This is a genomic window from Vibrio sp. CJQ_6 (assembly GCF_043106745.1).
GTDB lineage: Bacteria > Pseudomonadota > Gammaproteobacteria > Enterobacterales > Vibrionaceae > Vibrio > Vibrio furnissii.
In genome coordinates this window covers 403700-461370 of record NZ_JBICMV010000021.1, presented here as the reverse complement: position 1 = coordinate 461370, position 57671 = coordinate 403700, and the positions used below count along the sequence as shown (strand labels likewise).

52 protein-coding genes (1 of these 52 cut by a window edge) are annotated in these 57671 nt (G+C 50.7%); 18 read left to right on the top strand and 34 right to left on the bottom strand.

Annotated features, from left to right (window positions below):
• Nucleotides 1–10: 10 nt before the first annotated feature.
• The 5 genes from ACF8PK_RS12905 to ACF8PK_RS12885 all read right to left on the bottom strand — a co-directional run bounded on the left by ACF8PK_RS12905 (nucleotide 11) and on the right by ACF8PK_RS12885 (nucleotide 3918).
• Nucleotides 11–1456: a PepSY-associated TM helix domain-containing protein gene (locus tag ACF8PK_RS12905; protein ID WP_392441662.1), complete on the bottom strand. Its 1446-nt coding sequence runs from the start codon at nucleotides 1454–1456 to the stop codon at nucleotides 11–13.
• A 108-nt stretch (nucleotides 1457–1564) separates the two neighbouring features.
• On the bottom strand, nucleotides 1565–1921 hold the full coding sequence (locus tag ACF8PK_RS12900) for a hypothetical protein (protein ID WP_038151647.1): 357 nt from the start codon (nucleotides 1919–1921) through the stop codon (nucleotides 1565–1567).
• A 106-nt stretch (nucleotides 1922–2027) separates the two neighbouring features.
• On the bottom strand, nucleotides 2028–2414 hold the full coding sequence (locus ACF8PK_RS12895) for a cytochrome b562 (protein WP_014257568.1): 387 nt from the start codon (nucleotides 2412–2414) through the stop codon (nucleotides 2028–2030).
• A 115-nt stretch (nucleotides 2415–2529) separates the two neighbouring features.
• Nucleotides 2530–3285 (bottom strand): phosphatase, encoded by a 756-nt coding sequence (locus ACF8PK_RS12890; protein WP_004727009.1) that lies wholly within the window; start codon nucleotides 3283–3285, stop codon nucleotides 2530–2532.
• A 183-nt stretch (nucleotides 3286–3468) separates the two neighbouring features.
• On the bottom strand, nucleotides 3469–3918 hold the full coding sequence (locus ACF8PK_RS12885; protein WP_392441659.1) for an SRPBCC domain-containing protein: 450 nt from the start codon (nucleotides 3916–3918) through the stop codon (nucleotides 3469–3471).
• Between the two features lie 324 nt (nucleotides 3919–4242).
• Between ACF8PK_RS12885 and ACF8PK_RS12880 the strand changes: the two genes are divergently transcribed.
• The 5 genes from ACF8PK_RS12880 to ACF8PK_RS12860 all read left to right on the top strand — a co-directional run bounded on the left by ACF8PK_RS12880 (nucleotide 4243) and on the right by ACF8PK_RS12860 (nucleotide 11348).
• Nucleotides 4243–7119 (top strand): HD domain-containing phosphohydrolase, encoded by a 2877-nt coding sequence (locus tag ACF8PK_RS12880; RefSeq protein WP_392441657.1) that lies wholly within the window; start codon nucleotides 4243–4245, stop codon nucleotides 7117–7119.
• A gap of 292 nt (nucleotides 7120–7411) precedes the next feature.
• Nucleotides 7412–8914 (top strand): glucose-6-phosphate dehydrogenase, encoded by a 1503-nt coding sequence (gene zwf, locus ACF8PK_RS12875; protein ID WP_004727013.1) that lies wholly within the window; start codon nucleotides 7412–7414, stop codon nucleotides 8912–8914.
• Nucleotides 8911–9627 (top strand): 6-phosphogluconolactonase, encoded by a 717-nt coding sequence (gene pgl, locus ACF8PK_RS12870; protein WP_014257571.1) that lies wholly within the window; start codon nucleotides 8911–8913, stop codon nucleotides 9625–9627. Before zwf ends, pgl begins: the two co-directional genes overlap by 4 nt.
• Nucleotides 9628–9641: 14 nt before the next feature.
• Nucleotides 9642–11090, top strand: coding sequence for a decarboxylating NADP(+)-dependent phosphogluconate dehydrogenase (gene gnd / locus ACF8PK_RS12865; protein WP_143679949.1), 1449 nt, complete (start codon nucleotides 9642–9644; stop codon nucleotides 11088–11090).
• Between the two features lie 120 nt (nucleotides 11091–11210).
• Entirely contained in the window at nucleotides 11211–11348 is a 138-nt protein-coding gene (locus tag ACF8PK_RS12860; protein WP_004727016.1) for a hypothetical protein, read from the top strand.
• A 92-nt stretch (nucleotides 11349–11440) separates the two neighbouring features.
• On the opposite strand, the gene ACF8PK_RS12855 is transcribed toward ACF8PK_RS12860, so the two are convergent.
• The 3 genes from ACF8PK_RS12855 to ACF8PK_RS12845 all read right to left on the bottom strand — a co-directional run bounded on the left by ACF8PK_RS12855 (nucleotide 11441) and on the right by ACF8PK_RS12845 (nucleotide 14642).
• A complete protein-coding gene (locus ACF8PK_RS12855) occupies nucleotides 11441–11683 on the bottom strand; it encodes a hypothetical protein (protein WP_014257573.1) in 243 nt (80 codons plus the stop codon).
• A 182-nt stretch (nucleotides 11684–11865) separates the two neighbouring features.
• Nucleotides 11866–13605 (bottom strand): methyl-accepting chemotaxis protein, encoded by a 1740-nt coding sequence (locus tag ACF8PK_RS12850; protein ID WP_392441654.1) that lies wholly within the window; start codon nucleotides 13603–13605, stop codon nucleotides 11866–11868.
• A gap of 134 nt (nucleotides 13606–13739) precedes the next feature.
• Nucleotides 13740–14642 carry a LysR family transcriptional regulator gene (locus tag ACF8PK_RS12845; RefSeq protein ID WP_014257575.1) on the bottom strand — a complete coding sequence of 301 codons (903 nt, stop codon included), beginning with the start codon at nucleotides 14640–14642 and terminating at the stop codon, nucleotides 13740–13742.
• Nucleotides 14643–14750: 108 nt separating this feature from the next.
• Here ACF8PK_RS12845 and ACF8PK_RS12840 point away from each other — a divergent pair, with 108 nt between their 5' ends.
• The 4 genes from ACF8PK_RS12840 to ACF8PK_RS12825 all read left to right on the top strand — a co-directional run bounded on the left by ACF8PK_RS12840 (nucleotide 14751) and on the right by ACF8PK_RS12825 (nucleotide 18669).
• Nucleotides 14751–15611 (top strand): MBL fold metallo-hydrolase, encoded by an 861-nt coding sequence (locus tag ACF8PK_RS12840; protein WP_392441652.1) that lies wholly within the window; start codon nucleotides 14751–14753, stop codon nucleotides 15609–15611.
• Nucleotides 15605–16234 carry a DsbA family protein gene (locus ACF8PK_RS12835; RefSeq protein ID WP_055465747.1) on the top strand — a complete coding sequence of 210 codons (630 nt, stop codon included), beginning with the start codon at nucleotides 15605–15607 and terminating at the stop codon, nucleotides 16232–16234. The genes ACF8PK_RS12840 and ACF8PK_RS12835 overlap by 7 nt, the downstream gene beginning before the upstream one ends.
• Nucleotides 16235–16412: 178 nt before the next feature.
• Nucleotides 16413–17333, top strand: a complete 921-nt coding sequence (locus ACF8PK_RS12830; RefSeq protein ID WP_283513973.1) for a homocysteine S-methyltransferase family protein — start codon at nucleotides 16413–16415, stop codon at nucleotides 17331–17333.
• Between the two features lie 4 nt (nucleotides 17334–17337).
• Nucleotides 17338–18669 carry a basic amino acid/polyamine antiporter gene (locus ACF8PK_RS12825; protein ID WP_232659094.1) on the top strand — a complete coding sequence of 444 codons (1332 nt, stop codon included), beginning with the start codon at nucleotides 17338–17340 and terminating at the stop codon, nucleotides 18667–18669.
• Here ACF8PK_RS12825 and ACF8PK_RS12820 read toward each other — a convergent pair.
• From ACF8PK_RS12820 to ACF8PK_RS12800, 5 genes are all read right to left on the bottom strand, one after another.
• Nucleotides 18666–19565, bottom strand: coding sequence for a DUF6279 family lipoprotein (locus ACF8PK_RS12820; protein ID WP_154179616.1), 900 nt, complete (start codon nucleotides 19563–19565; stop codon nucleotides 18666–18668). The two genes, ACF8PK_RS12825 and ACF8PK_RS12820, sit on opposite strands and share 4 nt — an antisense overlap.
• 169 nt (nucleotides 19566–19734) lie before the next feature.
• Complete coding sequence (locus tag ACF8PK_RS12815; RefSeq protein ID WP_143679941.1) at nucleotides 19735–20619, bottom strand: radical SAM protein; 885 nt, start codon at nucleotides 20617–20619, stop codon at nucleotides 19735–19737.
• Nucleotides 20620–20845: 226 nt separating this feature from the next.
• Nucleotides 20846–21994, bottom strand: coding sequence for a glycerate kinase (locus ACF8PK_RS12810; protein WP_392441649.1), 1149 nt, complete (start codon nucleotides 21992–21994; stop codon nucleotides 20846–20848).
• 34 nt (nucleotides 21995–22028) lie between these two features.
• On the bottom strand, nucleotides 22029–23381 hold the full coding sequence (locus tag ACF8PK_RS12805) for a GntP family permease (protein ID WP_014257583.1): 1353 nt from the start codon (nucleotides 23379–23381) through the stop codon (nucleotides 22029–22031).
• A 157-nt stretch (nucleotides 23382–23538) separates the two neighbouring features.
• Nucleotides 23539–24672, bottom strand: a complete 1134-nt coding sequence (locus tag ACF8PK_RS12800; RefSeq protein WP_392441828.1) for a sugar diacid recognition domain-containing protein — start codon at nucleotides 24670–24672, stop codon at nucleotides 23539–23541.
• 175 nt (nucleotides 24673–24847) lie between these two features.
• Here ACF8PK_RS12800 and ACF8PK_RS12795 point away from each other — a divergent pair, with 175 nt between their 5' ends.
• Nucleotides 24848–25834 (top strand): 2-hydroxyacid dehydrogenase, encoded by a 987-nt coding sequence (locus tag ACF8PK_RS12795; RefSeq protein ID WP_392441646.1) that lies wholly within the window; start codon nucleotides 24848–24850, stop codon nucleotides 25832–25834.
• A 30-nt stretch (nucleotides 25835–25864) separates the two neighbouring features.
• Here the strand turns inward: ACF8PK_RS12795 and ACF8PK_RS12790 are convergent, their stop codons facing one another.
• Complete coding sequence (locus ACF8PK_RS12790) at nucleotides 25865–27580, bottom strand: ABC transporter substrate-binding protein (protein ID WP_392441644.1); 1716 nt, start codon at nucleotides 27578–27580, stop codon at nucleotides 25865–25867.
• 90 nt (nucleotides 27581–27670) lie between these two features.
• Here ACF8PK_RS12790 and ACF8PK_RS12785 point away from each other — a divergent pair, with 90 nt between their 5' ends.
• On the top strand, nucleotides 27671–28882 hold the full coding sequence (locus ACF8PK_RS12785; protein WP_392441642.1) for an MFS transporter: 1212 nt from the start codon (nucleotides 27671–27673) through the stop codon (nucleotides 28880–28882).
• A 28-nt stretch (nucleotides 28883–28910) separates the two neighbouring features.
• Nucleotides 28911–29363, top strand: a complete 453-nt coding sequence (locus ACF8PK_RS12780; protein ID WP_392441640.1) for a GNAT family N-acetyltransferase — start codon at nucleotides 28911–28913, stop codon at nucleotides 29361–29363.
• A gap of 38 nt (nucleotides 29364–29401) precedes the next feature.
• Here ACF8PK_RS12780 and ACF8PK_RS12775 read toward each other — a convergent pair whose 3' ends face one another.
• The 3 genes from ACF8PK_RS12775 to ACF8PK_RS12765 are packed head-to-tail and all read right to left on the bottom strand — an operon-like array spanning nucleotide 29402 to nucleotide 31566.
• A complete protein-coding gene (locus ACF8PK_RS12775; protein WP_014257589.1) occupies nucleotides 29402–30088 on the bottom strand; it encodes a carbonic anhydrase family protein in 687 nt (228 codons plus the stop codon).
• Between the two features lie 53 nt (nucleotides 30089–30141).
• Nucleotides 30142–30801, bottom strand: a complete 660-nt coding sequence (locus ACF8PK_RS12770) for a response regulator transcription factor (protein ID WP_004727033.1) — start codon at nucleotides 30799–30801, stop codon at nucleotides 30142–30144.
• 24 nt (nucleotides 30802–30825) lie between these two features.
• Complete coding sequence (locus ACF8PK_RS12765; RefSeq protein ID WP_143679933.1) at nucleotides 30826–31566, bottom strand: EAL domain-containing protein; 741 nt, start codon at nucleotides 31564–31566, stop codon at nucleotides 30826–30828.
• 332 nt (nucleotides 31567–31898) lie between these two features.
• On the opposite strand from ACF8PK_RS12765, the gene ACF8PK_RS12760 reads away from it, so the two are divergent.
• On the top strand, nucleotides 31899–32687 hold the full coding sequence (locus ACF8PK_RS12760; protein WP_154179609.1) for a helix-turn-helix domain-containing protein: 789 nt from the start codon (nucleotides 31899–31901) through the stop codon (nucleotides 32685–32687).
• Complete coding sequence (locus ACF8PK_RS12755; RefSeq protein ID WP_238529629.1) at nucleotides 32665–33141, top strand: hypothetical protein; 477 nt, start codon at nucleotides 32665–32667, stop codon at nucleotides 33139–33141. Before ACF8PK_RS12760 ends, ACF8PK_RS12755 begins: the two co-directional genes overlap by 23 nt.
• Before the next feature lie 289 nt (nucleotides 33142–33430).
• On the opposite strand, the gene ACF8PK_RS12750 is transcribed toward ACF8PK_RS12755, so the two are convergent.
• The 5 genes from ACF8PK_RS12750 to ACF8PK_RS12730 all read right to left on the bottom strand — a co-directional run bounded on the left by ACF8PK_RS12750 (nucleotide 33431) and on the right by ACF8PK_RS12730 (nucleotide 39378).
• Nucleotides 33431–34516: a fimbrial protein gene (locus tag ACF8PK_RS12750; protein ID WP_392441636.1), complete on the bottom strand. Its 1086-nt coding sequence runs from the start codon at nucleotides 34514–34516 to the stop codon at nucleotides 33431–33433.
• Nucleotides 34517–34581: 65 nt separating this feature from the next.
• Entirely contained in the window at nucleotides 34582–35655 is a 1074-nt protein-coding gene (locus tag ACF8PK_RS12745; protein ID WP_148228009.1) for a fimbrial protein, read from the bottom strand.
• Complete coding sequence (locus tag ACF8PK_RS12740) at nucleotides 35646–38006, bottom strand: fimbria/pilus outer membrane usher protein (RefSeq protein ID WP_238787801.1); 2361 nt, start codon at nucleotides 38004–38006, stop codon at nucleotides 35646–35648. Before ACF8PK_RS12740 ends, ACF8PK_RS12745 begins: the two co-directional genes overlap by 10 nt.
• A gap of 75 nt (nucleotides 38007–38081) precedes the next feature.
• Nucleotides 38082–38765, bottom strand: a complete 684-nt coding sequence (locus ACF8PK_RS12735; RefSeq protein WP_014257597.1) for a molecular chaperone — start codon at nucleotides 38763–38765, stop codon at nucleotides 38082–38084.
• 52 nt (nucleotides 38766–38817) lie between these two features.
• Complete coding sequence (locus tag ACF8PK_RS12730) at nucleotides 38818–39378, bottom strand: fimbrial protein (protein ID WP_004727042.1); 561 nt, start codon at nucleotides 39376–39378, stop codon at nucleotides 38818–38820.
• A 667-nt stretch (nucleotides 39379–40045) separates the two neighbouring features.
• On the opposite strand from ACF8PK_RS12730, the gene ACF8PK_RS12725 reads away from it, so the two are divergent.
• A complete protein-coding gene (locus ACF8PK_RS12725; RefSeq protein WP_392441632.1) occupies nucleotides 40046–40996 on the top strand; it encodes an OmpA family protein in 951 nt (316 codons plus the stop codon).
• Between the two features lie 148 nt (nucleotides 40997–41144).
• On the opposite strand, the gene ACF8PK_RS12720 is transcribed toward ACF8PK_RS12725, so the two are convergent.
• The 9 genes from ACF8PK_RS12720 to ACF8PK_RS12680 form a co-directional block, all read right to left on the bottom strand.
• Nucleotides 41145–43211 carry an FUSC family protein gene (locus tag ACF8PK_RS12720; RefSeq protein ID WP_392441631.1) on the bottom strand — a complete coding sequence of 689 codons (2067 nt, stop codon included), beginning with the start codon at nucleotides 43209–43211 and terminating at the stop codon, nucleotides 41145–41147.
• Nucleotides 43212–43216: 5 nt separating this feature from the next.
• Nucleotides 43217–44080 carry an HlyD family secretion protein gene (locus tag ACF8PK_RS12715; protein ID WP_041943425.1) on the bottom strand — a complete coding sequence of 288 codons (864 nt, stop codon included), beginning with the start codon at nucleotides 44078–44080 and terminating at the stop codon, nucleotides 43217–43219.
• 8 nt (nucleotides 44081–44088) lie between these two features.
• Nucleotides 44089–44289 (bottom strand): DUF1656 domain-containing protein, encoded by a 201-nt coding sequence (locus tag ACF8PK_RS12710; protein WP_014257601.1) that lies wholly within the window; start codon nucleotides 44287–44289, stop codon nucleotides 44089–44091.
• A gap of 445 nt (nucleotides 44290–44734) precedes the next feature.
• The gene (locus tag ACF8PK_RS12705; protein WP_004727046.1) at nucleotides 44735–45082 is read right to left on the bottom strand and encodes a helix-turn-helix transcriptional regulator; all 348 of its coding nucleotides are present in this window, start codon (nucleotides 45080–45082) and stop codon (nucleotides 44735–44737) included.
• Between the two features lie 232 nt (nucleotides 45083–45314).
• Nucleotides 45315–46487 (bottom strand): D-alanyl-D-alanine carboxypeptidase family protein, encoded by a 1173-nt coding sequence (locus ACF8PK_RS12700; RefSeq protein WP_055465764.1) that lies wholly within the window; start codon nucleotides 46485–46487, stop codon nucleotides 45315–45317.
• Nucleotides 46488–46816: 329 nt separating this feature from the next.
• On the bottom strand, nucleotides 46817–47542 hold the full coding sequence (locus ACF8PK_RS12695) for an amino acid ABC transporter ATP-binding protein (protein ID WP_004727049.1): 726 nt from the start codon (nucleotides 47540–47542) through the stop codon (nucleotides 46817–46819).
• 19 nt (nucleotides 47543–47561) lie between these two features.
• Nucleotides 47562–48506, bottom strand: a complete 945-nt coding sequence (locus ACF8PK_RS12690) for an amino acid ABC transporter permease (RefSeq protein WP_014257605.1) — start codon at nucleotides 48504–48506, stop codon at nucleotides 47562–47564.
• Nucleotides 48507–48582: 76 nt separating this feature from the next.
• Nucleotides 48583–49392 (bottom strand): transporter substrate-binding domain-containing protein, encoded by an 810-nt coding sequence (locus ACF8PK_RS12685; RefSeq protein ID WP_004727051.1) that lies wholly within the window; start codon nucleotides 49390–49392, stop codon nucleotides 48583–48585.
• A 182-nt stretch (nucleotides 49393–49574) separates the two neighbouring features.
• The gene (locus tag ACF8PK_RS12680; RefSeq protein ID WP_392441627.1) at nucleotides 49575–50804 is read right to left on the bottom strand and encodes a trans-sulfuration enzyme family protein; all 1230 of its coding nucleotides are present in this window, start codon (nucleotides 50802–50804) and stop codon (nucleotides 49575–49577) included.
• A 151-nt stretch (nucleotides 50805–50955) separates the two neighbouring features.
• Between ACF8PK_RS12680 and ACF8PK_RS12675 the strand changes: the two genes are divergently transcribed.
• The gene (locus tag ACF8PK_RS12675; RefSeq protein WP_143679923.1) at nucleotides 50956–51423 is read left to right on the top strand and encodes an Lrp/AsnC family transcriptional regulator; all 468 of its coding nucleotides are present in this window, start codon (nucleotides 50956–50958) and stop codon (nucleotides 51421–51423) included.
• Nucleotides 51424–51494: 71 nt separating this feature from the next.
• Here the strand turns inward: ACF8PK_RS12675 and speB are convergent, their stop codons facing one another.
• The 3 genes from speB to ACF8PK_RS12660 form a co-directional block, all read right to left on the bottom strand.
• A complete protein-coding gene (gene speB / locus ACF8PK_RS12670; RefSeq protein ID WP_004727054.1) occupies nucleotides 51495–52421 on the bottom strand; it encodes an agmatinase in 927 nt (308 codons plus the stop codon).
• Nucleotides 52422–54332, bottom strand: coding sequence for an arginine decarboxylase (gene speA / locus ACF8PK_RS12665; protein WP_392441624.1), 1911 nt, complete (start codon nucleotides 54330–54332; stop codon nucleotides 52422–52424).
• A gap of 178 nt (nucleotides 54333–54510) precedes the next feature.
• Nucleotides 54511–55356, bottom strand: a complete 846-nt coding sequence (locus tag ACF8PK_RS12660) for a TPR end-of-group domain-containing protein (RefSeq protein WP_275138717.1) — start codon at nucleotides 55354–55356, stop codon at nucleotides 54511–54513.
• 305 nt (nucleotides 55357–55661) lie between these two features.
• Here ACF8PK_RS12660 and proV point away from each other — a divergent pair, with 305 nt between their 5' ends.
• Nucleotides 55662–56849: a glycine betaine/L-proline ABC transporter ATP-binding protein ProV gene (proV, locus tag ACF8PK_RS12655; RefSeq protein ID WP_392441826.1), complete on the top strand. Its 1188-nt coding sequence runs from the start codon at nucleotides 55662–55664 to the stop codon at nucleotides 56847–56849.
• 38 nt (nucleotides 56850–56887) lie between these two features.
• Nucleotides 56888–57671: the 5' portion of a glycine betaine/L-proline ABC transporter permease ProW gene (proW, locus tag ACF8PK_RS12650; protein ID WP_392441622.1), read on the top strand. Its footprint extends 323 nt past the window's final position; the window shows 784 of its 1107 coding nt (coding positions 1–784); its start codon is at nucleotides 56888–56890; its stop codon lies off the right edge, out of view.

Below are 57671 nucleotides of genomic sequence, written 5' to 3'. Positions count from 1 at the left end.
GCATCAAGGCTTATTGCAGGGCATTGCGTAGCTTTTCAACGCGGCTGAAGAGCAGCCAATCACATAGCAATACGGTCACAATCGTTGCGCCCGCCAGCGGAAACGCCACACCAATCACCACCAGTGTCACCAGCCCCACTTTCCAGATGCCCGCTTGCGCAAAACGCGGCGGCACGCCCAGCTTGCCTTTCCCAACCGGGCGACGAATCCACCACATCACGATGCCACTGAGCGCAATCAACGCAAACGCGACACAAAATGCGACGTTCAGGTATTTATTCAATGCACTGAGATCGCCCTGATGAAGTGACACTCCCGCCGCCATCGCTTTGGCAAGCGGCGTGTAATCTTGCCAGGTGACATCCATCAGCAGTTCACCGGAGTATTGATCAAAATGCGACGTGCGATCGTTACGCGGGTCAGTAATATCACCCGCCATGGTGTTCGCCGCCACGGTGTACACGCCGGTTTCATTCTTCGGGAAGTAAACGCGGTAATGCGCAAACCCTAACGTTGTTGCTTTGGTGATGATGGTGTCGATGTTGACCGCATTCGAAGCCATCATGTGCGCCGTCTCCATGCCCATTTTGGAGTGATCATGCGCCGCTTCCGGTTCAGCCGATTGCGGCATCGGCGTGTGTTCCAGGTTCCAAGGCATCTCTTCTTCTGAGCCGTGATTCAAACTGGCATGTGTCACCAGTGTTGAGGTCGGTTTTTGCCCCCAGGTGTAATAGGTTGGAAACGTGTTCCATGCCTGCACCAACGTTTTTCCCCACAAGCCGGTCCACGAAAGCCCCGAAATCAAGAAGAACAACAACACAATCGACAGCACGCCACCCAAATTGGCGTGGAAGTCACGCATCACGATGCGTGTACCACTGCCAAAACGAATTTTCAGAAACCCGGCCTTGCTCGCGTTATCCCGTGGCCACCACAAGTACAAACCGCTTACCAACAGCAAAATGCCCAGGCTGGCTGCGATTTCTAACAAGTAATCGCCGGTATCACCAATCAGCAACGTGGCGTGAATCGAGTTCGCCAGTTGATACCAACTTTCAGAACGATCGATGGTTCCCAGTACATGGCCCGAATATGGATTGACGGTCACAAATCGTTCGACGCCGTCAGCCATTTGCACGGAGAATTTATTGGCGATGTCTGCAGATGTCGACGGCAAGAACTGGGTGACCACCGCATCGGGAAATGCGTTTTGCACCGCCATCAACTGGCGAGACACCGCCACACTGTGATGCTGCGGAATAACGTGCAACAGTTCGCTATAACGCGCTTGTTCGATTTCATCATCAAACAACATCACCAAGCCCGTCAGAGAAAGAATCAACATAAATGGGACGACGAACAGGCCAGCATAAAAGTGCCAGCGCCAAGTGAGAAAATAGAGCGATTTTCCGCGCGACGCAGAATCGGGTTGAGGCTTTGAAGCGTTGCTCAACATGAGTTTTCCTTTTGAATAAACGCAAAAACACCCTCTTCAATACTAGATTGAAAGGGCGCCATACGTGTGACTTTACTGATTTATTTATAAGTATTATGACAATGATTTTTACGAGGCAGCGGACTGGGGCGGGCCGCGAGGCACCTGCCGTTCAAATCGTACACTTAGAGCCAAAAAAGTGTAGCGGTCTGAAATGACAGCGCTCTGTGTGGTGTTGGGTCGTGTTGTTGGAAGCTTGTCAGTATGAAAATTCGAGAAATGGGCAAACGGACATGGTTTACCGTGTTGCGTTTGCGGCTTGCCATCGTCCACCTTCACCAGTTCAAAACCGTTGATGGTACAGAGGGTTGCCCAAACGCCCGCGTGACTGCCGTGCGCATTAATCACAGGCATGAGTGTCACCAATATCCAACTCAGGATACTGGCACGTAACATCATGCGGTGAAATGGCCGGTGGCGGATCATATCGATTCTCAAATCAAATGGTCCGCCACTATATCGGCTCATCAATAAAATAACAGTGCTAATACTCAGAAATTTAACAAAACCTGCGAATTTCTAAGGATATTCATTAACCAAACAGACGTTGCCAGATGCTGGGATTGCGCTTGTCGTGGTACTCTTCGCGCAAACCATCCACCTCTTGCAGGCTGGTTTTCGCGGCGTCAAACTCACCATTATCCAGCTCGTTTTCAATCTTATCTAACGTCACGCTCAGCTTATTGAAACCTTCCAAATACACATCCTGCTTCTCAGGTGGATACTCGCCCTGCTTGGCCTGTGCGACCAATTGCGTCAGCTCTGCGATCGGCGCTTGCATCGCTTCACTGCTTTGCGCTTCAGCGGCATGCTTAAACGCGGTTTTCATCTGTTTCATGATCTGCTTGAGATCCGAATCCGCCGCGAACGCCTGTGTGGCCATGAGCAAGCCAGCCGCCAAAATCATTGCTTTTTTCATTGTTTTTCTCTTCCTTTTTTAGGGTTGGGGACAGTCTACGCCATCCCTCTGGTGATGTTCAGCGCGAAATTGTTTCAAATGCTAAAGCATCGGGTATGAATCACCGGGCTTGCGATTAACGCTGTGCATGCAACGCTTGGAACTCGTCGATCGGTTGACGGCCGCGCGTTTGCAAAAATTGCAGGAACTGACTGGTGGAATGGGTAATCACTTTCTCGGGGGCGATACCAACCTTGTCGAGCAGCTCGCTGGCTAACGTCAGGTTGCCCACATCGTGGCAGAAATGCGCATCGCTGCCGGTGGTGATCCACGCGCCGGCCGCTTTCGCCACTTCAGCGATTTGGTAGCAGCGATCCACGCTGCCCACGCGGCTGTGTCCTTTCAGCGTACTGTTGTTGATTTCAATGGCAACATGGTGCTCTGCCGCGCAGTGAATCACGCTGTCAAAATCAAAGTCGAAATGGGGATTGCCTAAGTGACCCAGCGCATCCACACGGCCACTTTGAATCACGTTCAGCAGCGCTTCGGTATGATCGCGTTTGTCTGATGGGCGAAAAACAGGTTCATGAAAACTGGCGATCACCCAATCGAGGTTTTGATCCACGGAAGGATGGAGATCGACCTCGCCTTTGGTGTTCATGATGTTAGATTCCACACCACGGATGATGGCAACCCCTTCCAGAAAACGAGGCAGAATGCGTTGGTTGGAGAAGAACCAGTAGTGCGGCGCACCGGGCATCGATTCGGCGTGATCGGTGGTGCAGAACATGGCCAATCCGCGTTCCGAAGCGGCTTTGGCATTTTCGATTAACGTGCTGTAAGCATGACCACTGGCATAGGTATGAGTGTGTGTATCGACGGCTAATTTCATTTCGCTATTCCCTGACTCCATAATGAGAGCAGTTTATCAGCCACGTCCGGTGGTTACCAATAAACCAAGGCACACGCGCAGAATTCGAGCGAACGCCTCAATGCCCGCTAGGTAATACATTCATCAAAGGAATAGGATTGAGCGATTCTGCTGGCAAAACCGTCTGTTCGCTCCATCTGTTGTTTATTCCGTCTGTTGTTCACATAGCAGCTTGATCATCGGTAGCGCCTTTTCCCACCCATCATTAAACATGCTGACAAAGTCTGCATGCGTGGTGACCGTGACGCGCAATAGCACGCTACCCGCTTGCGGAATGATGTGATAACACTCCGTCGACCCAATCCATTTGCGCGCCATGTCACTGTCAATGTCTTGAACGTGCTCTGGCGTGAAGATCGCCACATGGTGATACGCCAACGACTGACCCGGTTCAACCGTATCCAGCACCGCACGCGTACCGCCGAGTTGTGGGTCAAAAAATTTCATGTCAGCGCCTTCACGCCATTCACCGCTAAAACGCGATTGCGGCGAAAACGCAGTCGCCCATTGCGTGTAGAGTTCCAGCTCCGTCAACATCTGCCACACTTGGTTTGGGTCGGACTGAATTTCAATCTGGTAGTTCAACGTTAACATGCCGTTTGCCTCACTGATTCCGTGTTTCGATCACCTTGGGTTTCCTGCCCGATTCTTCGCTCTCGTTTCTTCAACATCCCATAGTTTAATGGATTGGTTTAATGGATTGATGTGACGAATGAATGTGATGGATTGAAAAATCGTCGCTTGGGTAAAGTTATAGATGACGCGGACAACAAACCGAGCGGTTTTCATTCGCTGCACCCGATATCTGTGAACCCATATGGGTTTTTCTCAAAATTGAACGCACGCAATATGCTGATATTTTTGCAAGTTACCTAAGTTGAACAATACTTATACCATCGTTTAACTATGGAATGGTTTATGACGAAGCGCCTCTATCCGCTGAGCATTCAAATCAGCAGCTTATTTCTGATATTAGTCACATTGATCGGGGCTGCTCTGATTGCCATCAGCTATCAACATTCACAACAATTATTGACCACCAGTGCGAAAGAAATCAGCCACGAAAATAGTCGAAAACTGGAAGCGGCGTTTCGCCAAAGCGCTTCCCCCATTCTGGCCACATTGGACTTTATGGCGTTCAGCGACTTTATCGACAAAGAGCGTCACGCCAATGACGAAGCGCGCTGGCTCGGCTCGTTAAAACTGGTGTTTGAGCGCAATGAAGACTTGGTTGCACTGTACTTTGGCAACGATGACGGCGATTTCACCATGATTCGTCCACTATTAACGCCTGAAGCGCGCGAACGCTTTGAAGCGCCACCGGAAGCCTCGTTGTTTATCAACCAAACGAAAGTCGATGGCACCAACAACATCTACTTCCTCAATTCAGAATTTGAGCTGATTGACCAACGCCAGATGCGCAACAATGAGTACGACCCGCGCCAGCGGCCTTGGTATCAATCGGCACAAAATGACGGCGCCATTCGCCTCACCGAACCTTACTTCTTCTACTTCCTCAAAACTCATGGGGTGACGCTGTCGCGCCGCTCGGTCGATGGAAAAAAAGTGGTCGCTGCCGATTTCACGCTAGATTCTCTCTCCAACCAAATTGCGCGCATTGGTTACTCGGCCAACACCAAACTGGCGCTGTTTGACCACCAATTCCGCCTGCTTGCGGAACATAACACGGCGATGGCCGTCGCCGACGACGCACCGGACACCAAAACCAAGCTGGCCTCTGGCATCTTTGCCTCAGTCGCCAATCGCATCAGCAGCCAAACCTTGTATGAAACCACTGACTTTGAAGGCGAGGATTGGTCAATTACCCTCACGCCCGTCACGCTCAACAATCACGTGCATCTGCTGTTAGCCGAAGCGACGCCGCAAAACGATCTGCTCGCGTCGTTGCTATCGATGCGCGACAAACAAGTCGCCGTCGCGATTGCGTTGCTGGCCATCTGCTTTGTGTTGGTGTGGTTGGTGGCGACCCGTTTGGCCAGCCCATTGACCAATCTGGTGATTCAGACCGACAACATCGCACGTTTTGACTTTAAAAAGACGCGCTACCCCAAAAGCGTGATCAAAGAGGTTGCCGACTTAACCCAATCCATCGAACTGATGGAACACACGCTGCACGATTTGTTGCGCTTGCTGCGCGATACGGCGTCGAACCAGCAGTTTGATGTGTTGGCCAAAACCATCACGCATCAAAGTTATTTGGTCACGCGTGCAGAAACCATTTTGCTCTACACCTACTCCAACGAGAAACAGCAATTCGCCACCGTGGCCAATCACGCCATCATTCCGTTCAAAATTGATCTCAATGATTTGGTGCAAGACACGCCGTGGCTGCTGGCAGAGCTACGCAAAGGCGAAATTGTTCACCTCACACGCGACGACAACATTCTGCGCAAACATAAAGATCAGCTCTACAACAGCGACATTTACCTATTCCCGCTGCTCAATCGCGCCAAACAGTTGGTCGGGGTGCTCAACCTCGGTTATGAACGCACCACCACCAAAGCCCAACTCGACAAACACGCGTTTTTGCGTGAGGTGCTGAGCTTTGCGGAAATCGCCAAAGACAACATCGACAAGATGCAACAACAAAAAGACATGCTCAATGCCTTTATTGCCCTGATTGCATCGGCCATCGATACCAAGTCGCCATACACAGGCGGCCACTGTCAGCGCGTGCCAGAGCTGACGAAAATGCTCACCGAAGCCGCCGCCAAAGATAACCACTACTTTCCCCATTTCAAGATGAGCAGCGAACAGTGGGAAGAACTGATGTTGGCCGCGTGGATGCACGATTGCGGCAAAGTCACCACACCCGAGTATGTGGTCGACAAGGCCACCAAACTGGAAACCATTTACGACCGCATTCACGAAATTCGCATGCGTTTTGAATTACTCAAATTGCAGGCAGAAAGCGACTACTGGCAAGCGCTCGCGAGCGGCGGCGATGCCAACGCGTTGAAGGCCGAACTGGATGCCACACAAGCCACCTTGGATGAGGAGTTTGCCTTTGTCGCCAACTGCAACATCGGCGGCGAATTCATGAGTGATGAAGACATTGAACGCCTCAGTCAGATTGCCCAGCGTCAATGGAAGCGCACGTTGGATGATCAACTCGGTATTTCTTGGTTGGAAAGCGAGCGCTGCGACGAAAAATCCGAGTTGCCCGTGATGGAACATTTACTCGCCGACAAAGCGGTGCATTGCGTGCCTTGGGAGGCGGGGAAACGCCCGCAAGATGCGTGGCTGGAAGAATTCATTCTCAAACCCGGGGCGCTGCAACACAACCGCGGTGAACTGTACAACCTCAGCATTCGCCGTGGCACCTTGACTGAAGAAGAGCGTTTTATCATCAATGACCACATCGTGCAGACCATCGTGATGCTGCAACGCCTGCCCTATCCAGAGCACCTAAAAAATGTGCCGGATATTGCCGGTGGTCACCATGAACGCATGGATGGCAAAGGCTATCCGCGCGGGCTCCATGAAGATGAGCTGTCGATTCCAGCGCGCGTGATGGCGATTGCTGATGTGTTTGAAGCGCTCACCTCCAATGATCGCCCGTACAAAAAAGCCAAAACCCTGTCGGAATCAATCAATATCATGACCAGCATGGCGACCTCAGGACATATTGATCCCAAACTCTACGTGCTGTTCCTCGAAAAAGGCATTCACCAGGCGTATGCCGAACGTTTTCTTGACGACGAACAGCGCAATGAAGTCGATATCGCCGAACACATCAAGCGCGTCAAAGCCTACATGAAAGCGCAGTTCTGACTAGAGTAATCACTCTATATGCAATCAAAGCGGCCAAATTCGGCCGCTTCCTTTAAAATGAACCACTTACCTAAAAAACGACTCAATATTTAATCGATTGCGTTATCAATAGTTGATGTGTGTCAAATAGTCGTAGACAATAGACACCCGGGCGAGATCGCAAATCTACTTGTATTTGTGATCTCGCTATCGGTTTTGTCTATATGAATGATAGGCACGGCCTTCTTTCTATTTGTGTATTGCGCTGCTAGGGTTGGCGCATGCTAACTACCTCGTTTTTAAGGGAAAGATGATGGTAATACCTGAAAACAGCAGCATCGTGATTTTTGGTGCTTCGGGAGACTTGACGTACCGCAAGTTGATTCCTGCTCTGTATCACTTGTATGCGAGCAAACAACTGCCAGAATCCTTTGCTATTTTGGGCGTAAGCCGAACTGAATACAGCGATGAGTCATACCGCGAGAAGTTAAAGCGCTCACTCAAGGAACTGGAGAAGACAGAACCTGAGATTCTTGAAGCCTTCTGTGAACATCTTCACTATCAAGCAATCAATACATCCGATGTGGATGATTACGCGAAACTCACCACTCGCCTTGATCAACTTGCTGACAAGTACGATCAAACGGAACGCAATACACTTTTCTACCTTGCGACCCCACCAAGCCTTTACGGCGTGATTCCTGGGTGTCTTGCCGCTCACGGATTGAACGAAGAGAAAAACGGCTGGAAACGTCTGATCATCGAAAAACCATTTGGTTACGATCTGAAGTCGGCGCAAGAGCTGGATATCGAAATCCACAACCATTTCAAAGAGCACCAGATCTACCGTATCGACCACTACTTGGGTAAAGAAACGGTCCAAAACCTGCTGGTGTTCCGTTTTGCCAACGGCATGTTTGAACCCCTGTGGAACCGCAACTTCATCGACTACGTTGAAATCACAGGCGCGGAATTCCTTGGTGTGGAAGAGCGTGGCGGTTACTACGATGGATCAGGCGCCGTACGCGACATGTTCCAAAACCACCTGCTGCAAGTCTTGGCCATGGTCGGTATGGAACCCCCAGCGGCGATCAACGCCAACTCGATTCGTAACGAAGTCAACAAAGTGCTGCAAAGCCTACAACCTTTGTCAGACGAGGACCTGCGCAAGAACTTGGTGCTGGGCCAGTACACCGAATCGGAAGTGCGCGGTCAGTTCCTACCGGGTTACCGAAATGAACATGGTGTTGCAGAAGATTCACGTACCGAAACGTATGTGGCGCTGAAAATGTTCATCAACAACTGGCGTTGGAATGGCGTGCCATTCTACGTGCGCTCAGGTAAACGCCTGCCAACACGCGTGACCGAAGTGGTCATTCACTTCAAACGCACGCCACACCCAGTCTTTGGTCAAAACGCACCGGAAAACAAACTGATTATTCGTATTCAGCCGGACGAAGGCATCCTGATGAGCTTTGGTTTGAAAGAGCCAGGCGCAGGCTTCAAGGCGAAAGAAGTGTCGATGAACTTCCACTACACATCGCTTGAAGAGACCACGATGCTGACCGCTTACGAGCGTTTGCTGCTGGACGCGCTGAACGGTGATGCGACTCTGTTTGCCCGTACCGATGCGGTGGAAGCGTGTTGGAAGTTTGTTCAGCCAATTTTGGACTTCAAACAAGACCCGCAATCCCTGTATGGTTATGCGTGTGGTACGTGGGGGCCAAAAGAGTCTGACGAGCTGTTGACCAACGACGGCCGCGACTGGCGTTACCCATGTAAAAACCTGACGAACACGGACTACTGCGAACTATGATCAATCATAAGATCTTTCCAACTGCCGATGCGGTGGTTGAATCCTTAGCGAATGACATGAAAGCGTACAGCGAGCTCGGTCGCCCTGTACACATCTCACTGTCTGGCGGCAGCACACCTAAAATGCTGTTCAAACTGCTGGCTTCTGACGCGTACGCCACTACAATTCAGTGGCACAATCTGCACTTCTGGTGGGGCGATGAACGCTGCGTTGCACCAGACGATGCCGAGAGCAACTACGGTGAAGCCAACGCGCTGCTGTTTAGCCACATCGACATGCCTGCAGCCAACATTCACCGCATTCTGGGTGAAAACGAGCCACAAGCTGAAGCGCAGCGCTTCGCGCAAGAAATGGCCGACATCATTCCATCAGAAAACGGCACACCCGTGTTTGATTGGATTCTGTTGGGTGTTGGCGCCGATGGCCATACCGCTTCGCTATTTCCGGGCAAAACCAACTACGACGATGAACATCTGTCGCTGGTTGCAACGCATCCGGAATCCGGCCAGCTTCGCGTGTCAAAAACGGCGAAAGTGCTGGAAGCAGCAAAACGCATCAGTTATCTCGTTCTTGGCGCTGGTAAAGCCGAGATCGTTTATGAAATTCACACAACTCCAGCCGAAGATCTGCCTTACCCGGCAGCAAAAATCCAGTCCACGACTGGTGAAACGGAGTGGTATTTAGATTTAGACGCAGCAACGAAGATTGCGTGAAGGAGAGAAATAAAATGAAAGGTGATATCGGTGTAATTGGCTTGGCAGTAATGGGCCAAAACCTAATCCTGAACATGAACGACCACGGCTTTAAAGTGGTTGCGCACAACCGTACTGCGGCCAAAGTTGACGAATTCTTGGAAGGCCCTGCCAAAGGCACCAACATCGTTGGCGCTTACACGCTGCAAGAGCTGGTCGACAAACTTGAAACACCACGTAAAGTGATGCTAATGGTGCGTGCTGGTGCCGTGGTTGATGCGTTCATCGATCAACTGGTTCCTCTGCTAGACAAAGGCGACATCATCATCGACGGTGGTAACACCAACTACCCAGATACCAACCGCCGCGTTGCTGCGCTGCGCGAAAAAGGCATTCACTTCATCGGTACTGGCGTATCCGGCGGTGAAGAAGGTGCGCGTTTCGGACCATCGATCATGCCTGGTGGCGCACCAGAAGCATGGCCAGCAGTGAAACCGATTTTCCAAGCAATCTCTGCAAAAACTGACTCAGGCGAGCCATGCTGTGATTGGGTGGGTAACGACGGTGCAGGTCACTTCGTGAAAATGGTTCACAACGGTATCGAATACGGCGACATGCAGCTGATCACTGAAGCGTACCAGTTCATGAAAGATGGCCTAGGAATGACTGCAGAAGAGATGCAAGCCGTATTTGCAGACTGGAACACCACCGAACTGAACAGCTACTTGGTAGAAATCACCGCAGACATCCTTGGCTACAAAGATGAAGACGGTGAAGCGCTGGTTGAGAAAATTCTCGACACGGCAGGCCAAAAAGGTACCGGTAAATGGACAGGTATCAACGCACTGGATCTGGGTATTCCACTCACGCTGATCTCTGAATCTGTATTTGCGCGCTGCTTGTCTGCACTGAAAGACCAACGTGTTGAAGCCGAAAAACTGTTTGGCAAAACCATCACACCAGTTGAAGGTGACAAACAAGTGTGGGTTGATGCACTGCGTCAAGCGCTGCTGGCTTCAAAAATCATCTCTTACGCACAAGGCTTTATGCTGATGCGTGAAGCGTCAAACGAAAACGGCTGGGATCTGAACTACGGTAACGTTGCGCTGATGTGGCGCGGTGGTTGTATCATCCGTTCTGCATTCCTGGGCAACATCCGTGATGCATACGAAGCAAACCCAGACCTAGCATTCCTAGGCTCTGATGATTACTTCAAAGGCATCCTGACAGGTAGCCTAGCCGCATGGCGTAAAGTGGCAGCGAAATCGCTAGAAGCGGGTATTCCAATGCCATGTACCACATCTGCACTGACCTTCCTAGATGGTTACACCACAGCTCGTCTGCCAGCGAACCTGCTGCAGGCGCAACGTGACTACTTCGGCGCGCACACCTATGAGCGTACTGACCGTGCACGTGGTGAGTTCTTCCACACCAACTGGACCGGTACAGGCGGTGACACTGCGTCGACAACTTACGACGTATAAGACGTAACTTGGGGCCATATCACCCCCAAGCCTACGCCTGACAATAGAGCATCAAGGAGGATGTTAACATCGTTAACATCCTTTATTTTTTGCTCAGATTTCCTACTTAGAGAACTAACAATGACCTCAAATATTGACTATGTTTTCGTTCCAAAGGGTTTGGAACAAGAAGCGGGTAAGGAAAAAAAACCACTGTCTGAGCAAGAAGCGAAGCGTCTTGCCATGGTGCAAAAAGCACAACAACAAGGCGGTTTATAAGTAAACCCACACATGAAAAAAGCACCCTTAGGGTGCTTTTTTATTTAGTGCAGTGCGTCGCGATGAACTCTGAGCGGCCATCCGCCGCGCTTTCATCCTTTGTGCTTTGGCTTGTGTCCTTTGCCCGGATTGTTTTTGCCTTTGAAACTACGATGCTCTGGTGGCTCAGCCTTGGGCTTTTTGCCGTCACACTCACCCGCCCCAATCGTGATACCCTGGGTCGACACTTCCAAGCAATCCGCCGAGAGCGTCACCGGCTCATTGATGAGTTCGACCTTTGCTTGCGCAGCGCCACACAGCGTCGTGAGCACCATAACCATGCCAATACGTTTCATTTCTCTTCCTTATCAAACAGACTCGCACGCATTGAACCCGACTCTCATTTTCGGCTCAATATGCCGCTCGAACCCTGACAAGAAAATCACGTGCTACACACCGTTCGCTAAAAACCGTGGATAAAAAACGAGCGCCATGGGCGCTCGTTGTCATTGAGGATGATGAAAAATGCTCAGCACATTTAATGTACTTTAAACTGCCCGACAACGTGTGATAGGCCGTTCGACGTGTCTCCCAATTCACGGCTGATCACATCGGTATCCGACGCATTGTGATTGAGTTGACCAATCAGGTTTTGAATCGCCGCCATATTGCGGCTGATTTCCCCGGTCACTTGGCTTTGCTGCTCCGCAGACGTTGCCATCAGCGTGTTGAGGTCGTTGATTTCCACCACCGACGTGGTCACCGTGTTGAGTGACGTCATCACCTTGTGCGTGCTATTCGATGTGGCTTCACAGCTGCGACGCGTCGATTCCATCTTGGTCACCACGTTGTCGCTGGTTTGACGCAGTTTCGACAGCATGTCGTTGATCTGCGCTGTGCTTTGCTGCGTACGCGCAGCCAAGGCGCGAACTTCATCAGCCACCACCGCAAAGCCACGGCCCTGTTCACCCGCACGCGCCGCTTCAATGGCTGCGTTGAGTGCCAGCAAGTTCGTTTGCTCTGCAATGTCGCCAATCACTTGCAACACGGTGCTGATCTGTTTGGTGTCTTCGCTCATCGCACCAATGGTGTGCGACATTTCTGCCACATCCGATTCCAACTCACTGACACTGCTCACGGCATCATTGACGGTGTGTTTCGATTCATCAGCGTACGTATTGGTACGTTCGGTGAGTTTGGCCGCATCGGAGGCACTTTGCGCAATCGATGCCGCGGTGGCGCTCATCTCTTCAATCGCAGCAATCACTTGCTCGGTTTCCACCGTGTGCGATTGCAACATCTGAACGTTAGACGCCGATTGGCTGCTGAGCTGGTTCACCGCACCATCAATTTGCGACGAGGAACTGGAGACCTGAATGAACATGCCTTGCAGCTGTTCAATAAAGCGGTTGATGGAGGCGGAGATCTGGCCAATTTCGTCTTTCGACGTGGCCTCCAAGCGCTGCGTCAAATCACCGTTGCCTTGTGACAAACCGGCCACCAAATCTTTCAGACGCAACAGAGGTTTAAATGCAAAATGCAGCATCAGCACACTGAGCGGAATGATGATCGCAGCGCTCGCCAACAATGCCAAGGTGATCATCCAGTTCAAACGGTTGGTGTTGCTTTGAATCTTATCCAAATCGATATACCCGGTCAGCGTCCAGTTTTGGTCGCCCACTTTCACTTCGCGAGAAATCGGGATCAAGTTCGTGCCGCTTTTATTGGAAAAGATCGTGACGTTGTTGCTAGAGGTCAATTCAAGGTAGCTGCCTTCCAGCGAATAGTTCTTCAGCACACTTGTCAGCTCATTCAAATCGAGCACAAAAAAGTTAACCGAATCATCCACGCGTTTGACCGAAATCGTCAGCATCGGATGCCCGTCTTCGATTTCAACCGGGCTGATGGTCGGTTCCATGCCTTGTGTTTCGGCCAGCCCAATATATTTCTGCGCTTTGGCATCATCCATTGAGCCGGTGTCATCAAAAGCATATCCGCTCACAATCTTAATGATGCGGAAAAAGCCGGAATTCTCTTTGGTATCGACGATGTCCATCATGCTGAAGTTCAAGCTGCTCGCGAGGGCAATTTTTGCGCCCAGTTCGCTATTGAGCTTGTGATCAACCAAGTCGATGTTGTGGGTAATGTTTTTGGTGTCTGACTGATAAATGTAACCACTGATAAAGTGGTTCACGCTCAGGTATGAGACAAGGATGGTGACGGTAATGATCGAGACTATTAAAAGTATTAATTTATTTTTAAACGAAAAGTTTTGCATGACACTTTACATCCATCAAAGTGATCTTAGTCCATGGGTATCCTACACATTGCAGTGCATCTGAAATGTAATGAAAATGTTTCTTATATTCATCTAAACAACATGCTATGCGAGCTTTGTTTTTCATGCAAATACTAAAGTTTAATATTCTGCCACTGATTGTATTTAAAATAGTCAACAAGGTGATCAATTAAGCTGCGCACGGCCGGAGCCAAATGTTTGCGCGATGGGTAGAGTGCATAAATATCCATCACATTCGGTTGCCATTGCGCTAACACCGGCACCAACTCGCCGCGCGCCAACGCGCTCTGCACCAAATAGGTCGGTTGCATGCTCACCCCCATACCCAACACGGCGGCACTGAGCAACGTGGTGGCTTCATTGGCGGTCAGTGCACAGTGCACTTCCACCGCGGCTTGTTCACTTCCGCGGGTCAAATTCCACACATGGCGATCAAAGTTTTTGTACCCCAAGCAACGATGCTGCGCTAAATCGGCAGGCGTGCGAATGTCACTGGCGTTTTCTAGGTAATCAGGCGAAGCCACCAGCACCGAATCACAGCGCCCGATGCGACGACCAATCAACGACGGATCCGGATTGGCTGCGATACGAATTGCCAAATCTATGCGTTCCGTTACCAGATCTGCGGCTCGGTCTTGTACATCAATGTCGATCTCCACCTGCGGGTGCTCAGCCAAAAACGAATTGACCGCAGGGATCAATTGTGAAAAGCCAAACGACATGCTGGTTGCCACCCGAACTTTGCCTCGCAGCTCATCGCGATTGAGCAAACGGTGTTGCAACCCTTCCGCTTGATCCACCCAAAGTGCCACTTCCGCCAAGCACTCTTCACCCGCAGTGGTTAACGACACTTTGCGCGTGGTGCGATTGAGCAATCGTACATTCAGCCAGCTCTCCATCGCATCAATGTAACGCGTCACCATAGGGCGTGACATCTCCAAGCGATCCGCCGTGGCGGTAAAACTGTTGGTTGTCGCCACATCAATAAACACTTTCGCCGCAATCAGTCTGTCCATAATTAGCTCGATTTAAGAAACAATGATGCTAATTATTCGCTATATATCCGAACAAGTCCAATCCGTACACTGCGCTCATCAACTCAACGAAGTGAATAGGACAACAACATGAAAACCACAATCGCATTAAGCACCACACTCCTGATGTCTGCTGGCACAATGGCAGCACAACCTTTGACGCTGGATATCTACAACGCCGATGGCAACAGTTTCCATGTCAACTCAACTCTGGTGTACGGTGAAACCGAAGCGATGGTGATCGACACTGGCTTTACCAAAGCCGACGCGCTGCGCATCGCCGCCAAAGTGGCCGATTCAGGTAAAACACTGACCACCATCTTTATCAGCCAAGCGGATCCGGATTACTACTTCGGCGCGGAAGTGCTGCATGAACTGTATCCAGATGCAAAAGTGCTGACCACGCCAGCGGTGCGCGCCACGATTGAAGAGAACTTGGCTGGCAAACTGGCTTTCTGGGCACCGAAAATGGGCAGCAACGCGCCGGTGAAACCGGTATTGCCGACGGCGTATAACGGTCACACCCTGAATATTGATGGTCGCACCATTGAAATCCGCGGCAGCGAAGGCGAACTGAATCATCGCCCTTACTTGTGGATTCCAGCCAATCAGGCGATTCTAGGCAACGTGGCCGTCTACGGGAACGTGCATTTATGGATGGCCGACGCGCAAAGCGATGCAGAGCGTCAGGCATGGACTCAGCAATTGTCTGACATGGCCGCGCTGAAACCGAAAATGGTCATTCCAGGCCACATGATGCCGGGCACCAAAACCGACAGCAGCGCGATCAAATTCTCACAACAGTATCTGGCTGATTTCGCGAGTGCGAAAGCGCACAGCAAAAATAGCCAGCAACTGATTGACATCATGCAACAAGGTTACCCGACCGCTGGCTTGCCAATGGCACTGGAAATCGGCGCGAAAGTACATACAGGAGAGATGCAATGGTAACGGCTCACTATATTTTTGACCCGATGTGTGGCTGGTGTTACGGCGCCACCGCATTGATGGAAACCTTGGCAGCGCATCCCGACGTGAACTTGGTGATGCATCCGGGCGGCATGATGACACGCCGCCCCTTGAGTGATGACTTTCGCCAACACATTTTGGAAGCAGACCAACGCATCGCGGGCCTCACGCGCCAACCGTTTGGTGACGCTTACATCGCCAGAGTGCGCAGCGGTGAAACCATCATGCTCGATTCGTACCTCACGGCGCAGGCGATTTTGGCCGCCGATATCGCAGAGCAATCACCATTTGCGATGTTGAAACGCATTCAGCAAGGGCATTATGTGCACGGCTTTGCGGTTGCAGAACGCAACGTACTTGATGGCATCGCTGCTGACATGGGCATCGACGCCGAGTCTTGGCAGCGCGCCATGCAAGCAGCAGAAACATCGTTGATGGCGGAAATCGAGCGCACTCAAATGCTGATGTCACAATGGGGGCTGGGCGGTTTTCCATCCTTGGTGTTAGAACAAGACGGGCAGTTCAAATCCGTGCCAGTCAGCCACTATTACGGCCGCCAAAACGATTGGCAAGCCTTGTGGCAATCCATCACCGCCACAGCCTAACCCACACCTCACAACGCACCGATCTCGGTGCGTTTTTCTTTTGATTGCTCCTACCCAAACGAACTTTTTTTGAATCCAATCACTTTTTCTGTTGAATCTGACTACACGAACCTTTACTTTAATAGACGTCTAAACGTCCTTACGTTTAAACATCTAATAAAAATAACGAGGTATTACTATGTCAAATCATGCTGTCAGTGTTCTCGACGGGGGAATGGGTCGAGAGTTGGAAAAACGTGGCGCGCCGTTCCGCCAGCCTGAGTGGTCCGCACTGGCAATGATCGAAGCACCGGAAATCGTACGGGACGTTCACCGTGCGTTTATTCAAAGCGGCGCCGACGTGATCACCACCAACAGTTATGCGCTGGTTCCTTTTCATATTGGCGAAGCCCGTTTTCACCAGGAAGCACAACTGCTCGCACACCGCGCGGGCGATGTGGCACGCCAAGCGGTTCAGTTGGAAGGCCAAGCAACACGCGTTGCGGGCTCTATTCCGCCGCTGTTTGGTTCTTACCGCGCCGATCTATTTGATGCATCGCGCGTTGCGGAGATTGCCACACCGCTGATCAACGGCTTAGCGCCGCACGTCGATTTCTGGCTGGCAGAAACGCAAAGCCTGATTGGGGAATCGGTCGCGGTGAAAGCGCTGTTGGATGCGCTGGATACACAACACAAACCGCTGTGGGTATCGTTCACCCTTGAAGACGCAGAGCCGACTGATGTGCCGCGTCTGCGCTCGGGCGAAACCGTGGCTGAAGCAATTCACGCTATGATCGCCCTCAACGTGAGTGCGATTCTGTTTAACTGCTGCCAACCCGAGGTGATTGAAGAAGCGCTCGCGATCGCGGCCAGCATTCTCAAAACAACCGGCGCGCAACAGATTCAATTGGGCGCGTATGCCAACGCGTTTCCTCCTCAACCAAAAGATGCTACCGCCAACGATGGCCTCGACGAGCTTCGCGCCGATCTCACCCCGCCCGCTTATTTGCTGTGGGCTGAAAAATGGCAACAACAGGGGGCGAGCTTGATTGGCGGCTGCTGTGGCATTGGCCCAGAGCACATCGCGACGCTCAGCCAACACTTCAGCCACGCTGGGTGATGGCATGCAGAACACACAAAAAATTGGTTTAACGGCGCTCACCGCGCTGGTGTTTAGCTCCATGGTGGGCGCAGGCATTTTCAGCCTGCCGCAGAACATGGCCGAAGTGGCAGGCGTGGATGCAATTCTCACGGGTTGGCTCATCACCGGCGTGGGTATTTTGCTGCTGGCGGGCTGTTTTCTTCATCTCTCGCGCTTAAAGCCGGAGCTGGATGGCGGCATTTACACCTATGCACGCACTGGCTTTGGCGACGTGGCGGGCTTTCTCTCCGCGTGGGGTTACTGGCTGTGCGCCACCATCGGCGTTGTTGGCTATTTGGTGGTGGCCTTCGCCGCCATCGGCGCATTTGTTGATACCCCCGACTCGGTGTGGTTTGGCGATGGCAATACGCTCCCGGCGTTCATCGGTGAATCCATCATTTTGTGGTCGGTGCACTATTTGGTGCTACGCGGCGTCAAACAAGCAGCGTTCATCAACCTACTCGCCACGCTGGCCAAAAGCCTGCCGCTGATTGCGTTTATCATTTTAGCGTATCTGGCGTTTGAACCCGCGACGTTCAATCTCGATCGCGCAGGTCGCTCACTCGACACCCCATTTATGGATCAGGTGAAAAGCACCATGCTGATCACGCTGTGGGTCTTCACCGGCATTGAAGGGGCGATCGTGTTGTCGATTCGAGCCAAACGCCGCGAAGACATCGGCAAAGCAACCTACCTCGGCGTGATCTTCGCGCTGGTGTTGTACGTGGCGATTACATTGCTCTCTCTCGGTGTGATGAGCCGTGGTGATGTCGCAGCATTGAGCAACCCGTCGATGTCTGGCTTGATGGCGCACATGAGTGGCAGCCTCGGTCAATGGATCATTAGTCTTGGGTTGATTGTGTCCGTGTTGGCTTCGTATTTAAGCTGGATTCTCTACTCCGCTGAAGTGCCTTGTACCGCAGCACAGCACGGCGCCTTTCCGCGCTTTTTTGCCAAGCAAAATGAGCAAGGCACCTCGACTGCATCCCTCACTCTGACCAGCCTGACCGTACAACTCTGCTTGGGGCTGATTTTATGGACGGGCGAGAGCTACAACACCTTGGTGTTGGTCTCTACGTCGATGATTCTGGTGCCGTACTTTTTGGTGGGTGCTTATCTGGTGAAAGTGGCGTTTGAACAACGCTGCCGCTGGCGCATCAAAGCCATTGGTTTGGGGGCCAGCGTCTATGGATTGTGGTTGATTTATGCTGCAGGGCTCAACAGTTTGGCACTCTCGACCCTGCTCTACATTCCAGGGTTGATGGTGTTTTTCTACAGCCGTCGTAAGCATCGCCAACTGGCGCTGCAACCTTAACCCTGTTCTTTCGTTTGCTCTGCCCTTTGCTTGGTAAAGGGCAGACGCGCACTGCTCTTGGCATCGGCATTTAGCTCCTGCGCCAACTGCTTCCAACCCTGCACTTCATTGCGAAAATAGCGCACTTGCTTGGGTGTTGCCAAACGCACAATCTTCACCACATACGCATTCCCGACGCCATCGTTATACGCCTGCTTGGCTTTCAGCACCGGGCTGTAATACTGCTCTGGCTCAAACAACAAGGTTTGCAGATGCGCGGTAAATCGTGCTTCATCATGGCGTTCATCAAGCAGCAGGCGGAGTTCATGGCGCAAACGGGTTTGAAACGCCATCCAGTCGTGGGGCGTCACCTGCACCTCATTCGCCCACTGCGTCACCAATGTTTGCTGCACTGGCGTTAAATCGCCCAACCACTGCGCCATCCGCTCGGAGAGACGTTCGACGTAACGGTTGCGGATCTCAGGCTCGCTGAGTCCCTGATATTTATCGGCGAATTTCTGATGGCGCTTGGCCACCCCCTGCAAAAACTCCTCAGCTTGCGCCTCGCTGAGGGTATTGGCAAGCTGATACACATCGGGCAAAAACTTCACCAGCAAGCGTTGGTAGTGCTCATTGATCAACGCTTGCTGCTGCTGGAGATCGCGCTCGGTAAAATGTGTTGGATCGAGCGCCAACCACTGCTCCAACTGGTCAATGTAGGCCGGTAACTCCGCGCTTTGATGCCACTGACTAAGCAGCATAATGCGATCGCTGAGCCGATCTTCCTGCGCGTCGGTCAGATCGACGTAATCTTCCAGATAGTCGATCACGAACCAGTCGATGTTGTGATACACAAATTTAGTGCCGCATCCCACCAGCAGCATTGTGCTGAGCAGAAGCGTTGTCCATTTCGCCATGCCGTTTTATCCCTGTTGCTTTGTGAGTAACCATAGTCACTGAAATCGCATGATGCGACTTTCGCACACGCTGATGAACTTATGGCGACATGGCCGAAGAAAGCAAGCACCCTCGTTCGATGTGCACTCCCTTGCGTCCACTCGTTGTTTTGTCGTGCGCTGCCGAGCGTTAGATATTGATTAACGACTCACGATAAGCACGCAACGAGCGTTCATCTTGGTGCGTAAAACGATGGATGGTGGTTTTGAGCATTTGTGTCAGCGGTTCATAATCGTCTGGCAGTGTGGCAATGAAGTTTACTGGGTTAGCCACGCTTTGCCCCAACAGCACCATCGGATTGGTCAACTGTTCTATCAATGACAGGGTTTCTTCAATTCGCTCCTGCTCACTCGATTCCACAAAACGTCCTTCCAGAATATCCTGATACAACAAAGACTCCGGTTGCACCGCGACAGACGTCATATACATATGTGTGGGATGCAGCTGGTTGAGCACCTGCGCAGTATGACGCGCGTTTCGTTCGCCATTGCCTTTTCCCGCAAGCCCGCCAAGAAAAATGACGCGATAAGCGATGCCAGCTTGTTCAAGTTTCTGACATTCGCGAAGGATATCGGCAGACGTGTAGCCCTTGTCCATCTGCGCCAGCACGTCATCATCGCCACTTTCAATCCCGATCACTAAATCGTTGATGCCTTCGGCTTTGAGTTGCTTGAGATCGTCAACGTCCTTGTTGAACATGCTATCCACACGCGCATACATGCCGATGTTGATGGTGGGAAAATAACGGCGAATCATTCGAGCGAGATCGACTAACTTGGCAGTTCTCAATGTAAAGGGATCGCCGCCAACTGCATAAATGCGTTTGGCATTGGGGTTAACGCGTTGCGCCTCTTGCAGATCGTGCTCCACCTGCTTTTTCGGTGCAATGCGATACGGCGTATCATAATAAAAGGTGCAAAAACGACAGGAGTTATGGGTACACCCGACCGTCACTTCTAACAAAATACTGTTGGCTTCATGGGGAGGACGGATGACCGGACCGGTGTAGTGCATTGCTGCCTTCCTTACTCTGATGAGTTCTCTGTGTTCATGCCACACCCGGCAGCGATGAACGTCGGTGATGTAAGAAAGCCGATCATCACTTATTCCTTAAACAGCAAAAAGACAAAAAAAAGAATGACAGTATGGAAAATAATTCCACAATTAATCCAAAATAAAACGGCACAACAGGGTGAGTGTTGTGCCGTTGAGGCAGGATCAGCCGCGCTTATCGACGGTGTCAATGAGCGCGTGACGGACGGGCGATATGCCACAATCGGGCGACGTTCTCGGCCAAATCAGCGAGGTTGAAGTCGGACTCTTTGAGCGCATCATCTAGCGTCATGGCCCGTGGCACCGCGGCAAACACGGCGTCGATGCCGCACTCATACACAGCTTGGTAGTTGTCACCCGTGCAGCCCGACAGTGCAATCACCGGAATATCAAACCGCTTGGCCACTTGCGCCACGCCCATCGGGGTTTTGCCATGAACCGTTTGACTATCAATGCGCCCTTCACCGGTAATCACTAGATCCGCACCATCAACCAACTCAGCCAATTTGACCGTTTCGAGCACGATGTCGATACCCGGCTTGAGCACCGCTTGCGTATAGCCCAATAGCGCCGCGCCCATACCGCCTGCCGCACCCGCACCCGCCGCATCGATGACGCTTTTACCGGTCGCGTGCTGGGTGAGGACACCAAAGTTCTTGAGCGCGTCATCTAGCAATGCAACATCCGCCGCGGTGGCCCCTTTTTGCGGGCCAAAGATGGCCGATGCGCCTTTCGGGCCACACAGCGGATTGTTCACATCGCTGGCGACCAGAATTTCACACTGGTTTAGCCTTGGGTCGAGCGCTTTGAGATCAATCTGCGCCAGTTCCATCAGGCCGCCACCGGTCAGCGCAATGCTATCGCCATCCCGGTTGAGAAAGCGCCCCCCCAATGCGGCCAACATGCCAACCCCGGCGTCATTGGTCGCGCTGCCGCCCAAGCCGATGATCAAGCGTTTCACGCCGTGATCCAGCGCATGACGAATCAGCTCACCCGTGCCAAAACTGGTGGTCAGTTTCGGGTCACGCTGCGCAAGCGGCACATGGTGTAACCCGCTTGCTGCCGCCATTTCAATCACTGCGGTCTGGCCATCGCCCAACATGCCATAGAAAGCATCAACGGGCTTGTTTTGCGGCCCTTTGACGGCGAGATGCACCAAGTGACCTTCGGTGGCATCCACCAACGACTGAACCGTACCTTCACCGCCATCCGCCACGGGCACGGAGACAAATTCAGCGTCCTGCCACACTCGCGCGAGCCCAGCATGGATGGCGTCACTGACCTGTTTCGCCGTTAAACTTTCTTTAAACGAATCTGGGGCGATAACCACTTTCATATCACTCTCCTCAATTAAATGACAACAAGACGAATTACAACAGGATCAAGCTCAATAGATAGACGACGATCATTGCTGTCACGCCCTGCACCAACGTTGCCATGGTCTGCGCGCGGTACGCAAGGCCAACACTCATGCGGCTAAATTGCGACACCACCCAGAAGAAACTGTCGTTGGCGTGCGATACCGTCATCGCACCCGCGCCAATTGCCATCACGGTGAGCACGCGGCCCATTTCGGAATCTAGCCCCAATTGGCTTAGCATAGGCGCCACCAAAGCCGACGTGGTCACCAGTGCCACCGTCGAAGAACCTTGCGCCGATTTCAATGCCGCCGCGACGATAAATGGCATGAAGATGCCCACACCCAGTGCCGATAACGTGGTGCCAAGGTAGTCGCCCAGTGGCGTCGCTTTCAATACCGCGCCAAACGCGCCGCCTGCACCAGTGATGAGCAAAATCGGCGCTGCAGCTGTAATGCCTTGGCTGATGCGTTCACCAAATTCCGCCACTTTGTTGTCGGATTTAAGCAGGCTAACCGACAAGAATAAACCAATCAGCAGTGCCGTCAGTGGCTGTCCCAAAAAGCTCAGCAACTCAAAGAGTACGCCTTCACCCAGCGGATGGCTTGGGAATTTCGCCACCGAGCCCAAACAAATCAGCAGAATCGGGACGAAAATCGGTGCAAATGCCTGAGTGGCGCTTGGCAGCTTGCCATACGACGCTTTCAGCGCTTTCCAGTCTTGTTTTAGGTGTTCTTCATGATCGAGACCATCTGGCTCTACGGCTTTGAAACGGTTCGCCCAGAGCATGCCGGCAATCGCCGCTACGGCTGCGACAAATACGCCCACCGCGATCACCAAGCCCAGGTTGGACTCCAGCCCGAGGTTGCCTGCGGCCGCAATCGGCCCCGGCGTCGGTGGCACAAAAGTATGCGTAGCGTAAAGGCCCGTCGCCAACGCCACACTCATGGCGACGCTAGACGTGCGCAGCCGTTTGGCGAGCGACTCTTTGAGCGAGTTAAGGATCACAAACCCAGAATCACAGAACACCGGAATCGAGACGATGTAGCCGATGATGCTCATGGTCAAGGTGGGGAAACGCTCACCGAGCAGTTTAATCACGGTATCCGCCATGGTGATGGCTGCGCCGCTTTTTTCTAAAATCACACCGATGATGGTGCCAAGCACGATCACCAGACCAATGTAGCCCAGAATACCACCAAAGCCAGAAGCGATGGTTTTCGCAATGCTCTCTGCCGGCAGTCCATAGGCAAACGCCGCGAGAAATGCCGCGACGATCAGTGCTAAAAAGGGGTGTAACTTAAACTTGGTGGTCGCGAGCACGATAAACGCGATCACTGCCAGCAGAATCAGGATAAGACTCATAATAACTCCATGTCATTTTTATCAGGTTCAGGCCTCAAAGCGGGCCTGTGTAGGGTGAGTCTATTATCCGAACTCTGCGCCCCGATTCCTTTAGGCAAGTCGCCAAATAAACAGGGTGAATCATTGTAACATTTTGTGCATGCGCACAAATTACGCCTCATTCTGAGATCTGACACGCAATATATAGTTCCACCAGCCCCACGAAACTTTGGGTCGAGATTCCGGTGATGTCGGTGATCTTATCCAACCGATACCGCAGCGTATTGCGATGGATATAGAGCGCGTTGGCGCACTCAGACAAATTGCCGCCACAGACAAACAAGGTGTGCAGCGTTTTCATCAGTTGACCGGAACGATCCCGCTGTTTGAGTTTGTCCACCGACTCACACAACTGCTCGCCCTGCCAATAATCGCGTAGCGGCGACATCAGCACCGGCAACCGCAACGTCTCAAACAGATGCTTGTGTTGCTTGGGGTGTTTTTCTTTGCCCAGACGCAGCACCTGTTTGGCGCTCTGGTAAGAAAGATGCAGCGCATTGGGGTCAAGGAACATCTGCCCCAGCGCGATATCGTAACCGTCGATCTGGTGCTCCCTGAGGCGAGCGATCAATTTATCAATGCGCAAGCTCTCATCATCGCTGGTCCAGTGCTCGGGATGTTTGACCGGTTTGAGCACCACAATTTCGTTCATCGACACCACTGCGACCAAATTGTCGCGCTCCGGATGCTCGAGCAAGTCAACCACCTGACGCACGCTGTCGACATGCTTTGCAGCACTTTGCTGGCGAAATTCAATCACCACCGCCACGCGCGGTTGGGTGACATCTAGCGACAAACGCGTCGCCCACGCCGTCAGCTCGTCTTGATTCAATTGGTCGTTGATCCAAGCGGTGATGAACTCTTCACGGTGGCGGCGATCCCATTGTAACTGTTCGACCAGCTCCGCTTGGTCGATGATCATCTCCGCACTCATTTTGACCAAATTGGCAAACTCACGAATTTCATCCGGCTCCCCCGTCACACCGACCACGCCCACGACCTGCGCGCCCTGTTTCAGCAGCATGTTGATGCCCGGCTTCACCCCTTTCAACGACTGACAACTGTGGGAATTGAGTTCGATGGAATCCCCATGCTTGAGCGCCAGAATGGCGCCATCATGCACATGGCCAAGGCGGTCGCGGTCACCGCTGCCGATGATGATGCCCGCGTGATTCATGACGTTGATGTTGTAGCCAATGATCGACATGGTGCGATCAACGATCTGCTGCGCCAAGTTTGCATCTAACATGATGTTCTGTCCTAATGATCAAATGGGTCACCGATGAGCTTATATACGTTAATCGTATGAACGTCTTTTTCAATCGCTGTTTTTGTGAGTACGCACAACACCGATTCGGTCGTCACGCCGATCGCCCGTTGCTGCGCAGACTTTTCGATGCTTCCATTCGTCAGTTAAGGAGAACCCGATGAAACCTCAAGTTGTGCTGTACAAATCCCTGCCCCCCGACGCGCTGCGCACGTTACAAAACCACTTCGATGTCATTCAATTTGATGGCGTTCATGACGACAATTTCGCTGCGTTTAAGCAGGCGTTAACTCAGGCTGAAGGCTTGATTGGTAACGGCGTAGAGATGACGCCTGAATTGCTTGATGGCGCGCCTAAGCTGAAAGCAGCGGCCACCATTTCGGTCGGCACCGACCAGTTCGATCTCGACTATTTGAGCCGACGTGGCATTCCACTGATTCACACACCGGGCGTGCTCGATGAAACCGTTGCTGATACGGTGATTTTACTGGCGCTCGGCGCAGCGCGGCGCGCAGGAGAAATGTCCGCAATGCTCAAGGCAGGTCGCTGGACACAGAACCTCACTCCAGCGCAGTTTGGCGTCGATTTTCACGGCAAAACGCTTGGCATTGTGGGCATGGGACGCATTGGCTACGCCGTCGCCAAACGGGCGTACTATGGGTTTGGCATGTCGATTTACTACCATAATCGCTCCATCAATGGAGAAGCAGAACACGATTTCGGTGCGCTGCGAATGTCGTTGGATGATCTGTTACAAGTGTCTGATTTTGTGGTGGTGTTGGTGCCGCTCAGCGAAGCGACGGAGAAACTGATTGGGGCCAAAGCGTTCAGTTTGATGAAACCCAGTGCGGTGTTTGTCAATGCCGCGCGCGGCAAAGTGGTTGATGAGCAGGCGCTGATTCATGCCCTGCAAACCGGGCAGATTCGTGCTGCCGGGTTGGATGTGTTTGAAACCGAACCCCTGCCCGCCTCGTCCCCACTGACACAGCTCGACAACGCCTTTTTACTGCCACATATCGGCTCAGCCACCACTGAAACGCGCCTGAAGATGGTGCACTGCGCGGTCGATGGGTTGATCGCCGCAATGCGTGGCGATTACTCGCAATCTTGCGCCAATCGACGCCAACTCGAACACCCGGACGCGTAACCCGCAAAACGCGCCCTCGGGCGCGCTTTGTTAGGGCGTGATCACCACTTCTGAAAAATCCACCCAGCCATTGGCCAGTAGTTCGCTGGTGGTCACCGATTTGGCCACCGATAAGGTTTGCTGCACATGAAAGCGCGGCAAATAGAGTCCTTTTTTGATGAGCTTCTTCTCCAGCGCTTGGTAAGCTTTGAAACGCTTGGCTTCGGTCAACGGATAAATCGCCGCCAACGCCTCGTGAAGCCACTGCTGCTGCGCCGGCGTCATGCACGCTTGCAAGCTGGTGCTGGCCAATAACCATCCTAACCACGACATGTCCGCGTCATCGCCAAACACTTCACCAGACAAAATGATGTCGGCGCGTTGCAGCGCAGCCGTTTGGCAAAATTCAGGAAACGGCAACACCGACACCTCACAGGCAATCCCCAACTCACGCAACGCCGTCGCCAAATGATGTGCATAGTCGATGTGCTGGCCCAACGCGTACGTCAGCAGTTGTAGGGGCTGTGGCGGTTTGCCTAACTCATCCGCCCATTGCTGCGCTTGATGAAGGTTTGCCGTCAGTCGCGCCGATGGCGACGACAACATCCCTTCCGCTTTGGCCACCTCATCTGCAAACGATGCGGGCACGCCGAGCGCATCCAGGATTGCCATCAGCTTCTTCCGGCGACTTAAACTGCCCAGCCACGGCGAACGATTGGCGTTGAGCAGTATATATTCGCAGCCCGCTTCCCATTGCGCTTTCTGTTCGTAATCGGCCGCCTGAGCACGCGGCTCCAGCAATGGGTGGAACAGGTGACTGTTGGGGGCAAACTCTTTGGCTTTGTCCCCGACATTCCACACCTCGATGCCATCCACCCACGGGCGATAACCGTGATAATACCGCGACACGTTCATCAAGGTGCGCCACTCCGTTTGCTCAACCAACTCAAATGGGCCGCTGCCAATCACTTGCCCTTCGCGGTCTGCATCCCCCTCGAGCCACAATGCGATGCCCATTGCGCCCGCACACAGCAGTTTGGGCAAAAGCGTCGCTTCTACCGAACTGATGATCTCAAGTCGGTAGCGATCATGCACCTCAATCGCATCAATCAATTGATACAGCGAACGATAATGTTCAGATGTGGTGACCAACCGCGTGAAGTGTTGCTGCACGGAGTGCGCAGTCAGTGGCTCGCCATTGTGAAAGCACAGCCCTTTGCGCAGGGTGATGGCCATGCCCCGTTCGGTGATCTGAAAGATCTGCGCTAAATCGCCACGGTAACCGCGCGCTTGCGTATCAAAACGCAGCAAGTTCGCATACAAATAGCGAGCAAGGTGTTGTTCGGTACGGCGAGTTATATCAATGGGATCAAGTGCATGTGTGCCGCGATAAAACGGGATTTGCAAAATATCGTCACGGTGGGCGTGCGATTGATGGCGCGCGATGTATGCGGCAATAAATGCGTCGCGTTGGGCGGGCGCAATCAAGCTGATCGCCATCGCCACCTTCCCCTCTTCAATCCAGCGACGGGCTTTGTTTTCCAACATCGGTTGCGGATCTTTGAGTAAGGTGACAATCGGGAAATTACCGCGCCCCACGGAAGATTGCCAACGGATGATGCCGTTGCCCACCAGTTTTTTCACCACCAACTGCGCGTTGCGTTTGGTGCACCCCAACTCCTGCGTCAGGCGATCCAGTGAGAGCGGCACCGGGGCTGCAACAACCAACTGGTCGCGCAAAAAAGCCAGTGCTTTCCAGTAATGCATAAAGACGAAATCCTTTTTCTATCTTTCTATTTTTATTCATCTTTTATTTTCGATAATGATTCAACAACTTCGGTTAAAAAGGAACCAAAAATGAATACGTTAACGGATTATCGAACCTCTATCTGGAAAAGTTCCAGTTTTGTCATTCTATTCTCTAGTGCTTTTTTTGTCGCTTTGGGAAGTAAAATATACGACTTAGCTCTCCCATTGTTGGTCTACGAACTCACGCAATCGTCCCACATGATGGGCTGGATGCGAGCGGTTGAATTTCTGCCCAACCTCTTACTGGCGCTGTTCATCGGCGTGTGGGTGGATCGCTGTGACAAGAAATCGTGGTCGCAAGCCATGTTGCTGGGGCAAATCCTCACTATTTTGCTCTCCTACTCGGCGGTGAACTGGATGGCGGAGCCGCTGTATGTGCTGTTTCCGTGCGCGTTTTTGATGATGGCGTTTAACTACGGCTATCACAATGCGCGCATGGCCATGCTCAAATTGGCACTGCCGCACGCGCAGCAAAATACCGCCACGGCGCGCATGAGTTCGCTCTACAGCTTGATGGAAACTGTCGGGCCGGTGTTGTCCGGCGCGCTGCTGTTGTTGTCTGAGCTGCATCAAATCTTTCTTGGTTTAGCGCTGTTGTGGTTGCTGGCATATTGGCAACTGAATCGCCTGACGTTGGAAACCCCTCAAGTGAGTGAGCACCCACCTGTGTTGCAAGCGCTGCGCGAGGGATGGCACGTGCTCTACCACGAAAAGAACATGTGGCGGATCACGCTGGCAGTGATGGTGATGAACACCACCGGTTCGATCTTTTGGATTCAGTCGATCTACGTTGCCAAAGCAGACTTATCGCTGAGTGCCATCGACATCGGCTATATGGTTGCTGCTTCAGGCATTGGCGGCGTGTTGAGCGCATTTGTCGCCGACACGGTACGGCGTCAAATCGGCCTTGGAAAACTGCTCATTCTCAGTATTGCACTGGAATCGGTTGGGTTCATTCTGCCCGTACTGAGCCAAACGCCAATGATGTTGATCGTGGCATTCTTCTGGGTCTCTGCAGTGGGTCTGTTTAGCAACATTTGTATCTGGAGTTACCGCCAAGAGGCATTTTCGCAGCAGCACTTAGGCCGCATTGCTGGGCTGACGGGCTCACTGTTTAAACTGTTGATGCCGTTTGGTTTGGCCGCATCCGGCTACTTAATGACACAGTATGGTTCAACGATGCTGTTCAGTGCCTGCTTCGTGGTGCAATTTGTAGTGGCGATTTTTCTGCTTTTCAGTAGAGTGAGAGCGATACCGTAATCGACGCGCGAACCACTGGACATACTCGATGAAGCTCTCTTTTCGCCCCGCCACCGACGCCGATGATGAATTTGCTTTTGAGCTCAGAAAGGCCACCGAGCACGATTTAGTGACGCAAACTTTTGGATGGGATGAAGCGTTGCAGCGAGCGCTTCATCGTCAAGAATGGAAATCGGGATTACCAACCCTCATTTGTGCCGACGACCAACCGATCGGCACCTACATGCTGCATGACAAAAACGACACACTCTATTTTTCGCGCTTTTTCATTCTGCCAGCCTATCAAGGCCAAGGCATTGGCAGCCAAGTTCTGCGAGACATCACCGAGTTTTCGAACCAAGCCAAGCGGCCGTGTTTGCTGTGCTACCTGCAAGGCAACCGCGCCGCTCATCTCTATCAACGCTTTGGTTTTCAGGTGTATCGCGAAGACGCGCCGTTCGTCTATATGAAATACAGCCCCGTCAGCGACACGGCGCCATAAAGCAGCGCCGTGAATAGACGCGCACCCTCAACGACCAATTAAGTATCGGAATGCGCCATCGAACGATGTGATGGGCTGCCCGCGTGCACCAAGCGGTCAACTAACGTGGGCGGCAGCGGCCGCGAATCATGCAAAACCAACCAACGCACGTCACCTTCGCAGCTCCGCTGCTCTCGATACGCCCCTTTGACGCACACGTAATCATTCGAAGCGGGCAATAATGTATCGATGGGAAACGGCTGGCTAAACTCATGGTTCAGCAGCCGATCTGACGAGAGGCTATCCACATAACGCTTAAACCGCAGGCTTTGCTGATCGCGTTGATACAGCATCGTCAGGATCATCAGATGCCCCGCGGCATCCGCGTTCACAAAATGCGCTTCCATCGTGTCACTGCCCTCGTCATCGTGGGTAAACGAGTCAAAATGCAGATGAATCTGCTGTAAGTGGTAGGCCGTTCCCCCCACATACAGTTGGTTTTGGCCGTTAAAGCCTAATACCAGCACATCGTTGGTTAAGGTGGAGGAAATCACCTGTCCGGCGTATAACCGAGTGATGGCGTGGGCATCTCGAATAACCAATTGCCCCAGAAAATCGTAGTCCAACACCAGCTCAGGGGCGCGTTGGGATGACTGAAAATCGTCATCAAAATGGTGAGGCGCTGGCGCTGAACATTTCCATAACAGCAGGCAGAGCGCGATGAAGGCAAGCGTCCAATTCTTCATGAAACGAGGAATCCATAGTCAAACAAAAACGGGCATCACACGTCAGGCCGCAGCTATCGCTTAATGCAATAACCGACGCCATAAATGGTTTCGATGCCAATGTCCGGAAAGTACTCTCTCAAGCGTAAAATATGCGTATCCACAGTGCGCGTATTGAGTGAACAGGAGTATCCCCAAACTTTTTCCAGCAATTCTGAACGCGAAAACACCTTACCGATATTCAGCGAGAGGAAGAAAAGCAGCTCAAATGCCTTTTTGGACAGATGATAACGGTCGCCTTTGTACCAAGTTTCCCAAGTCACGCGATTGATCGAAAAACCGACATCAGAAAACTCAACCTGATATCGGACCTCGCGATCTTTGGAAAACTTTCTGAGATGCGCTTTCACACGCGCATACATCTCGAGGCCAGAAAAAGGGCAATCCAGAAAATCGATCGCCCCGCTATCGAGCCATCTCACCTTGTCTGCGACCGTACACCCGTCACCGACCATCATCACCGGCACGTTTTTCAACGCCAGCAACATGGGCAGATCAAACGTGGACTGGTCTTTTTTCACATGCCAAATCACCAAATCTGCTTTTAACCAATCGGACTTGGCAGAAAAGAGTTTACGGTGATGCACACATGCGTAACCTACGATTTCAAAACTTAAGACCAACGCAGAAGCGATGGCATTATCTTGATCAATAATAAGAATATTTTTAGACAAAGCGACAACCTAGAAATGAATAGACTAAATAGTATTTTTTAAATTAAGCACTCGTATTTCCGCCCAATAATGCCCTTGAGCAAGATCAGCTTTCGTTGAGCGAACTAACTTCAAATCTTTTTCAGTTTCAATACCTTCGATCAATACATGGCCACAGAAATTTTTACTCTTTGCAATCAAAAAATTGAGGAGCTTTTTATTTTTTCTTAATGTCCAAAATGTTTCTTTATCAATTTTACCACCATAGAAATGAATCCCCGCGTCAATGAAGAAATCCATCAGGTCTTCGTTCAAATCATCAGCCCAGAGTTCCACACCCAATGCTTGAAGTTTTTTCACTTGATAACGCAGCTGATTGATTTCAATGGGTTCAAATTGATAGACATCGTGAAGATCCTGTAATTCCACAGAAATTGAAGTTGGAATCATGCCAATGGTTTTTATCTCTAAGAGCAAATCATTGGTTAATATCTCTCTCAATGGGAGATTGATGTAGATACGACAATTCGTAATGTCTTTAATCAACTCCAACTGATTAAAGAAAAGACATTTCTTCGTTGAATATTCCAGACGCTCAAATGAAGCCTCTACGTCAATATTCGGCTCACACACAGAAAGCATTTCATAAGCAATTGTGGTAAGGTTATCCAAATCAACGATCGGTTCAAACTTCAAATCATTAATAAATGGGACATCGATTTTTATATTGTCTATAGCTATTTTCACGTCATTGAATGATGTGAAATTTATGTTTGGATAAATCATTATTATATTTCACCGACCAATACTTTCTCATAACTGATTTGCCACCGTCATTGGCGCATATCGGCAAGCATCGATAGCAAGACGAGCGGCTTGGGATAAGATACATAAGAAAAACCTAAACAAATACATTATAAAGACATTTGAATAATATCTAGAATTTTTACCTGTTTAATTTAATTTTTTAAACAATTCATGCTAATATTTATGTTTGTGTAGCATTTATTATTAATATCAAAAATCATAATTCAAACGTATAAAAAACAACCACATCAACTGGTAACCATTTGATTTAATGCTATAATGTTTTCAGTTTACAATGTTGGAAAAAGCGAATGAAATTGCTTCTCAATCATACGGTCATCTATAACTCAAGCGATGGCACGCTCAAGCTATCAGATGCAGAATCCGATCATGAAAGCCTCACGCTGACACCAACCGCTAATCGTTTATTGGAATTATTGTCGAAACATCACGGTACACCAATGGAACGTGATGTTTTATTGATGGAAGGTTGGGATAAGTTTGGATTAAAGGGGTCGTACAGTTCACTCAATCAATATATTAGTCAACTGCGAAAGACGTTGCATAAATTTACGGGCGTGGATGATATTATTTTAACCATTCCTAAAGTTGGATTTATGCTGAACAGCGAGTTTCCCATTAAAAACATGGACCCGGAACCCATTGCCGTATCGGAATCAACGGCCAAAGCACATCATGCCCCCAAGAAAAAAGTTACATTCAAGAAATATCTATACCCATTTCTTTACACCAGTTTATTTGGCGTACTGGTCACGGGCACGACTATCATTTCCAAAAAGTTTTATCAAGATGCTTACCATATCGGTAAAATTGAGCAATGTGATGTGTATAATTTTAGAAAGCGTTCCGATGAAGGCATCGCCTTTCAATTATCTATTCTCAAAGAAGAAATGCAGAAGTTGAATATTCATTGTGGTAAGACAGAAAAAGTTTTTTTCCATAGTCAAAACAGCTTATTTTACGGTCACTCTGGTCGACTGTTTTTCTCTAAATGTTTTTTAGTGGATGGCAAGTTTTCTGCTTGTGAGAATTACTATTACTACCAATGGAAGAAAAATGAAAAAATTAATCACCTTTAGTTTAATCGCTTCAATTTCCGCTGGGTATCTTTACTATGATTATGATAAGGCGAGATATTTGTCTTCGACTTGTCGAGCTACGCTCAATTATTATAACAGCGATGACATTAACAATGATTTTTCCATGTATGCTGATATCGCCTTTACGTTCCATAAAAACAAAACGGGAACCGTGTTTATCTCGGGCGATGCTGTGTATCAAGGGCAACGATACGTGATTCATAAACGAGAGAATTTCAATTACGAACACATTGATAATAACAATTACACCTTCTCTATCAATCAATCAGAGAGTTTGTTCAAAGACGGCATTCAAAACGATATCATGGATAAATACTTACCCTCTTTGATTGTGGGTACATCGCGTTCCATGACCTTGGAAATGATCAACGTGAACACCCTGCTCATTTCAAATCGCTATGCCCCCGTTCTCACTTGCGTCATTGATCAATAAAGCGCCCTAAGGCGCTTTATTGATTCGAATTAAGTTTTCGTGATCATCAAAATAATAGTTATCTTGATAATCGATAATATCTTGATTTCGTTGTAACATTCGGTCGATTTTCATCTGCACGAATGGTTGATGCGGGCATAAAAACAGATTCTGATTAAAGATAAATACGCGCCCGTCAGACATACAATAGACACAGTTTTTATTAATGGAACAGTGGAAGTTTTTTCCGGTATTTTTCAGCAGTGCCTCAGCGACACAACGTTTGATATCGTCATTTTTATTCATCGTATTAATCATAATTTATCATCACTGTGGCCGTCGCTTCGACGCTTCCCTGCTGAGGTTTAGCGTCGTAGATGGCATACGCGGCGTAGATCGAGACTTGCTCCACGTCAGAAAAGATGTCGTCTTCATCGATGTCCAACACCAAATCAGCATCGTTCACCGCCGTTCGACTGTTCGAAAGTTTGATGGGGTGACCACTCGCGTTCAGCAGGTTGATCCCGACGCCAGTCGATGACGACGTCGTGCTGCGCAAGACCGTCTGGTTATCGTTCACGATGTCTCCGCTGTACAACCAAGCATTGATGTCATTGAGTGCCGTATGGTTGGCGCCACCGCGGCAATTAAAGCTCAGCACAAAGGGCGTTTTCGGCGACGTGCCGTTACGAATACTCTCAATGGAAGTTCTATCTAGCGTGATGGTTTGCCCTGGCACATTGCACGTCGTTGCCGTCGGCTGGTACACCACCGTCAGCTCTTCATACGCCAGCCATTTCTTGGTGCCCCAATTGCCCGTTGACCACGATTGATAAGCGTCAAGGCTGCCGTGTTGCTCTGAAGCCAACATCACCGTGGGAATAACCAGTTTATTGTTGGATGTTTCGAGGGAATAACTCGGCGCTATCGGCAACTTGCCAAGGTATCGGAACGTTAAACGATAGTTCACATTCGCCACTGAGCTATTAATGTTAAACAAACCAGCTAGGGTGGACACCGTGCCGGACGAATTCGACAACTGTGATTCAACCAACACCCATTCATCGACCCCCGAAGTTTTGTCGATGAAATGCAGGTAAAGCCCGCTATTGGCCAAACTTAAGGGGTTGATGTAGTAAATTGGATTGCTGCCAATCTTTTCGCACCAGCCATAACCGGTAAATTGCGCGCGATAAGCAAAGGAAGCGCTGGTACTGCCACTCATGAACATATCAGAATAATTGTACGAGCCTTTACTGGAAGGCCACGGCGTGCGAGCGTTACTAAACACCGATTGCCCATCAACGGCGTAGCAGGTATCTGCGGCGTTCGCCCAATACGGGAGCGTGACCAACACACACATCAGCGCGATTTTTCTTACGACCCAACTATTCATAAACACTTCACAATACAATCAAATTATCTTGTGCTTCCTTGCCCCAATGGTCATCCATCTCCTGATTAGTCGTAGCCAATGATGACCGTCGCAGTGGCTTGTACAGTGCCCGGGGTCGGGTTATCGCCATAAATAGCGTATGTAGCAAACGGGTAGGCCGTTTCCGAAGCATCGAACACTTTACCCGCTTCAACATCCAGTAAAATATCCGCATCGTTGATTGACGTTTGGCTGTTCGAGAGTTTGATCGGGTTGCCTCGGTAGTCCGTGATCACAATGCCAATATCGTTTGCCGTCGACGCACTATTGCGCAACACATCCGGATCGGTACTGACAATATCCGCACTGTACAGCCAAGCCGTCACGTTTCTTGATGCCACGCCGTTGGTCGTTCCGCCACAAGAGAAATCCAGGACAAATAAGCGGCGACTGGCATTGCCACGACGAATCGCATCGATCGAGGTTTCAGGCAATACAACCGTTTGATCCAACACGGTACACGTTGTGTGGTTCGGCGAATACGTCACGGTGAGGTCTTGATACGCCAACCACGACGTGCGCCCCCAAGCGTCATTGCTCCAAGCGGAATATGCTTTTTCGTTCGAATAGCTCTCGCCTGATGCGGCAACCGGAGCAATATCGATACTACCCGTTTGCGTGATGAGATTGTTTTCTGCTGCAATCGGCAGTCCGTAATCCAACAACTCAAACGTCAACGTGTAATTCACGTTGTAGCCCAGAGAGTGAATACCAGACACCCCGTTGACACCTTCATATGCTTTGGAAACCTCGGTGGTGGTCTTGATCGAATGCAGACCATTCTCGTCGTAGAAAGTGATGTAGAAAACCTTATTACCAGCACCCATAACCGGTGAGTGGTAATACACATAGTCCGTCACACCGTACGTACAAAACATACTGCCACTCCAGTTGGTGGTGAGCGTGACACTGACTTTGTTGGTCGTTGTAAACGCATCGGACAAGTCAAGGCTGTTGTGACCCACATACGGTGAGCGGCCGATGAGCGGCACAGAACCCGGGATACAAGTATCCCCCGTTAAACCGGCCAACACGTTGGGTGAAAAAAGCGCCAACAAGGCAGAAGCAATCCACGGCATCATCCAGCGATTTATAAACATACGGCTTTCTCTGTCGTTGAAGGCGTTAATACACACGTCATTGGACGCCCCTGTTTCTGATACACAACGGTCAATTTTTCTGGATATTGTTCGCTACGCACGGCAATTCGTCCGCCCTGCAGCACATACCCAGCCACTTCGCCGTCACTATTTAACACATCCGAACCAAAGGGTAATGGCGCGCCTTGGCTGTCGGTGGCGGCAAACACATAGTTCTTACGAACATCTGTTTGGTACGTCACTTTTGAAATACTGCCTTTGACCGGCGCAATGTATTTCACGTTTCCGCTGATTTCCCCCTCGCCCGTTTGGTTCTGGATGCGATAGGTATTTTTGCGATACGCTGCAGCGGAAGCGATTAACGCGCGACCTTCAGCATCGGTTTCAATGCTGGCATTGTTGTTGATCATCGCCCCTTCGACGCCCGGCGCTTCCAAAATGACGAAGTTCGTACCACTTTGTGAGGTCGCCAACACGCCGCCGTCATAAGCCACCACACTGCCACTCATGCCAAGTGAAACTTGTCGCTGCGTTTCAGATTCACCATAACTGCCGTTGAGGTATGCCTTTGACCCGCGATGTGACCCGTAGACACTCGCATAAGATTTTGAATAGCGATCGTGCCCGGCGTTCACACTGTAAGAATCGACCCCATCCGAACCACTGAGTGACACATCCGACGATGCGTAGTCACGGCCGTCGAAATTCACACGCGATGCAAAACGGGTGTTGTGACCCAAACTGCTTAACGGGATAGAGACAGACAACGCGATCCGATCGTCGGTCGTTTTGACATCGGTGTAATCAGCGTAGCTGTAACTGCGTGTCGCAGAAATGGTGTAGCTGGTCTGGTGATACGTGGTGCTGTAACTCAAGTTGTATTGCTTATCAAACGTGTCGTGATTCACGCGACGCGTAAAATAACCATCAAAATAGAGACGGCCCCAGTGATCGCCGAACGGTTGACTGACATTAAAGCTGTACCGCTCTTTGGTGCGACTGTTGATGGCCGATTCACTGACCGCATCTTTAATGCGGTGATAATCACGCAGCGTCAGATATTCATCCGTTTGGTAGTAATAACTCGCCAGCGTTAAGTTGGTGCGCGTCGAAAAATACTTACTGTAGGACAACTTATATTTTTGCCCTTGATAGGTATCGAGGTACGTCATGTCGGCAAAAGCGGTTTCCACATCAAACGAGAACGAACCGATATTCGGCACCGAAATGGCGCTACCCAACAAATATGACTGATAGCCCTTACTTTGGGTTGTCCCCACATAACCGGTGAGGTAATTGTTCAACCCACGCGAGTATTCCCCCTGCGCAAACAAATCGTCGGTGTAGTCGTAATCGAGATAACCAATATTGATGTTGTAATCCGATGACCCTGAACGCAGCATGCCTGGCACGGTGGAATACGGCACCACGTAAGACTCGTTGCGGCCGCTGGCGTACGTCAGCGTGACGTCCAGATCGCTACGCGATCCCGTCGGCATCAGGTCATCAATCTCATAGTCGCCCGCGGGAATGTTGAGCACTTCCACCACGCGGCCGTCTTGAGAAATCGTCACCACAGCCGCTTCCGTCGCAACGCCTCGAATCACGGGCATATACTGGCCGTAAGAATCCGGCAACATGCGCATGTCTTTTCTCAGCGAGAGACCTTGATAGGTATTGGTATCAAAGTAGCCGCTATAAGACGACTGTTTACCAACGCGAAGCACAGAATCGATGTCAATCAGTGGTTTTTCCACGTAACGATAGGTGTTGGTGTACGAGGTGCTATCCACCGCATCGCCATTGAGTGACCCCACTTCGATGAAGTGAAAACCATACAGATTGATCCCGCCGTTGAGAGAGGCAAACAGGTTTTCGTTATCTGTATGGTTTTCTTTATAGTAATAATTGGAGTAGTTGACGTTGTAGTTGAGATAAGCACCATTGATGCCATGATCCCAACGCTCTTTTGACACCCAATTCGAGTCGGTATTAGAAACAAAGGCTTGAGGAATCGTCAGGCGAATTTTGAACCCATTCGGGTCAAAGGTGAATGAGCCGCCTTTGAGGAGCGCATTCACATTCACCGCCTTTTGTTTGGCATCAAGGTCGAATGCATCGAGCTTCAGCCCAAACGTTTCGACATCGTTATAGTCGACATACAAGTTTTCTTTGGTGCCATCTTGCACATCAACCGTGAACTTCCCGATCCATTTATCATTGATAAATAAATCGAAATCGTAACGTCCCGGGGTAATTTCTACATTGGAGTTCCATTTTTGCGCAGACGATTTCCCCACCAAAAAGCTTGAGTTAAACGACGCAGCATAGGCAGTATGAGAAAGCGTCATCGCCGCAACAGAACAAAAAACGACAGAATATAAAGAGCGACCACGAAATCGATGAATGCCTTGCATACTGAACTCTTACAAAAGAACTGACTTCTTACTTCCATAGTCATCTAGCCAGACGACCTTATATTGTCCTGAGTGATCCAGTGTGACGCCATCCACCACATGGCAGCTGAACGGCTTAATCATAAAGGACTGCTCGAGAATTCTTTGATTGTCCTTCTCCATATCAACCACACTGACGTGTAATGGAGAACGATTTTCTAAACAGTTCCCCGCCACATTGACGCTGAGGTTTTGGCCGACAAATTCTTCCGAGGCGTCCAATCCTGCAGGGCGGTAAAACAGTTTGATTCTGGTTCTGAGCGCGACTTGTAAATAATTTTGTTCGCCACGTTCAGCACCATCCGGAATAGGCGGAATATCCAGTACATTAATCCAAAATACCGATTCGCGATCTTTGGCAATATGATGAGTATCACCGACACGACGAATTTTAATTTCCTGACCATTTTCCGGACCGATTTTTACAATCGGCGGTAAAATCACAAAAGGCACGTCAATCTCTTCAGGGCTTGCCTCTATTTGACCATCATCAATCCAACTTTGGACGAGATGCGTCGTCGGGCTGCGGTTAATTAACTGAAAAGATGCTTCTTTTGCATCGTGACTAAATACAACTCGAGTTCCATTGATAATGACACTGGCATGAGCATTCCCTGTCATTAACGCCAGAACTAAAAGCAGTGTTTTTTTCATTCGTGCCTCTGTGATTGGATCAGGAGGAGCGAACTCCTCCTTTGTCATTTAATTATTGGTAATCAAATGTGTATGTTGCGCTAGTCACAACAGTACCTGCTGTTGCAGCATCTTGACCGGCAAAGTTGTAGTAGTTCGCGAAGTAAGAAATGGTACCGTCCGCTACATTTTCGCCAAGACCAGTAGCCACGGCTTTGTTGAGGTCAACTTTCCCAGCAGCAGTACCATCAGAAGTAATCGTAATACCAACACCAGTTGCTGTACCTGTGTCATTTTTTAGGTACAACTCATCATCAGAAATGTTCGAACCACTGAATGTAATGTGCAAAGATTCAGTGCCACCGTCAGTGTAACCAGTACAACCGGCCACTTTCATATCAAATTGTTTCGCACCTGCGCTTGCTACGCCTGGATTTGCGATGTCAGTCAGTGCTACAGGAGATAGTGTGACTGTGAAATCTTTGTCACCGCTGGTGGTCACGTCACACGTGGTATCAGTGACAGAACCAGTGAAAGAAATCGTACCACCCGCAACGGCAGTGCTGGTCGCAGCCATTGCGCCATTTGCTGAAAGTAGAAGACCGAAAGCTGACGCGACTAGCGTTTTTTTCATTAGCGTGTTCATTAGATAATTAACCTCAAATAATGCTCTTTTTATAATCAGAATGTGAACGGGATTTCATAACTCCCTCACCACGAAGCGAATTAAACATCAGAACATTTATCTTGTAAACACCACTAAATTTCCAATAAACACCGTACTGTAAGCAATTTTGCAGTGTTTAATTTTGTTAAATAACCAATAACCAGTATAAGTGCAAAGATTAGAGTAATTGATCTATTTCCAAATTTATGAAGTCACTGAATTTGATCCAGTTTCGCTTTTTTTAATTTTTTCTAAAAAAAAGAAATTTATTGGTTCAAATAAACAATAAAATAACAACATCAACAAATCATCAACGCGAAATTGATCTAGAACAATAAAATCAATTGATATTAGTTATTAATTCGATAGGTAAAACATTACAGAATAAGAAAAGACCATGTCGCCGTTTACAAATACTTTAAATTTTAAATTTCCCGGTCGTTGCATTCGCATGAAACCAATTTTCTTTCTATTTCCTTAAATTGATCTAGTTTCCTATTTTTCTTTATTGCGGGAATTTGTTCACAACGTTCTGACATGAGTTTTGACTCGAGTTTCAACAATATTGTGCAACCTGATTTTTCAATGTTGCTTGGATTCATTTGAAATTACTTTAACTAGGAAAGAGGTCTTCATGCGTCAACAGCATGTGTTGCTCAGTCTTTTATGTGTCTCCGTTTCCTCGACCGCTGCGCCTTATTACCTTGGCGTAAAAATTGGGAAATCGTGGTTGTCTGAACAATGCCAATCATCGGAAGAAAATTGTGTCACCGATAATCCGGCTTACGGGCTGTTTGCGGGCTATCACGTCAACGACACGTTGGCATTAGAAAGCAGCTATGAAGATTTAGGGACATTCACGGTGAAGTCGTTGCACAGCGACACCATTCGTTTACTCACGCTCGCGCCAAAATTGACGTTCCCAATCGTTGATGACTATCGCTGGTACGCCAAAGCAGGGGTGGCGTATGCCAATACATCCGGCCACAATGACGGATCTTGGTTTGCCGCAACAGGGGTGGAATATGACCTAAGACCCCAAATGACATTGCGCGTGGAATACAGCGTGGCAACCGATGTCAATGATGGCACCAACCGTTATACGATGAATGGTGCCGCAGTGGGCATCCGCTATGCATTCGGTGCCAGCAATGAGCCGCGTTCGCTTCACGATGCGGTCGAAACAACCTCGTTCATTGCGCCTGCCGCCCCCCAAACCACACCGCCGGTTTCAAGCGAGAAAACCACGACCTATACCTACGATGCGCTGAGTTTTGACAGCAGCAGCTTAAATGCCACGCAGCAACAAGCATTGCGCACGCTTGCCGCCACATTAAATCAGCAACCCCAAGCGCAAATTCTGATCATCGGCCACACCGATTCGACAGGCAGCGACGCGTACAACACCAAGCTATCAACGCGCCGAGCGCAAGCCGCTGCCGACGTGCTGATGGAAAACCAAGTCGCCGAACATCGCATCAAAGTGTTCGGTGAAGGCCAAACGCGTCCTATTGATACCAACACAACCCCAGCGGGACGTGCGCACAACCGCCGCGTAGAGGTTCAAATCAACATTGCCCCCTAAAACAAGCACCAAATGGCACCATAAGGCATGACACCAGTAAAATGGCGTCGTAAAAATGGCCTCGAGCAGAGGCCAGCGCAGAAAATAGTGCCTTAGAAAATAAAAAGGCAGTGCCGAAGCACTGCCTGAGTTCACATCCTTGTGGGACTTAATTTTGTCGCGCTGCCTGATTCTCAGCAATGGTTCGCGCGCTGCGCTCAAATGTCATCGCCAACCGTTCAAACATCCCTTCCACAATTTCAAATTGTCCTTTCGCGAGCTGTTCCTCTCGCAACACATTCAGCAGGGCATCACTCACTTGGCCAAACGGCGCATGCGTTTTGCCTTTCGAACACCAGAAGAATGCATCCGCCAACGCTTGCTGCCATTCATCCAGCAACCGTTCGACCAAAGGATTCTTGGCACCGTTGACCAATCGACGCAGGCGAATCGACACGTGCCCTAAATTCAGCCCGGTTAATGCCAAGTCGGTAATGTCACGCGTGCGGCTCGCCATGCTTTTGTCGTACGTCGCAATACGCAGCAATCGGTCGCCCATGCGCGCATTGAACCAATGATCCGGCGCAGGATGCGACATCAACTCACGTAAATCCTTTTGCGTCGCACGCATCAGCCGGTGTTGCATCAGTTGCAGTCCCGGGCCGGTGATCATCTTAAACATCCAGTACAACACGGTCACCCCGACAAATATCGACAGCGCATTGCTCAAGGTTGAATCGATAGAAAACGCGCGCGTCATGTCGTTGCTCGGGCTGATCAAGATGGTAACCGGAATGCAAAATCCAAGGCCGTAAGGCAGGGTCGGGCGATTGGCCAGCGCAAGCAAACCAAAGAAATAAGGGCCAGCCAGAATCATCACCAGCAACTCATAATCACCACTGCTTTGCGCCAGCAGCCCCAAGCCGTAGAAAATCGCCACCGGCACCGCGACCATCACCCCCATCAGCAAACGCTGCAACACAATCATTAAAATGGTGAGGGGCAAGCGCGCCATCATGATGGAGAAAATGACTGGCAAAATCATCATCATCAGCACGGCGCTTGAGCCTGTGCCCACCCATAACCCCGCGCCGACGGCAAACACAGCCATGGTGCGCAGGCCAGTAATCAGCCCCACCAGCGGATCTTTGTACGGTTTGAGATTGGGCGCATTCAACAGCACCGGCGATTTGCTGATCAGTGCGTTATAGCCTTTCAGAATCATGACCAAATCGGCGCTGAGTTCGAGCGACACTTTCATTAAACGCGATTGCAGTGGCGTCAGGTCAACGGCTTGGTTGCTGTACACCAACTGGCGACGACGCAAAGTTTGCGCCAAGTGGTAGCACGCCGCATAATCAGTGGTCGCTTGCATGCGGCTAAACATCTCGCCCATTTCCGCCATCATCTCTGCCAGCTTGTCACCAATCAACTCTGGGTGTTTCCGCTGTAAACGGCCAAAGATTTGAATCACCGCCAGCAGCGACAACGTCTTGTTGCAAATAAGACTGGCCGCTTTACTCTGCCCCGGTCCTTCCGGCCCTTCGTACACCACACCACTCAAATCATCACTCATCACCGCAATGGACTCGAGAATTGAATCAATGTGTTGATGTCGGTTTTCGTGCGAGCCGTTTTTGTCGAGTTCTAAGCTCAAGTAGCTGAGCGTCTGGTTGATCACATTGCGCGCATGAAGACGCAGACCATCTTTCACTTTGACCGGAAAAATCAGCTTGCTGACCAATGCCGCGCAAATCGCACCGACAATGATTTCACTGACACGCGCTTGCGCCACCTGAAAAATGGACTGACTGCTGACGGTCGAGGGTTGCACCATCACCAACAGCACAATCAGACACGCGGTAATGCCAGCCATGGCAAAGGCGTAAATGAAGTTGACCCGGCGCACCATGGCGCCCATGCCAGAGTTAAACCCAAGCCATAACGCCAGCAACGGCAACGCGATTTCCGGATACGGCGCAAACCAGTTCAAAATCGCGATACCGACAAGCCCGCCGATGAGAGTGCCCACAATCTGACACAAGCCTTTCTCGATAACCAAGCCACCTTCAGGGCGAATCTGCAAGAAGACCGCCGATACCAACGCCCAATATGGTCGATCGAGATTGAGGAACATCGCGATATAGAGCGAGAGCGCCATCGCGATAACCCCTTTGATCGCAAACATCACCGCCCGTTTGTCGGGCATGAGCAGGCTGTTAAGCAACACACCCATGCGCTTTACTCAGCCTCTTGCAAGTAGATAGACACGGTCATCCCCGCGCTGATGTTGATGCCTTCTGGCATCGGGTCGAGTTTGATGTCCACCGGAATGCGTTGTGCCAATCGCACCCAGTTAAAGGTTTGCTGCACTTGCGGCAACAGTTGACCATTGCTGCTGGTGTTGCTGTCTGCAATCGCTTTACCGATGCTCACCACCGACCCTGTCAGCGGTTCGCCACCACTCATCAAACTGATTTTGGCGGTTTGCCCCACTTTGATCAGCGGCAATTTGGTCTCTTCAAAATACCCGGTGACATAAAAGGAGTTGGCTTTCACCAGCGAAATCACCGAACTGCCCTGACTGACGTAGTTTCCTTCGCGCAGATTGAGGTTAATCAGCGTGCCATCCGCCGGCGCATGAACTTGTGTGCGATCGAGGTTGATCTGCGCGCTGTGCAACTGCGCTTTAGCAATGTCTAAGCTTGCCTGCGCCAATTCAGTATTGATACGTGCACTTTCCACCGTCTCTTCACTGATCAGTTTTCTATCGGTCAGTTGTTGGCGACGATGGTACTGATGACGCGCCAAGTCGAGTGAATACTGTTTATTCTCCACTTGTGCGGTCAGCTCTTTAATTTTGGCCTGATACCGAGTGTCATCGACGCGAAAAATCAACTCTCCTTTGGTCACGGGTTGGTTGTCTTTGACCTTCACTTCCTTCACCCATCCCGACACATCCGGCGCAACAGTAATCACTTCGGCGCGAATACGCCCGTCACGCGTCCAAGGCGAGTAAAGGTAATGGTTCCAGACCCAATGACCCGCGATAACCGCCACAATGACGATCACCAGTGTCAGTGACATTCGAAATAGTTTTCCCATGCGCAACATTAACTCCCGAAATAATGGACGACGACAGCCAGATAACAAACAAACAGACCCACCTCAAACCACGCGGCTTTCCACAATTGATGGTATACACCGGTTTTATGAAGGACGAAGCGGGTTAAACAGGAAAGGATGAACGCCATCGGTGCAAACAACACCAACGGGCTGAACAACAAGCCTCCCAGCGCTAATTCTTCAAACATAACGAAATAATCTCAATGAGTTAGATTAGAAGTATAGAACAGTAGAATTCAGAATCAGCCACAGTGCGCAAGATTTGAAGCAAAGCATTGGCTCGATACTGAGCCTCATCACCTTCTCGTCGCCTCAACCGAACGAATGTATGGATAGACGAAAGATGACCAGAAAGAGTCCGCAAGGATGCGGAACGGCTTAGCGTGGTGACATGAAGGCTGGCGACTGGATTTATTCTTAGTGTGTTGCCATTCTGCGCCTGTGTTTCATTCCTGACAAGCACCAATCAGGACGCAGACTATTCACTTTCAAGAACAAATTGTAGGTAGTGAAGCCATAAAAAAGCCGGGGCAAGACCCGGCTCCGAGACAATACATGTTTCTGTGGCGATACATGGTTCTGAGACAAACCATAGTTCTAAGACAAACCATCTCTGGTTACGGCGCCCCTCACTCAACGTGCCAAATGGGTATACTCAATAATCACTTGGTTTCCATCAACCATCACGCGCTGAATCTCACCATCGACGGTCACGCGGTTTTGCAAGTGAACCAGATGCTCACCCGCGATAAATTTGTTCTTCAACGTCGGCAACACGTTGTGCGGTTCTACATGCAACTGCTGACAAAACTGGGTCACAAATGCCATCGTCAGCGGCGCATTGCCGCGCAGAATATTTGAAAATTCAACCTGGCTTACGCCCAATCGTTTGGTCATTTCCATCTGCGTCATGTGCATTTTTGCCTTTTGGGACATCCAAACATCGTACAGAGCAATACGATCCTCTGGGCCAAACTCCATTGTGTTTCCTCGATTCATTCTTTCATGCAATGAAAATGACAAAAACCCATAAATCGTATGTCAATCGAAAGTGAGTTTCTGTCCAAGATTTGCTACAGGTCGAGGGTTTGGAAGCCAGATAGCCACCCATGTCATGGCCACGTTGTGGCCAAAACAGCCACATGACAAGACCGAATTGGCGACAAAAAAGGCCCGCATTCGCGGGCCGTTGGAATCAATCAGGGGTCAAATTTTATGAAAATAGGCCAGCGATAAAGCGTTTGATCCAATCCATCGATTGTTTGAACCAACTGCCTTTTTCCACACTTTCTAGCGCAACCAAAGGCGCTTCGCCCACTTTACGTTGACCGATCTGGTAGATCACTTTGCCGACCACATCCCCTTGTTGAATCGGCGCTTTCAAATCGCGATCCAATTCGATCAAGCCGCTCAATTGTGACATTTCGCCTTTGTTCACCGTCAGATACGTGGTCTGTGCGACGCCAATGGCCAAGTCGTCACGCTCTCCCATCCAGACGCGCGCGTTCTCGATCGTCTCGCCCTGTTTGTGCGGCGCAACGGTATCAAAGAAACGGAACCCGTAGCTGAGCAATTGTTTGCTGTCCGATTCACGGCTCTTCATGCTGTTGGCGCCCATCACGGCCGAAATCAAACGCATGTTCCCGTTGGTTGCCGACGTCACTAAGCTGTACCCGGCGCCACTGGTAAATCCGGTTTTCATGCCATCGACGTTCATGCTGCGATCGCGCAGTAACCCGTTGCGGTTGTATTGAGTAATGCCGTTGTAAGTGAACGAGGTTTCGCTGTAGATCGGGTAGATTTCGGGCAAATCACGAATGATCGCTTGCGCGAGCTTTGCGATGTCATAAGGTGTGGTGTAAAGGCCATCGCTATCAAGCCCGTGGGGGTTTGTAAAGGCAGTATTGTTGAGCCCCAAACGCTGCGCCCACGAGTTCATCAGATCCACAAACGCGTTTTCAGAGCCCGCAACGTGCTCGGCAATCGCCACACTCGCGTCGTTCCCCGATTGCACAATCAGGCCGCGATACAGATCCATCATGTTGACGCTGGTGCCAACCTCGATAAACATTTTCGATGAATCGGGGAAATTCTTCGCCCACGCCTTTTGGCTGATGGTGACTTGATCCGTCGGTTTGATATTGCCACGCTTCATCTCCTGACCTGCAACGTATGACGTCATCAGTTTGGTCAGGCTGGCGGGGTTCATTTTTTCATTGGCGTTGTGTTCCACCAGCACTTGGCCAGTGTTGTAATCCATCAGCACATACCCCTTGGCTGACAGTTGTGGCGGGTTGGGAACAACGATCGGCGCTGCAAAGCTCGTGGCCGATAATAAAGACATACAAGTCGCGGACAGCGCGACGATTAATCCGGTTTTATTCATATCCCGCATCCAAGAATCACAAAGTGTAAACCTAAAACGCCAAGTAGTGCGTGTGATGGCTGGCGGTGATAGACCGGCGCAAACCAGTTCACAGCGTGAATTCGGTCAGCTACTTGGGCGTGCTAGTATAGCGAAGCGGCAAAGTATCACGCGCCATCTTTACTTACTCTTACAGAGGTGTAAATGATCGTAACAAGGCCACGAACTCAAGCAGCAAGCATGAGCCAAGCTGCCCATAAATTCAGCGAAATCGCCTCAAACTGTGCTTTGCTTAACAAAAAACCGAGCCCTATCGAGGCTCGGTTTGTCAGGAATGAACGGGGAAATCGTTACAAAACTTTCGCAAGGAATTGTTGCAAGCGCGGGTGCGCCGGGCTATCAAACACCGCATGCGGGTTGTCATCCACCAATAGTTTGCCATCTTCCATAAACAGCACGCGATCTGCCACTTCACGGGCAAAGCCCATTTCGTGCGTCACGATCACCATGGTCATGCCCTCTTTGGCCAATCCTTTGATCACGTCCAACACTTCCCCCACCATTTCTGGGTCAAGGGCCGATGTCGGTTCATCGAACAGCATTAAATCCGGTTTCATCGCCAGCGCGCGAGCAATCGCCACCCGTTGCTGCTGACCGCCGGACAAGTGCGACGGGAAGTTGTTCATGCGATCGTCCAGCCCGACACGCTTGATCAGCTGCTTGGCATCAGCTTCCACTTCGGCTGTCGGACGCTTGGACACTTTGAGCGGTGCCAGCATCACGTTCTGCAGCGCAGTCATGTGCGGGAACAAGTTGAAGCTTTGGAACACCATGCCAACGTTCTGACGCAGCACGTTGATGTCGGTGGTTTTGGCGTACATGTCAAAACCATCCACAATGATGGTGCCAGAAGAGATCTCTTCCAACTGATTCAAGGTACGCAAAAAGGTCGATTTACCGGAGCCCGATGGGCCGATGATCACCACCACTTCGCCGCGTTTCACGGTCGTCGAGACGGATTTCAGCGCATGACAACCGTTGGGATAAAATTTGTCGACGTTGTTGGCGTACACCATATCGACGCCGTTGTATTCACTAGTCACTGGCCGATAACCTCTTCTCTAAACGTTGAATAGCCCAAGACAGGGTACCGGTCACCAGCAAATAAAGTGCTGCGACGGTGAACCACACTTCAAACGGAGCAAAACTACCGCTCACCACTTCACGGCCCGCTTTGGTCAGGTCGGTAATCGAGATCACCGAGACCAGTGACGAGTCTTTGATCAGGTTGATGAACTGGCCCGCGAGCGGAGGCAAAGTACGTTTGAGCGCCTGCGGCAAGATCACGTAACGCATCGCTTTGGGATAAGTCATACCAAGCGAGCGCGCCGCTTCCATTTGACCATTTGGAATCGCCTGAATGCCCGCACGCACAATTTCCGCCACGTACGCCCCAGTAAACACCGACAGCGCGACCACGCCCGCGGTAAAGCGATCAAAATCAAGCACCGTGCCGATAAAGAAGTAGACGATAAAAATTTGCACCAAGAGTGGTGTGCCGCGAATCAATTCCACGTAGGTTAACGCGAGATTTCTGGCCGTTTGATTTTTGGCCACCCGCATCAAGCCAAAGATGAGGCCAAGCAGCACCGCAAAAATCAAGGAGATGAAGGAGATTTCGATGGTCACCCACAAGCCATGTGCAATCGGGCCGAATTTCCATTCATTGAGCTGGGCAACGGTGTCCCCTTGAAAAATCAGGTCCCCTTCGCCAACAAGTAAGTGTGTGTAATGTTCAATCACTTGTGGAGTATTTTGCCCATCAAGTGTAATCACCAACTGACCATTTTGGATCGATGCGGTGCCGTCGCCCGTTGCACGAATGTCTTGCATTTCGGTGTTCACGACGTAAGGCCACAAACGGTCCCAGTGCCAGTTGTAATTGATGCTGCGTCCGGAGAAATAAATCGCTCCCACCAGCAGCGCCATGATCAGGACATAAATACCATGTCCGACCCATGTTGAGGATTTAGACTGCATCACTCAGATTCTCTTTATTCTTTTCAATACACCGGGCAAACGGCTTGCCCGGTTATGGTCGATAATCGTCGTGCGATTATTGAACGTCTTTCAGCCAGCTGTCTGACTTAAACCATTTGTCGTACACGCGATCGTACGTGCCGTCGCCTTTGATTTGACGCAGGTAGTTGTCCAAGAAGTTGAGGAAGTTCGGATCGTTTTGACGAATCGCCCAACCCAGCGGTTCATAGGTGAACGGTTCAGCCAAGTGAACCACCTTGCCTTCGTTTTGCGCGCTGTAGATGGCGTTGTATGGGAAGTCGTAAACAAACGCATCCGCTTTGCCGTTCACCACTTGCAGCACGGCGTCTACTTCGGTGTCGTAAAGGTCAAGTTTCGCGTTCGGTACGTATTTTTTCGCCGCTTCGACGCCCGTTGTACCCAGTTTGGTCGCGATGGTGTATTTCGGATCGTTCAGGTCCTTGTAACTCTTCACCTTCCCTTCCAGTTTTGGCGACAACACAACAGACTGGCCAATCACAATGTAAGGCGTTGCGAAGTTCACTTTCAGGTTTCGTTCGGCAGTCACGGTCATGCCGCCCATGATGATGTCACATTTGCCCGTCAGCATGGCGGGAATGATGCCGTCCCACGCGGTGTTCACTGGGGTAAATTTCACGCCCATGGAACGCGCCATGTGCTTGCCTAAATCGATATCAAAGCCGATGTAGCGGCCATCTTTAGTCTTCATCTCAAACGGCATATAGCCAGCATCGAAACACACTTTCAGTTCACCGGTGTTCAGCACATTTTCCAACGCTGACTCAGACGCCATCGCTTGATTGGCACCCAGTAATGAGCAAGCCACTGCCAGCCCCGCTGCCGTAGACTTCATGAAGTTTTTCATAGTATCCCTTATGTAAGAATTGTTATGTTGTCGTTCGTCCAATGACACATACGATGTTGTGTTACTGCATGTCACGCGCACGCGATTGACATCAGATCCTTACAGATAATGCGATACAATATGGCAACATTTCAACAACTTTTCGAATTTATCACTAATAATTTAGAATAAATATGCAACCATTACCTGAGAGCCAGTTCGAGATCCCGGATTAAATCTGTCGCGGATTCCAAGCCAATGGACAGCCTGACGATGCCTTGCCCAGCATCACGACAGAAATGTGCTTTTTGCTCCGGTGTAAATCGATAAGTCGATGCATCTAGATCATCAGTTCTCATCACCACCGCTAAACTGCGTTGATGACCCATGGAAAAAGCGTAATAAAACATCGCCGATTCGTTCGCAAAACGCTGCTCGATCAAATCGATGTCATCCACTTGGAATGCAATAATGCCGCCAAAATGATCCATTTGTTGTTGAGCCAGTGAAAATTGCGGATGTGAGGCCAACCCTGGATACAACACCCGAGTGACACGAGGATGATTTTCCAGCCACTGCGCGATGCATTGCGCCGTTTCACACACGGTTTGCATTCGCGGATACAGGGTTTCCATGCCCCGCATAATGAGCCATGCACTTTGCGCCGCCAACGTCGCCCCCAAGTAGATACCCGCCAACGATCGTATCTTTTGGATCAATAAGTTAGATCCCAGAACACACCCACCCAGCACATCGCCATGCCCATTGATGAACTTGGTCAGCGAATGAACCACGATGTCTGCGCCGAGGGTGAGTGGTCGAGTGATGACTGGCGTTGACAGGGTCGAATCGGCGCAAAGCAACACGCCGTGCGCTTGAAGCAGCGTCGCCAGCGCGGCGATGTCCGTCAGTCGCAACAATGGATTGCACGGCGTTTCAATGTGCACCAGTTTTGTGCTTTTTCGCAGCGCACGTTGCACAGTCTCAGTGCAAGTTGTATCCACCACCGACACCTCGATGCCATACAAAGGCAGGATTTGCGTCGCGAATTCATACACGCCCGCATAGCAAACATCGCTGATGATGAGGTGATCGCCCGCGCGCAGCAGAGACAAAAAGACCGCCGATATCGCCGCCATGCCCGTCGCGGTCGCCATGGCATCCTCGGCTTGTTCCAACACGGCCAAACGCTGCTCCAGCAAGCACACCGTGGGATTGGTCCACCCCGCATAGAGAAACGGCGCATCCGCCACATCCCCCACACCTTGAGCGGAGAACGCCCCGTGTGCCGGGTCAAACACATGGTTCACCGACATCACCACATTCGGCGCAATGGCTGCCGTTGATGGGTCCGCCGCGATCATCGCGTGAACAGCCTGCGTTTGCGGCGAACTGGATTGAAAGCGAGAAACTTGAGCCTCATTTTTGTGCATAATTACGCAACTCCATTTGTTAAATTTTAATTTAAACATTGAAGCTATTGTGGATTTCAATCACTCACAAAAATCAGCTATCCTAGCCCGCAGAATGCAGAAACTCCGCGTTTTCACGCGCGATTTGCGGCATAGCCGCGCAAGGATGATGATGACCCCGACACTGGATGCCTTTGACCATAAAATTCTAGAGCTGATGCAGCGCAATTGCCGGCTTGCCAGCGACCTGATTGCCGAGCACATTGGGCTCTCGCCATCGGCGGTGCAGCGGCGCATCAAACGGCTACGTGAAGTGGGCGTGATTCAAGCAGAGGTGGCGATTGTCGACCCGGCCGTCACGACCCACACCATGACCTTTCTTGCGGGGTTGGAAATCGACCGAGAGAACTACGCCGTATTGAGTCAATTTCGGCGCTGGGCGGAGCAACAACACCTGATCCAGCAGGTGTTTTATGTCACCGGTAGTGTCGACCTGATGCTGGTGATCACCGCGCCCAATGCCAAAGCTTACGATGGTTTTATGGAAGAGATCATGGCGCTTTACCCGCAGATCCGCCGCGTTACCACTAACGTGGTGCTAGATACGCCAAAGAGAAGCTTGTACGTGCCGCTGGGCTAAAGCCCGCGGCATTCAAATAGCATGCATAAAAAAACCGAGGCCATGGCCTCGGTTTTTCGTGGTGCTGAACGTTACTCAGCCGGTTTGTTGGATGCCCACACGTAGAGCAGTTCCAGTGCGATGGTCGCCCCTGCCAGAGAGGTCAGATCGCTCTGATCGTACGGCGGTGACACTTCCACCACGTCCATCCCCACCATGTTGATGCCTTTCAGGGCGCGAATGATCTTCAAGATTTTGTCTGAAGTCAGACCGCCACACACTGGCGTCCCCGTCCCCGGCGCAAACGCTGGGTCCAGACAGTCGATATCGAATGTCAGGTACACGGGCTTGTCACCCACGATGTGTTTGATTTGACCGACGATCTCATCCACCGACATATCGTTGGCTTGCATCGCGTTGATCACGTTAAAGCCGTGACCTTCTTGCTTGTATTCGGTACGAATGCCGACTTGCACCGAATGTTTTGGTGAAATCAGGCCTTCTTTCGGCGCATGATAGAACATGGTGCCGTGGTCGTACGCACTGCCGTTCGCGTAAGTATCGGTGTGGGCGTCAAAATGAATCAATGCCATTTCACCGTGATGTTTCGCGTAAGCACGCAGGATAGGCAGTGTGATGAAATGGTCACCGCCCAGCGCCAGCATGGTCTTGCCGCTTTTCAGGATCTCGTTGGTCGCCGCTTCCAAGCGATATGTGAAATCTTCTGCGTCACCACAGTCAAACACCAAATCCCCTGCATCCACCACATTGATGCGATTGAACAGGTTAAAATCCCACGGGAATTTTTTGCCTTCCCACGCGAGGTTCACCGACGCGCGACGAATCGCATCCGGCCCCATGCGTGCGCCAGGACGACCCGAGGTCGCCATGTCCAGCGGCACACCCAGCACCACGACATCAGCGTCAGTATCAATGGGGTTGCGTTCGTAAGGACGACGCACAAACGTCATCGCATTTGAATACAGTGAATAATCAGTTTTAGTAAACAAATCATTCATTTAGAAATCCTCTAGATAGGTATAACCGCTCAAACCTTGTTCTAGCTCAGCCAAAACAGTCGTTTGTTCTTCAGCCGCCACGCGCTGGCTCACCAGTTGGCGGTAATTCATGCGAATGGCGTCCACATCAATATGGACGTAACGCATCATGTCTTCGACTGTATCACCTTCGTTCACGAACGTCAGATCAGACTCGCCTTGGTCAGTGATGTTCACCACCACACTGTGAGTGTCGCCAAACAAGTTGTGCATGTCACCCAAAATTTCCTGATACGCCCCGACCAAGAAGAAGCCCATTAGGTAGGGTTGATCCGGCGTCCACGCAGGCACAGGCAACGTGGTTTCAATGCCTTGGCCTTCAACGTATTGCTCAACCGCACCGTCTGAGTCACAGGTGATATCGAGCATCACCGCGCGGCGATCTTCCACGTTTTCCAGTCCAGACAATGGCAGCACAGGGAACACTTGGTCGATGCCCCACGCATCTGGCAGCGACTGGAACAGCGAGAAGTTCACGAAGAACTTGTCAGCCAAGCGCTCTTGCAGCTCATCCAGAATCGGACGGTGGAAGCGGTTCTTGTTGCTCATTTTCAGACGCAAGTCGTGGTAAATACGCAGTGACAACTGCTCGACCCACGCACGGTGTTGCAGGTTGATCACACCTGTAGCAAACAGGTTGTGCGCTTCCGACAAATCGCTTTGCGTGTCGTTATAAATTTCAATCAATGCGCGCGCATCGGTGCCTTCATGCAGGTTTTCCCAGCTGCGCCACATGTTTTGCATCAGCAGCGGAGCATCCTCAGCTGGTGCTTCAATCGCTTCTGGCTTGTACGCTTCTGCCCCGATCACGTTGGTGATCAGCACCGCGTGGTGTGCAGTCAGCGAACGGCCCGATTCTGAAATAATGGTCGGCATCGGCTGGCTGTACAGATTACACATGTCGCCCACGGTGTTGACGATGTTGCGTGCGTATTCCAGCAACCCGTAGTTCATTGAGTTCGAGGATTGGCTACGTGTGCCGTCGTAATCGACCGCCAAGCCGCCGCCCACATCAAAGTACTGAATTTGTGCACCCAGCTCACGCAGCTCGCAGTAGAAACGTGCCGCTTCATTCACGCCGTTACGCACGTCGCGAATGTTCGCCATTTGCGATCCCAAGTGGAAGTGCACCAGTTGCAGCGCATCCAGCTGTTGTTCCGCTTTCAAACGTTCAATCACAGTCAGCACTTGAGACGCGGCCAAGCCAAATTTCGACTTTTCGCCACCGCTGGATTGCCATTTACCGGCGCCTTGCGAGGCCAGACGAATACGCAGTCCCAAACGCGGTTTCACGCCGAGACTCTTCGCTTCTTTCAGCACCAGATCCAGTTCAGACAGTTTCTCTAAAACGATAAAGACTTTGTGGCCGAGCTTTTCGCCGATCAGCGCCAAGCGCATATATTCGCGGTCTTTGTAACCGTTACACACGATCACCGAGCTCGCTTGTTGCGCCATCGCTAGCACAGCCAGCAGTTCAGGCTTACTGCCCGCTTCCAGACCCAATTGCTTGGTTTCCAGTTCAGCTTGGCTCGCCAGAATCTCATCCACGACTTCTTTTTGTTGGTTCACTTTGATGGGGTAAACCAACAGGTATTTGTTCGGGTAGTCATACTCTTCAATGGCCTGGTTAAAGGCATCACAGATGTTGTGCACGCGTTGGTGCAGGATCTGCGGAAAACGCACCAGCACCGGCAAATTCAAATTACGCGCTTCGAGCTGTTTTACAATCGAACTGAGTTGCGTGGGGTGTGCACCGTCTTTTCGCGGTGACACATACACTTCACCGTGATCATCGATGCCAAAGAAGCCCTGGCTCCAGTAATGAACGTTGTAATCAGCGCGAACGCTGTCTAATTTGGATTGTTGTTCCACATCATATCTCGCAAGAACAAAGAGAATGTAGTGGTTTCGAGGCTCGAAACCACGCCTGACACCCTTGATGTCACGCGCTTTATCGGTGAAAACCTAAGGTGTGTCTAATGATAATAATTTGTCGTTAGGACAAGTGTTGGTTATCACACATAAGTTTTCAAATTTCTGTGTAAACCATTCATTCTGTTTGTGAACCGCTGACCAAAAGATCGAATTTTTTATTCCCGTACAGCGATTCAAAATCCGCCTCATCGGCAAGCAAATCGCGCAGGGATGGGATGGTATCAATCGCGCGTTGGATGTCTTCCAGCGCTTGCTCTTCCGCCCCCAAGCGTGCATACGCACAAGCGCGCTGATACAAGGCTGGGCCGTTATTGTCATCCAGTTCGAGCACGCGGTTACACAGGCTCATCGCCCAGTGGTACTCTTTGATTTCCATCGCCGCATCCGCTTTGTAGGTCAGCGCTTCCAAGTCGCCCGGGCGAATCTTGAGAATTTCATCGTACACTTCGATGCGTTGATCGGCCGTTTGCACACTCTGTGCCCGTAACCACAAGTTGTGAATTTCGTTGATGATCTCAATTTCACGGTTGTTTTCAGAGATAATGCGTGTCTTGCGTTTTAAATCACGCTCTAACGCAACAAACTTCCGCTCGTACTCCACCGCGATTTTATTCAACCGCTTATCGGCCATTTCTCTGGTGTTGTGTTTCACTTCTCGCAGCGATTGCCACCCCACCAGCGCCACCAGCGAAGCCACGCCCGCGATAATGTAGAAGAAATAGGTGACGGTCACGTTGGCATAGTTCATCGATTTATCGGCAACTGTCAGTTCGCGGTCGGTGATTTGCACGATTAAACGGCGTTCCAGATCTTGCTGATCTTGACGCAGTGATTTGAGCTCATCGAGGATATAACGCTCCATCAACGGGCGATCAAGCACGGCGGTTTCAGAATAGGCAGGCGCCTTAGCCGGCGCAGATTGCTCCTTTGCTGCCCACACATTGGCAGCCACTATCGTCATCAAACATCCCACTACTAACCAAATTTTCTGCACGCATTGCTCCTTACACCTGTTTGAAACTACGAAGACGGCATTGTTGAACTCGTGTTGACCGTCACAATTAAAACCTATACGAAACATTCTAACTCAAATTAAATGTAAATTTTTTATAATTTAATTTAACCAATTAAATCAATAAGATAACTAAAATACGAACAATAAATCGCTGAAAGTCGCCTTGATAATTGCCAATTCAATGTTTAGTGTACTATACATATTTACAATTTATCGTCGCACACATTCGACGACAACAAAGGATGTAAATGATGTCAACAATGCTTGAAGTCAAGAACCTCTTTAAAGTGTTTGGAGAGACACCGGACGAGGCGTTTACTCTCATAGAACAGGGTTTAAATAAAGACCAGATATTTGAGCAAACGGGCCTAACCGTCGGGGTTAAGGACGTTTCCTTGTCAATCAACGAAGGGGAGATTTTCGTCATCATGGGCCTTTCCGGTTCGGGAAAATCGACCCTCGTGCGTCTGCTCAATCGCCTGATCGAACCCACCCGCGGCAGCGTGCTGCTCAAAGGCAAAGATATTGCCCATATCTCCGATACCAAACTGCGAGAAGTTCGTCGTCAAAACATTTCGATGGTATTTCAAAATTTCGCGTTGATGCCGCACATGACGGTGATTGAAAACGCCGCGTTTGGTTTGGAACTGGCGGGCGTGCCGGAGCAAACGCGTCACCAAGCCGCAAAAGCTGCGCTGGAACGCGTGGGGCTCGATGCCTATTGCGAATCCTACCCCGATGAACTGTCGGGCGGGATGAAGCAGCGGGTTGGGCTGGCGCGTGCGCTGACCAATGACCCAGACATTTTGTTGATGGACGAAGCATTTTCGGCCCTCGACCCGTTAATTCGAACCGAAATGCAAGATGAATTGATTCGCCTTCAAAACGATGACAAACGCACCATTGTGTTTATTTCCCACGATTTGGACGAAGCCATGCGCATCGGCGACCGGATTGCCATCATGCAAGATGGCGTGGTGGTGCAAGTGGGCACGCCAGATGAAATCCTGCATCAACCCGCCAATGATTACGTCAGTTCCTTCTTCCGCGGCGTGAATGTGGCCAGCGTGTTCTGCGCCAAAGACATTGCGCGCAAGAAACCGGCGGCAATGTTTAAAAAACACGACAACGACGGCCCCGCAGCAGCCATGCAGATGCTGCTCGACCACGATCGCGACTACGGCATCGTGGTCGACCGCGCCAACAAATACACCGGCATTGTCTCGCTCGAATCCCTGCAAGAGGCGAAACGCGAACAGCGCTCGCTCAGCAGCGCCCTGCTGCCTGACACCATCACCATTTCGCCTGAAATTTCGGTGGGTGATTTGATTGGTCAGGTGGCTGAAGTGCCTTATGCCGTGCCGGTGGTCGATGACAACGGACACTACTACGGCGTGATCACCAAAACGCGCTTGCTACAGACACTCGATCGCGAATAAACGCCACTCAGGACAATCTTGGTCAATAGGAAAGAATCATGACAACGGAAACCACAGTTTCAGCGGCACAGTCAGCCGACCCTTGGGGCGCTGCCACGCAAGCTGCAACCACCACTGATCCTTGGTCGACAGGCACCAGCGCTGCCGCCAGCAGCGATTGGCTCACGGCGGCCGCTCCCGCCGACACGCCTTTTGATTGGATGCACCCTTTTCAGGACGCCATTTTACCGTTCGACAGTTGGGTCGAAACCGCACTCAACTGGCTGGTGACGCACGGCCGCCCGCTGTTTCAGGCGATTCGCGTGCCAATCGATTTCATTCTCAGCTCATTTCAAACCGCGTTGGTCTCCACCCCTGCGCCCATCATGCTGCTGATCTTGTTTCTCATCGCTTGGCAACTGGCCGGGTCGCGCATGGGGATCGCGTCATTCTTATCGCTGATGGTGATTGGTCTGATTGGTGCGTGGGACCAAGCCATGGTCACGCTGGCGCTGGTTATGACATCGGTCTTCTTCTGCTTGCTGATCGGGATGCCGCTTGGGATCTGGCTGGCGCGCAGTGACACGGCGGCCAAAATCGTCAGGCCGATACTGGATGCAATGCAAACCACCCCAGCCTTCGTTTACTTGGTGCCTATCGTGATGCTGTTTGGTATCGGGAACGTGCCGGGCGTGGTGGTGACCATCATCTTCGCGCTGCCACCAATTGTGCGTTTGACCATTTTAGGCATTCAACAAGTGCCGGAAGAGCTGATTGAAGCAGGTCACGCGTTTGGCGCCAGCCCGAAACAGATGCTGTATCGCATTCAATTGCCACTGGCGA

Excerpts from the sequence above, each read along its gene's own strand:
- ACF8PK_RS12660 (WP_275138717.1), bottom strand. The coding sequence starts at position 55,356 with ATGACGATAGTGGCTGCCAATGTGTGGGCAGCAAAGGAGCAATCTGCG.
- ACF8PK_RS12745 (WP_148228009.1), bottom strand. The coding sequence starts at position 35,655 with ATGTTTATAAATCGCTGGATGATGCCGTGGATTGCTTCTGCCTTGTTG.
- ACF8PK_RS12735 (WP_014257597.1), bottom strand. The coding sequence starts at position 38,765 with ATGAAAAAAACACTGCTTTTAGTTCTGGCGTTAATGACAGGGAATGCT.
- pgl (WP_014257571.1), top strand. The coding sequence starts at position 8,911 with ATGATCAATCATAAGATCTTTCCAACTGCCGATGCGGTGGTTGAATCC.
- ACF8PK_RS12705 (WP_004727046.1), bottom strand. The coding sequence starts at position 45,082 with ATGGAGTTTGGCCCAGAGGATCGTATTGCTCTGTACGATGTTTGGATG.
- ACF8PK_RS12720 (WP_392441631.1), bottom strand. The coding sequence starts at position 43,211 with ATGGGTGTGTTGCTTAACAGCCTGCTCATGCCCGACAAACGGGCGGTG.
- ACF8PK_RS12840 (WP_392441652.1), top strand. The coding sequence starts at position 14,751 with ATGAAAACCACAATCGCATTAAGCACCACACTCCTGATGTCTGCTGGC.
- gnd (WP_143679949.1), top strand. The coding sequence starts at position 9,642 with ATGAAAGGTGATATCGGTGTAATTGGCTTGGCAGTAATGGGCCAAAAC.
- ACF8PK_RS12815 (WP_143679941.1), bottom strand. The coding sequence starts at position 20,619 with ATGCACTACACCGGTCCGGTCATCCGTCCTCCCCATGAAGCCAACAGT.
- ACF8PK_RS12900 (WP_038151647.1), bottom strand. The coding sequence starts at position 1,921 with ATGATCCGCCACCGGCCATTTCACCGCATGATGTTACGTGCCAGTATC.
- ACF8PK_RS12755 (WP_238529629.1), top strand. The coding sequence starts at position 32,665 with ATGAAAAAATTAATCACCTTTAGTTTAATCGCTTCAATTTCCGCTGGG.
- ACF8PK_RS12855 (WP_014257573.1), bottom strand. The coding sequence starts at position 11,683 with ATGAAACGTATTGGCATGGTTATGGTGCTCACGACGCTGTGTGGCGCT.
- ACF8PK_RS12700 (WP_055465764.1), bottom strand. The coding sequence starts at position 46,487 with ATGAATAAAACCGGATTAATCGTCGCGCTGTCCGCGACTTGTATGTCT.
- ACF8PK_RS12880 (WP_392441657.1), top strand. The coding sequence starts at position 4,243 with ATGACGAAGCGCCTCTATCCGCTGAGCATTCAAATCAGCAGCTTATTT.
- ACF8PK_RS12885 (WP_392441659.1), bottom strand. The coding sequence starts at position 3,918 with ATGTTAACGTTGAACTACCAGATTGAAATTCAGTCCGACCCAAACCAA.
- ACF8PK_RS12730 (WP_004727042.1), bottom strand. The coding sequence starts at position 39,378 with ATGAAAAAAACGCTAGTCGCGTCAGCTTTCGGTCTTCTACTTTCAGCA.
- ACF8PK_RS12780 (WP_392441640.1), top strand. The coding sequence starts at position 28,911 with ATGAAGCTCTCTTTTCGCCCCGCCACCGACGCCGATGATGAATTTGCT.
- ACF8PK_RS12845 (WP_014257575.1), bottom strand. The coding sequence starts at position 14,642 with ATGGACAGACTGATTGCGGCGAAAGTGTTTATTGATGTGGCGACAACC.
- proV (WP_392441826.1), top strand. The coding sequence starts at position 55,662 with ATGTCAACAATGCTTGAAGTCAAGAACCTCTTTAAAGTGTTTGGAGAG.
- ACF8PK_RS12775 (WP_014257589.1), bottom strand. The coding sequence starts at position 30,088 with ATGAAGAATTGGACGCTTGCCTTCATCGCGCTCTGCCTGCTGTTATGG.
- ACF8PK_RS12695 (WP_004727049.1), bottom strand. The coding sequence starts at position 47,542 with ATGGTGTACGCCAACAACGTCGACAAATTTTATCCCAACGGTTGTCAT.
- ACF8PK_RS12715 (WP_041943425.1), bottom strand. The coding sequence starts at position 44,080 with ATGGGAAAACTATTTCGAATGTCACTGACACTGGTGATCGTCATTGTG.
- ACF8PK_RS12895 (WP_014257568.1), bottom strand. The coding sequence starts at position 2,414 with ATGAAAAAAGCAATGATTTTGGCGGCTGGCTTGCTCATGGCCACACAG.
- ACF8PK_RS12795 (WP_392441646.1), top strand. The coding sequence starts at position 24,848 with ATGAAACCTCAAGTTGTGCTGTACAAATCCCTGCCCCCCGACGCGCTG.
- ACF8PK_RS12685 (WP_004727051.1), bottom strand. The coding sequence starts at position 49,392 with ATGAAAAACTTCATGAAGTCTACGGCAGCGGGGCTGGCAGTGGCTTGC.
- ACF8PK_RS12760 (WP_154179609.1), top strand. The coding sequence starts at position 31,899 with ATGAAATTGCTTCTCAATCATACGGTCATCTATAACTCAAGCGATGGC.
- ACF8PK_RS12725 (WP_392441632.1), top strand. The coding sequence starts at position 40,046 with ATGCGTCAACAGCATGTGTTGCTCAGTCTTTTATGTGTCTCCGTTTCC.
- ACF8PK_RS12850 (WP_392441654.1), bottom strand. The coding sequence starts at position 13,605 with ATGCAAAACTTTTCGTTTAAAAATAAATTAATACTTTTAATAGTCTCG.
- ACF8PK_RS12740 (WP_238787801.1), bottom strand. The coding sequence starts at position 38,006 with ATGACGCTTTCTCATACTGCCTATGCTGCGTCGTTTAACTCAAGCTTT.
- zwf (WP_004727013.1), top strand. The coding sequence starts at position 7,412 with ATGGTAATACCTGAAAACAGCAGCATCGTGATTTTTGGTGCTTCGGGA.
- ACF8PK_RS12825 (WP_232659094.1), top strand. The coding sequence starts at position 17,338 with ATGCAGAACACACAAAAAATTGGTTTAACGGCGCTCACCGCGCTGGTG.
- speB (WP_004727054.1), bottom strand. The coding sequence starts at position 52,421 with ATGAATGATTTGTTTACTAAAACTGATTATTCACTGTATTCAAATGCG.
- ACF8PK_RS12805 (WP_014257583.1), bottom strand. The coding sequence starts at position 23,381 with ATGAGTCTTATCCTGATTCTGCTGGCAGTGATCGCGTTTATCGTGCTC.
- ACF8PK_RS12675 (WP_143679923.1), top strand. The coding sequence starts at position 50,956 with ATGACCCCGACACTGGATGCCTTTGACCATAAAATTCTAGAGCTGATG.
- ACF8PK_RS12710 (WP_014257601.1), bottom strand. The coding sequence starts at position 44,289 with ATGTTTGAAGAATTAGCGCTGGGAGGCTTGTTGTTCAGCCCGTTGGTG.
- ACF8PK_RS12905 (WP_392441662.1), bottom strand. The coding sequence starts at position 1,456 with ATGTTGAGCAACGCTTCAAAGCCTCAACCCGATTCTGCGTCGCGCGGA.
- ACF8PK_RS12785 (WP_392441642.1), top strand. The coding sequence starts at position 27,671 with ATGAATACGTTAACGGATTATCGAACCTCTATCTGGAAAAGTTCCAGT.
- ACF8PK_RS12750 (WP_392441636.1), bottom strand. The coding sequence starts at position 34,516 with ATGAATAGTTGGGTCGTAAGAAAAATCGCGCTGATGTGTGTGTTGGTC.
- ACF8PK_RS12690 (WP_014257605.1), bottom strand. The coding sequence starts at position 48,506 with ATGCAGTCTAAATCCTCAACATGGGTCGGACATGGTATTTATGTCCTG.
- ACF8PK_RS12790 (WP_392441644.1), bottom strand. The coding sequence starts at position 27,580 with ATGCATTACTGGAAAGCACTGGCTTTTTTGCGCGACCAGTTGGTTGTT.
- ACF8PK_RS12890 (WP_004727009.1), bottom strand. The coding sequence starts at position 3,285 with ATGAAATTAGCCGTCGATACACACACTCATACCTATGCCAGTGGTCAT.
- ACF8PK_RS12680 (WP_392441627.1), bottom strand. The coding sequence starts at position 50,804 with ATGCACAAAAATGAGGCTCAAGTTTCTCGCTTTCAATCCAGTTCGCCG.
- ACF8PK_RS12820 (WP_154179616.1), bottom strand. The coding sequence starts at position 19,565 with ATGGCGAAATGGACAACGCTTCTGCTCAGCACAATGCTGCTGGTGGGA.
- ACF8PK_RS12810 (WP_392441649.1), bottom strand. The coding sequence starts at position 21,994 with ATGAAAGTGGTTATCGCCCCAGATTCGTTTAAAGAAAGTTTAACGGCG.
- ACF8PK_RS12860 (WP_004727016.1), top strand. The coding sequence starts at position 11,211 with ATGACCTCAAATATTGACTATGTTTTCGTTCCAAAGGGTTTGGAACAA.
- ACF8PK_RS12835 (WP_055465747.1), top strand. The coding sequence starts at position 15,605 with ATGGTAACGGCTCACTATATTTTTGACCCGATGTGTGGCTGGTGTTAC.
- ACF8PK_RS12830 (WP_283513973.1), top strand. The coding sequence starts at position 16,413 with ATGTCAAATCATGCTGTCAGTGTTCTCGACGGGGGAATGGGTCGAGAG.
- ACF8PK_RS12765 (WP_143679933.1), bottom strand. The coding sequence starts at position 31,566 with ATGATTTATCCAAACATAAATTTCACATCATTCAATGACGTGAAAATA.